The sequence below is a fragment of the Curtobacterium sp. MCLR17_044 genome, from assembly GCF_003234435.1.
In the GTDB taxonomy this organism is placed as follows: domain Bacteria; phylum Actinomycetota; class Actinomycetes; order Actinomycetales; family Microbacteriaceae; genus Curtobacterium; species Curtobacterium flaccumfaciens.
This window is the reverse complement of record NZ_QKTC01000004.1, coordinates 1-55,136: the sequence shown is the minus strand read 5'-3', so window position 1 is coordinate 55,136 and position 55,136 is coordinate 1. Positions and strand designations below refer to the sequence as shown.

Below are 55,136 nucleotides of genomic sequence, written 5' to 3'. Positions count from 1 at the left end.
CGAGGCCGATGCCGCGGAAGTCGAGCCACGCCAGGTACCCGGCGCGCGGCCGCGTGTAGACGACCCCGGGCAGGTGCTCGGCGAGGAGTTTGGCGAGCAGCCGGTCGTTCGCCACGATGCGCGCCACGACGTCGTCGAGCCAGTCCGTCGCCAGGGTGAACGCCGCCAGGTTCGCGTGCAGCCCGAGGATGCTCGTGCGGCAGGCGACCTCCTCCCACAGGGTGTCGAGGAGCGCGGCGGTCCGGGGATCGCCGGCGACGATGACCGAGCACTTCACACCGGCGAGGTTCCAGCCCTTGCTCGCCGAGGTCACGCACACGCTCCGGGCACCGAGCGGCTCGGCGACGGCGGCGAACGGGGTGAACTGCACGCCGGGGTGGGTCAGGGGTGCGTGGATCTCGTCGCTGATGACGAGGACGTCGTACTTCGCAGCGAGTTCGGCGATCGCGACGAGGTCGGCCCGGTCGTGCACGAGCCCGACCGGGTTGTGCGGGTTGCAGAGCAGGAAGACGCCGACCCCGCCGGCGAACGCCCGCTCGAGGCCCTCGAGGTCGAGCCGGTACTGCCCCCACTGCTCGAGCAGCGGGACCTCCTCGACCTGACATCGGGCCTCTTCGACGAGCTCGAAGAACGGCGGGTACACCGGCGGCGTGATCGCGACGCGGCCGCCGTCGGGCAGCGCGAGCCGCAGCGACTCGACGATCCCGACGCTGACGTCGGTGGCCAGGTGGATCCGCGACGGATCGATCTGCCAGCCCCAGCGGTCCAGCGCGAACTGCGCGAACGCGGGAGCGAGCGGCCCGGGGCCGTCGAGGTACCCGAGGTCGGACTGCGAGACCCGTTCGATCAGGGCCTGCCGGATCGCCGGCGCGACGTCGTGGTCCATCTCGGCGACGAACAGGGGCAGCACGTCGGGCGCGTACCGCGTCCACTTGATGCTCGTCCGGACCCCGCGGAGCGTGCCGACCGGGTCCTGCTCGTCGCTCGCCATGCGTCCCAGCATGCCCCTGCCAGGAGGCCCGGCGCGACTCCCGACGTCATCCCACGTCGTCTTCGGGTGGGCTCGCGGCCGGGGGCCGTCCCGTCGGCCTACTGTCGGCAGCATGAGCACGAGCACCGCCGACAAGGCCGTCACCCTGAAGCAGCTGCACGAAGCCCCCGAGATCCTGCGCGTCGTGAACGTGTGGGACGCGATCACCGCGAAGGTCGTCAGCGACCTGCCCGGCACGAAGGCGATCGCCACCGCCGGGCACTCGATCGCCGCCTCGTACGGGTACGAGGACGGCGGGATGCCCCTCGACCTCGCCCTGTCCGGGGCGGCGATCGTCGCCGCAGCCACGGACCTGCCGGTCACCGCCGACCTGGACGACGGCTACGAGGACCCCGCCGAGACGATCCGCCGCGCCATCGGCTCCGGCATCGTGGGTGCCAACGTCGAGGACCGGCTGCGTCCCTTCGACGAAGCGGTCGCCCGCGTCGCCGCGATCACCGCAGCGGCACAGGCCGAGGGCGTCGACTTCCAGCTGAACGCCCGCACCGACGCGATCGTGCGCGGCGGCGAGCGCCCGGTCGACGAGAGCATCGAGGACGCGATCGCCCGCGGCAAGGCGTTCCTGGACAACGGCGCCGCCCTGGTCTTCGTGCCCGGCGCGATCGAGCGTTCCGTGGTCGAGCGACTCGTGGCCGGTCTGGGCCGCGGCAAGCTCTCGGTCATCGGCCTGCCCGGCGCCCTGCCCGCCGCCGAGTACGAGGCGCTCGGCGTCGCCCGCATCTCCTACGGCCCGCTCACGCAGCGGGTCGCGCTGCGCGCGCTCCGCGACCTGGCGACCGACCTGTACGCCGACGGCGTCGTGCCGGAGGACACCCCGACCCTGAACTGACGGAGCAGACGGACGGGAGGCCCGTGGCGGTGTCGCCACGGGCCTCCCGTCCGTCCTGTGGTCACGTCACGCGACCCGCTCAGCTCAGCCGAGCGCCGGGTACAGCACGGGCGTGGTGCGCGCGTGCGTCTCCTGCTCGAAGGCGTAGCCGAGGCCGATGACCGTGCTCTCGTCGAACGAGCGGCCGAGGAACTCCAGGTTCACGCCGGCACCGGTGATGGTGTTGTCGGCAGCGGTCGCCTGGCCCATCGGGACGGTGATCGCCGGCATGCCGGTGTTCGGGCTGAGGCGCATGTTCGTCGACTGCGTGCCGTACGGCGTGCCCGACGGGTAGACGAGCGCGTCGAGGTCCTGGTCATCGAGCATCTGCGTCACGAGCTGCTTGCCGGTGGCGAGCTGCGTCGTGTGCGACCCCGTCGGTCCGGCCCACGCCTGGTACTGCGTGTCGGTGATCAGGTCGCGCGACTGGTAGGTGCTCTTGCGGCTCGGCACGTACTCACCCGAGGCCAGGATGCCCTGCAGGGAACGCGCGGTGACGTCGGGGTCGAGGTGCTTCGCGACGTACTCGTCCAGGTCGTGCTTGAACTCGTTCGTGCTGCCGCTGCCCTCGGACAGGACCCGGTTGAAGGCCGTCGTCGCGGTGATCGGGACGACGGTGGCACCGGCGGCCTCGAGCTTCGCGACGGAGGCGTCGAACAGGCGCTTCGTCGTGGCGTTCGTGCCGACCATGCTCGTCACGTAGCCGATGCGGGCGCCCTGCAGTGAGTCGGCGTCGAGCGACGACGTGTACGACGTCGGCACCTTGCCGGCCTGCGCAGCCGTCGCCGGGTCCGCCGCGTCCACGCCGGTGACGGCGTCGAGCGCGACCGCCGCGTCGGTGACCGAGCGCGTGATCGGGCCGCCGGTGTCCTGCGACAGGGCGAGCGGGATGATCCCGTCACGGCTGGTCAGGCCGACCGTGGGCCGGATGCCGACAAGCTGGTTGTACGTCGACGGCACGCGGATCGAGCCGCCGGTGTCGGTGCCGAAGCCGATCCCGGCGAGGTTCGCGGAGATCGCCGCACCGGTGCCGCCGCTCGAGCCACCGGCCGTCTGCGCCGTGTTGTACGGGCTGGCGACCAGGAGCGATGAGCCTGCGGGCTGGTTCGACGAGAACTCGGAGACGAAGCCGAAGGCGAACTCGTCGAGGCTGGCCTTCGCCAGGATCACGGCGCCGGCGTCGCGGAGGCCGGTGACCATGGCGGCGTCGGTGTCGGTCTGGTTGTCGTCCCAGCAGCCGCAGCCACCGGTGGTCGGCATGTCCTTCGTGTCGTAGTTGTCCTTCACAGCGATCGGCACGCCGAGCAGCATGCTCGTCATCCCGTGCTCGGCGCGCTCGGCGTCCGCGGTCTTCGCGGCGGCCAGGGCGTCGGCGTTGGTGGTGACGATCGAGTTGAGCGCGCGCCCGGTCGACGCGGTGTCGACCTTGGTGCGGTCGTACGCGGCGATGCGGTCGAGGTAGTCCTGCGTGATCGCGACCGACGTGGTGACCCCGGCGTTCATCGCGGCCTGCATGTCGATCGTCGACGCCTCGACGAGCTGGAACGGGCCGTCGTCGTAGATCATCCGCTGGGACAACCCGGCCAGGTCCGCGACGGTGATGGTGCCGTCGGCGTCGGTGTCCGCGGCGCTGACCGTCGCCCAGTCGGTGCTCGCGGTCGTCGCGCCGAGGTGGTCGGTGAGCACGGAGAGGTCGGCCCTCGTCACCTGGTCGTCGCCGGTCAGGTCGAGGTCCGTGTAGTACGGCGCGAGCATGGCGGCGGGGCTGGCGTCGACGGCTGCGGGTGCTGCGGCGGCCGTGATCGCGGGGGTCGCGGCGAGGACGGTGCCGACGAGGGCGATCAGCGATGCGCCGGCGACGGTGGTGCGCTGCTTGCTGGAGGCCCGCTTCGTGGCGGCCTGCTTCGAGGCGGCCTGCTTCGTGGCGGTCATGCGGAGGCTCCGGTGCGGTCGCGGCGGGCACGACGGGCCCGCAGGGTGATCAGGGTGCCGCCGGCTGCGAGCAGGGCGATGGACGCGGCGATCCACGGCGCGACGTCGGCGCCGGTCCAGGCGAGGTCGCCTCCGGTCGGACGGTCGTCCCCGCCGGCTGCCGCCACGGCGGTGGCGCCGCTGGTCGGGTCGGTGCCCGGGGCGGTCGGGTCGCCGGGGACGCTGGGGCCACCCGTGCCGCCACCGGCGCCGGGCTGCGTGGTCGCTCCCGGGGTCGGCGTGGCCGTCGGGGCGGTGGTCGCGGCCGCGGCGACCACGACGGTGGTGCTCGCCGGGTCGTCGAGGGTCGTCGACGTGCCGTCGGAGCCGACGAGGGTGATGCTCGTGACGTCGAGGGCGACGCTGCCGACCGTGGTCGGGGTCAGCGAGATCGAGGTGGCCAGGTCGCCGTCGAGTGCCGGCGAGGTGCCGAGGCGGGTGTGCACGATCGTCAGGGCGTCGCCGTCCTGCTCGACAGTGTCGAAGCCGCCGTCCGGGCCGGTGACGCTGTCGTCCCGGTACTCCACCGAGTCGGCCTCGAGCGTGATCTCGTAGGCGTAGACGTCGGCGGTGTCCGGGATCGTCAGGTCGACGTCGAACGCCGTGCCGACGGTCACGGTGGCCGGGGCGTCGATGGTGGCGGTGGTCGCGGTGGGCGCTGCCTGGGCCGGAGCGGCCGTCAGGACGGCGAGGCCGAACGCCCCGGCGGCGACGAGCGTCGAGGAGACGATCGTCGCGCGTGGGCGCAGCCGTGGTCGGTGCTGCATGGGCGCAGTTCCTTCGGGTGGGGTGGAGGGGTGCTGAGCGGGTACTCAGTGAACCGAAAGCTAACGGGGCGCTGTTTCCGGTTCTGGCCCGGCACGTTTCCGCCCCGTTACGGCTCGTTCCTGCCGCTACTGTCGTGCCATGTCGGTCGATGTCGAAGCCCTGCTCACCCCGCCCTCCCCCGTCGCTGCGCGCGCACTGGACGTCGTGCGGGCATGGTCCGAACCGGCCCTCGTCAACCACTGCCTGCGCTCGTGGGCCTGGGCCGTCCTGCTCGCCCCGACGGTCGACCTCGAACCGGACCCCGAGCTGCTCTTCGTCGCGACGATGCTCCACGACCTCGGCGTGACCCCGTCGTTCGACGCCCACCGGGTGCCCTTCGAGGACGCCGGCGGCGCCGTCGGTTCCGTCTTCGCGCTCGGCGCCGGGTGGGACGCCGTGCGAGCGCGTCGGGTTGGCGAGATCATCGAACGGCACATGTGGCGGTCCGTCGACCCGGAGCTCGACGCCGAGGGGCACCTGCTCGAGGTCGCGACCTCGCTCGACGTCTCCGGCGTGGGCTTCGACAGGTGGTCGTCGGACGACCTGCGGGACGTCACGGCCGCGGTGCCCCGTCTGGACTTCTCGGCGTCGTTCGACGGGCTGATCCACGAGCAGGCTTCGCGCAAGCCCTCTTCGGCCGCAGCCCGCCTCGACGGATCGGGCAACGTGGCCGCCGGCGGAGACCGCTGGACGGCGTTCCTGGCGTCCTGACACTCGGTCCGGTCGCTCGCTGGACTTCTCGGCAGGGTGGGCGTATAGTGGCTGGTTGGTGCAATGCAGCGAACCCATCTGACTCGCGCACACCAACCTCTCGACACCGACTCACCCGAGTCGCATTCCACTCGAGACACCGCTCGATCCGAACGGACGAGCTGCACGTTGAAACTCGACGTGCGCGCCCCGCACTCGATGCGTCGCGCTGGACTGAGACGTCCGCCGACACCGAGTCGCCCTGGCGCCGAATGACCAGGAAGTACAGCACCATGACCAGCAACGAACGAATCACCGTGTTCGGGACCGCACTCGCGGCCCCGACGATCACCCCCGACCGCATCGCCGAGTTCCCGGTGCGAGACGACCGCTCGCAGCGCGAGTACCTCGTCCGCATCGCAGCCGACGACCTGGGGACCTTCGTCACCCGGGGCACCCGGCTCGACGCCGTCGGCGAGGCCGGCTGGACCGTCCCGGGCCGCTCCTGGGCGGGCGAGGCCAGCCGCACCCTGCTGCAGGCACAGTCCGTGCAGGCGGGCGAGATGGCCCTCGCGGCCTAGGTCCACCAGCACCACCACGAAGCGCCGCCGAGTTCGCTCGGCGGCGCTTCGTCGTTCCCGGGGCAGCGTGGGTCACTGCGGGCTTCGTGCGAGGTTCCGTGAATCGTGCGAGGCGGCGGTCGTCGCACCGTTCACGGAACCTCGCACCGTTCGTGGCATCGACTCAGTTCAGGCGCTCGAAGACCATCGTGGCCTGCACTCGGTCTCCGCCGCCGAAGCCCGTGCTCCCCGAGGAAGCCGTCGTGATCGTGTGCAGCCGGTACCCGAGCGCAGCCTGGGCGTTGATCGCCTTCTCGAGCTCGGTGAGGTTGCCCGAACCGGTCCCGAAGAACTTCTCCTTGAGCACCACCTGCAGCACGACGTAGCTCATGCCGTTCTGTGCCGGACGCGGCTGACCACCCGAAGCGGCTTCCGCCTGGATCCGGCCGATCACTCCACCGACACCCGACGCCGCGGGCGCCGGCTGCTGCACCTGCTCCGTCCACGCGGAACCGTCCCACCACCGCATGGTGCCGGAGCCGTCGTCGTACCACCCTGCCTGTGCATTCGTCATGCCCTCATCCTGGCGCACGACCAACCACGCCGGCAGGTCAGTTGTTGAAGCGGAACTCCACCACGTCGCCGTCCTGCATGACGTAGTCCTTGCCCTCGATGCGGGCCTTGCCGGCAGCGCGGGCCTCGGCGATCGAGCCGGTCTCGACCAGGTCATCGAACGAGATGACCTCGGCCTTGATGAAGCCCTTCTCGAAGTCGGTGTGGATGACGCCGGCAGCCTGGGGCGCCTTCCACCCCTTGCCGATCGTCCACGCACGGGCTTCCTTCGGGCCGGCCGTCAGGTAGGTCTGCAACCCGAGGGTGTCGAACCCGATGCGGGCGAGCTGATCGAGGCCCGACTCGGTCTGCCCGGTCGACTCGAGCAGCTCGGCGGCGTCGGCAGGGTCGAGGTCGATGAGCTCCGACTCGACCTGGGCGTCGAGGAACACGGCCTGCGCCGGTGCGACGAGCGCGGCCAGTTCGGCCTTGCGGGACTCGTCGGTCAGGATCGCCTCGTCGACGTTGAAGACGAAGATGAAGGGCTTCGCGCTGAGCAGGCCGAGCTCGGCGATCGGCGACAGGTCGATCTTCGTGGCGGACAGCAGCGTGCCCTGCTCGAGCGCGGCACGGGCCTCGCGAACGGTCTCGAGCACGATCGGCTCGGTCTGCTTGAGCTTCACGGTCTTCTCGTACCGCGGGAGCGCCTTGTCGATGGTCTCCATGTCGGCGAGGATCAGCTCGGTGTTGATGACCTCGAGGTCGTCCTTCGGGGAGACCTTGTTCGCGACGTGCACGACGTCGTCGTCGGTGAAGCCGCGGACGACCTGCGCGATGGCGTCGGCCTCGCGGATGTTGGCGAGGAACTTGTTGCCCAGGCCTTCGCCCTCGCTCGCGCCCTTGACGATGCCCGCGATGTCGACGAACGACACCGGCGCCGGCACGGTCTTCTCCGAGTGGAAGAGCTCGGCGAGCTGGTCGAGCCGCGAGTCGGGCAGGTTCACCACCCCGACGTTCGGCTCGATCGTCGCGAACGGGTAGTTCGCGGCGAGGACCTGGTTCTTGGTCAGGGCGTTGAACAGGGTCGACTTGCCGACGTTCGGGAGACCGACGATTCCGATGGTGAGAGCCACGGAAGAAGAGCCTACCGGCGGCGGCCCGTCGGAGCCGACCCGGGCCTCCAGTCCGTCCGTCAGGACAGCGGACGCGGCCCGTCCATCGGGCGCCGCAGGGCCGTGATGCGGCGCTCGACGACGTCGAAGACGTCGGCCTGCAGCCGCTGCGATCGCCGCCAGTCCCCCGGCACCTGCAGCGAGTGGTCGGCATGGTCGACGGTCTGGAGGCGCGCAGCAGTCCCCGGGACCCGTTCCGGCCGCCACATGGTGTCGTCTCCACCCCCGATCGCGTCGTGCACGTCGGTGGCAGCGGCGAGCGCTGTGGCCACGTCGTCATGGGTGAGGACCGGGGTGAGCCAGACGCCGGGCACCTCGTGGCGGATCGCCCACGGCAGGGCGAAGCAGCCGAACGACTTCGCGACGACGAGGTCGGGCAGCCGGTCCCCCAGAGCCGCGGCGACAGTGGTCTCGACGAACCTGACCGGATCGGCACCGGCGGCGTCGTCGACCTGCCATCGTGGCGCGACGACCTCGCACCCGGCCGCGGCGGCGATCTCGCTCGTCCACCAGAGCAGCGGCGCCTGTTGCCCGTAGCCGGCGCCGGCGAGCACCAGGACGAGCGGACGTCGGTCGGCCTCGTTCCCCATGCGCCGACAGTAGCCACACGCAACGCCGACGGGAACGGAGGGCGATGTCGGCACCCCGTGCGACGATCGGGACCGTGCCGTTGAACTTCACCGCGATCGACTTCGAGACCGCCAACAGCTCGCCCGCCAGCGCCTGCTCCGTCGGGCTCGTGAAGGTCCGCGCCGGCCGGGTCGTCGATCGGGCGTCGTGGTTCATCCGCCCGCCGTTCGGGCACGACGCGTTCCTGGAGTGGAACACGCGGATCCACGGCATCGTCGCCGAGGACGTCACGCACGCCAAGACGTGGGAGCAGCAGTACCCCGACCTGGTGGCCTTCGCCGAGGGCGACGTCCTGGTGGCCCACAACGCCCGCTTCGACATGGGCGTCATCGCCGGTGGCTGCTCCGCAACGGGCATCGACTTGGCCGAGCACCACTCGCTGTGCTCCCTGGCGGTCGCCCGCAAGACCTACACGCTCGACTCGTACCGTCTGCCGGTCGCCGCGATGGCCGCCGGGTTCGAGGGCTTCCAGCACCACGACGCCGCCGCCGACGCCGAGGCCTGCGCCGCGATCGTCGTGCACGCAGCCGGGCACCACGGGGTCGAGACGGTCGAGGCGCTCGGGGCGGTGACCCGGGTGCCGATCGCCCCGGTCCGTGCGCGTGCCGAGAAGCCGAAGGCCGCGAACCAGCCGCGGCTGTCGAACCGGCCGATGGTGTTCGCCGACTGAGGGTCTTCGCTGACTGAGGGTCTTCGCTGACTGACGGTCTGCGCTGGCTGACGGTGTTTGCAGACTGACGCAACGCCCGCTGCGCGCGGCCGGGGTGTCACATCCCCGGTGGTATTGTCACGACAATGCCGTCGGCACCGACGCCGGCATCTCCGCACGTGTGAAGGACCGCGATGACCAACGAAGGCCAGCTGCCGTCCGACCTGTTCATGGACCTGGACCGGTCGGGTCCCATGCCCCTCTACTTCCAGGTCGCGTCGCGCATCGAGGAGTCGATCCGCTCCGGCGCGATGCCACCAGGGGCCCGGCTCGAGAACGAGATCGCCCTCGGTGAGCGTCTCGGTCTGTCGCGGCCGACGATCCGTCGCGCGATCCAGGACCTCGTCGACAAGGGTCTGCTGGTGCGCCGCCGCGGCATCGGCACCCAGGTCGTGCACGGGCCGGTGACCCGCAAGGTCGAGTTGACGAGCCTGTACGACGACCTGGCGCAGGGTGCGCAGGCTCCGGCGACGAAGCTCCTGCAGCGCAACGACGTCCCCGCGTCCGACGAGGTCGCCGCGGCGCTGAGCATCGAGCCCGGCACGACCGTCGCGCACATCCGGCGGGTGCGGTTCGCCGAGGACGTCCCGATGGCGATCCTCGAGAACTACCTGCCGCCGGAGTTCCTCGACCTGACCGACGAGGACCTGCAGGCGTACGGGCTGTACCAGCTGCTGCGCGGCCGCGGCGTGACGATGCGGGTCGCGAAGCAGCGGATCGGGGCGCGTGCGGTCACCGACGAAGAGGCCGGCCTGCTCGAGATCGAGGACGGCGACCCGGTGCTCACGATGAGCCGCACCGCGTACGACGCCTCGGGCCGTGCGGTCGAGTACGGCGTGCACTGCTACCGCCCCGACCGGTACTCGTTCGAGGTCACGCTCGTCGACAAGTAGGTCGCTCGGCGAGGGGTCACGACACGCTGTCAGCGATGCGCCGAGTGGTCACGAACTGTCGCCCGGACGCCCGGCAACCGACAGTTCGTGGCCACTCGGCGAAACTGAGCGGGGTGTCGTGACCGCCCCGCAGCCGCACGGCTTCAACCGAGCGCGGGCACCCCGAGCTCACCCGTGACGTACTGGGCACGTCCGAAGCCGAACGACCAGTCCTGCGGCCCGTTCTCGACGTAGCCGATGAAGACGTCCTCGGACGCGACACCGATCGCCGCGAGGGCGTCGTGGATCGCCCGGTACAGCGCTGCCTTCGCCTCGTCGGTCCGCCCGCGCTGCGTGAACACCTGGATGACGATGACACCCTCGGTGCGCTCGAACCCCAGGCCGGCGTCCTCGGCGATGATCTGCTGCGGCGGGTGCTCGGTGATCACCTGGAACCGGTCCCGCACCGGGATCCCGTACACGTCGACGATGGCCTGGTGGATGGCGTCGGCGATGCCACGGACGGCCTCCGGCGTGCGGCCGGTGGCGAGGTCGATACGGACGAGCGGCATGGTGCCTCCTGGTTGCTCGGACTTTGTCCTTACATACTAACAAGCAGACGCCGCCGAGTGTCTAGAACCTCGGCGTCGGTGCCTCGTACGTCAGCGGCCCGTCGACACGAGCGACGTCGTGCCACGCGCCGTCGACCAGCGAAGCCTCCGCCGCCTCGACGATCGACGCCGCGGCCAGCCCGTCGGCGACCGAGGGTGCGAGCTGCTCCCCGCGCTGCACGCTCGCGATGAACTGCGCCGCCTCGATCGTCTTCAGGTCGTCGTAGCCCATCGCGGTCCCGGCGCCGGGCTGGAAGCGACCGAAGTCACCGTCCCCGGGAGCGACGTAGTGCGTCGCGTACCCGTCGACCTCTTGCCCGTCCAGGTACACCTCGAGCTCGTTGAGGCGCTGGAAGTCCCACCGGACCGAGCCGCGGGTGCCGTAGATCTCGAGCGTGTACTCGGCGTGCGGCCCGCGCATCACCCGACTCGAGTCCATCGTGCCGACCGCACCGTCCTCGAACCGGAACAGCAGCGCGGCGTAGTCCTCGTTCTCGACGGCACCGAGCTCGCCGGTGGCCGCCGCACTGCGGTCGACGATGCCGGCACCCGGGCGGGGACGCGACTCGATGAACGTCTCGGCGAGCGCACTGACGGAGGCGATCCGGCCGACCACGTACTGCGCCAGGTCGAGTCCGTGCGACAACAGGTCGCCGAGCACACCCGATCCGGCACGCTCACGCTCGAAGCGCCAGGTCAGCGGTGCAGCAGGGTCGGACGAGTAGTCGGCGAGCAACGAGCCGCGCACGTTCGTGATGCGCCCGAGCCGCCCGCTGCGGACGAGTTCACGGGCGCGCTCGATCGCCGGGGCGTGCCGGTAGTTGAAGCCGACGCTCGTGATGACGCCGGCCCGCTGCACCGCCTGGTGGATGGAGCGCGAGTCGCTGGCGTACCGGCCCATGGGCTTCTCGATCCAGAACGGCTTGCCTGCCTCGGCCGCGGCGACGGCCATCTCGCGGTGCAGGAAGTTCGGCGAACAGATCGACACGACGTCGACCGCCGGGTCGGCGAGGACCTCGTGGTAGTCGGCGACGGCCCGCTCGTACCCGAGCCGCGTCACCGCCTGGTCGCGTGCCGCCTCGATCGGGTCGGCCGCGACGACGAGCCGCGGCTGGACGCCGAGCTCCGGGAAGTGGTCCGGCAACGCTCGGTAGGCACGCGAGTGCAACCGCCCCATCCAGCCGACCGAGATCAGCCCGACGCCGATGCTGTCCATGGAGAACTCCTTCGTTCAGGTGACGCGCATTGGAGCGCGACAACGAGCGTAGCCGATGCGGCGGACTTTGTCAGCACATGACGCAACCGCCTGGAGGCCCGGTGCCGGTCTCGGGGACCGGCACCGGGCCTCCAGGCTGGTGCGTCAGCGCGCGGGGCGCGACCCGTGGTTGCGACCGCGGATCGCACCGCGCATCAGACCGCGTCTTGGATCGCTTCTCAGATCGCGGGGACGATGATGTCGCGGACCAGGGCATCGAGCTTCGCGTCGGCGTCCAGGAACTGCCGGAGCGTCGTCACGGTCGCACCGAAGCGGTCGAACTCGTCGATCGTCATGCCGTCCACGTCGTAACCGCGGGCGAACTCCGGCGTCGCGGCCCGGAGCGCCTCGATGACGTGCACGGGGACCTCGTCGTCGATGGCGTGCGGACGGAACGGGAACGCGTTGTCGTTGATGTCCTTCGTCCACTGGAACGGCGGCGACACGACGAGGTCACCGCCCTGGAACTCCGACCACTGCAGTGCGTTGCGGAACGCGGCGACCAGCACGCGCGAGCGGAACCCACGCTCCTGGAAGACGCGGTAGGCGTTCTTCACCGCGGCGACGCCGGCCCACTCGAGGATGCCCGGGTCCACCATCACGTGGTCACGCTTGACGACGGTCTTCAGCCAGTCGTCGAAGCGGCCGGCCATCAGGGTGACGACGTGACCGAACTCCTGCTCCGGCAGGCCCTCGGCAGCACGGCGGTCGAGGGCGCGCTCGATGGCCTCGCCCACGGCGACGACCTGCGGCACGGTGAACGACACCGTCGCGTTGATGGAGACCCCGCGGTAGGCGGCTTCCTCGATCGCGGCGATGCCGACCTTGGTGGCGGGGATCTTCACGATGATGTTCGGCGCGAGCTGCGAGAACCGGACGGCCTGCTCGACGAGCGCGTCGGCGTCGCGGTGGAACCGGGGGTCGGTCTGCATGGACAGTCGACCGTTCCGGCCGCCGGACGCCTCGAACGCGGGCAGCAGCTGCGCCGCGGCGGCGATGGAGAGCTCCTCGACGGCCTTCCAGCCGATCCAGGACTCCCCCGCCGTCGGGTGCTCCTCGGCGATCTCGCGGATGCGCGGGACCCAGGTCTCCGGGTCCTGCTGGATGCAGGTGTACGCGATCACCGGGTTGCAGGTCGCACCGACGGCACCGTACTCGTGGATGGCGGTCGACAGTTCGCGCGGGTCGGCGGAGTCGTTCCACAGGGCGGTCGGGGTCTGTTCCGCGGCCTGCAGGGTGACGGGACGGGAGTCGGCGTCGGTGGACGCCTGCGTCTCGAGGGTGGTGGTCATCGGTGGAGTCCCTTCGTGATCGTGTCGAGCTGGAACCGCGACACCGCGTCGGCGTTCTCGTCCTCGGCGAAGACGCTCGAGACGGCGACGGTGTCCTCGCGCGCCGAGAAACCGACCCGGTCGAGTGCTGCCCAGAAGGCGTCGAAGTCGACGTCCGCCTGGCCGACCGGCAGGTGCTGGTGCACGCGGACCGGGTTGCCGGGCGGGTTCGTGATGTAGCGCAGGCCGTGCGAGCGACGGTGGTCGTACGCGTCGGCGACGTGGACCAGCTGCAGTGACTCACCGGCGGCGTCGATGATCTCGTCCATGTTGCCGCCGTAGTGGAACGTGTGGCAGGCGACGTACACGAAGCCGACGTGCTTCGAGTTCAGGCCGCGGATCACCCGGAGCGCCTCGAGCCCGTCCTCGACGAAGTCGTCGGGGTGCGGGTCGATGAGCACACGGATGCCGGCGTCCTCGATGATCGGCAGCAGTTCCTCCATCGACCGGTAGAACTGGTCCTCGGACTCCTCGGCGCGCTCGGGGCGGCCGGAGAACTCCGTGTTGATGGTGTCCACGCCGAGGCGCTTCGTGATCTCGATGACCCGCTTCCACTTCCGCACGGCAGCCTGTCGGGCGTCCTCGTCCGGACCCGACCAGCGCAGCACCGGCAGCACGCTCGCCACCTGGACCCCGGCGTCACGGCAGGCCGCGGCGAACGCGTCGACCAGGTCGTCGTCGGCCTTGGGGTGCCGGTAGAAGGGGATGAAGTCCTTGTGCGGGGTGAGCTGCAGGTACTCGTAGCCGAGCTCCGCGACCTTGCGCGGGAACTCGAACAGCGACAGGTCGTGGTGGAACGGGGTCGGGTCGAGCGCGATCTTCGGCATCGATCAGGCCCCGGCGAGCGCGGCGGTTGCGTCGCTCGTCGCGTCGCTCGTCGCGCCGCTCGTCTCGTCGTAGAACGCCGGCTTGGTGACCGCGTACTCGACCACTTCGTGCGCGCCGGACTGCTGGGCCCGGACCGCGACCTCGGCGACGACGGAGGCGGTGTAGCCGTCCCAGGCACTCGGCCCGTCGATGCCGCCGGTCCGGGCCGCGTCGACCCAGCGCTGGACCTCTTCGTCGTAGGCGGCACCGAAGCGCTCCTTGAAGGACGGCGTGACGCCCTGCGAGGTCGCTCCGGCTGCGACGAGCGAGAGCGACGTGTCGCGGCCGATGTACGCGACACCGGACTCGAACACGGCGTCGGTGGTGACCTGGTAGCCGAACTGGGCGTTGACGTTGATCTCGACGATCGCCATCGTGCCGGACTCGGTGGTGAACAGGACGAACTGCGGCTCGGGCAGGTCGGCCGGCGCCAGGGAGTTCTTGCGCGGCTTCTTCACCTCGACGCTCGTGATCGCTTCACCGGTGAGGAACGGGATGATGTCGATCTCGTGGATCACCGAGTCGTGGATGAGCATCGACTCGCTGAAGTTCGGCGGCGTCGTCGGGTTGCGGTGCGCGTGGTGCAGGGCGAGCAGGGCGCCGTTCGCCCCCGACTCGCGCAGGGCCTTGAGCTCCTGGTACCCGGCGTCGAACCGGCGCATGAAGCCGACCTGGATGACGGGCCGGGCGGCGTGCTGCTGCTCGAGCTCGACGATGCGCAGCGAGTCCTCGGCGCTGGTCGTCAGCGGCTTCTCGCACAGGACGGTGAGTCCGCGCTCGAGCGCGGTCACCAGGATCGGCTCGTGCAGGAAACCGGGCGTCGCGATGATGACGGCGTCGATCTCGGTCTGCTCGAGCGCCTCGTCGAAGGACGCAGCGGTGATCGCGCCGGGCGCCAGGGCGGCTGCCGCAGCGGCACGGGCCTGGTCGGGCTCGACGACGGCGACGACGTCGGCGTTCGAGATCTTGGCGGTGATGCGGCGGACGTGGTCGGCGCCCATCATGCCGGCGCCGACGACGGCGACGCGGAGGTTCTGCGTGGTGGTCATGGTGGTGTTCTCCTGGGGGTTGTTGACGCTGCGTGGACGGCGCGTCAGGAGGCGCGGGCGGCCGAGGTCGAGCCGAAGATGTGCTGGAAGGTGCGCTCGGCGATCGGGCCGGGGGCGTCGACGGAGCAGCCGTACATGTCCTGCTCGACGATGCCGAAGACGTCCGGGTTGATCGCGGCGACGGCCTCGATGATCGGGGCGAGCTCCGGGGTGCCGTGCGGCGGCTCGGTCATGATGCCCTGCGACACGGCGGTGGCGAACGGCACGTCGTTCTTGAGCACGTCGAACAGCAGGTCGGTGTCGACCTGCTTGAGGTGCAGGTAGCCGATGCGCTCCGGGTGGGCGGCGATGAGCTTGAGGTTGTCGCCGCCGTAGTAGGCGAAGTGGCCGGTGTCGAGGCAGAGGTTGGTGTACTCGGGGTTCGTGACCTCGAGGAACCGCACGGTCTCCTTGTAGGTGCCGACGTGGCTGTCCGCGTGGGTGTGGAACTGCTGGTGGACGCCGTACTCCTCGAGCAGCGCCTTGCCGAGCTGGTCGTGTCCCTTGCCGAGTCGCTCCCACTGCTCGTCGGTGAGCGTGCGCGACTCGAGCACCTCTTCGGTGGCGTCCGAGCGCCACAGGTCGGGGATCGTCACCAGGTGCTCGGCGCCGAGCTTCGCTGCCAGACCGGCGACCGCGACGGCCTGGTCCCACGCGCGCTGGAACTGGTCCTCGCCCTTGTGGAACCCGGTGAAGACCGTGCCCGCCGACAGCTTGAGCCCGCGGGACTCGAGCTCGTCGGACAGCTGCGACGGGTCGGTCGGCAGGTACCCGTACGGGCCGAGCTCGATCCACTCGTACCCGGCGGCGGACGCCTCGTCGAGGAAGCGCTGCCACGGCACCTGCTTCGGGTCGTCCGGGAACCAGACGCCCCACGAGTCCGGGGCGGTGCCGATGCGGATCGAGGCGGGCGCCGCGTCGGTGGCGGGGCTGCCGATGGGGGTGGCGGTGTCGGTCATGACGTCGCTGTCGCTTTCTGTCTCGTGAACGGTTCAGCCGAGCAGCGGACGCTGCGTGGCGACCTGCTGCTCGTACTCGGCGCGGGCGGCCTGGGTGCTGGGGAGGGTGGAGGTCTGCGCGACCGGCACGTCCCACCAGCCGTCGCCCTCGGGGGCGTAGACCAGCGGGTCGGAGTTGATGTGCACCAGGGTCGTGTGGTCGTTCGCCTTCGCCTGACGCAGTGCGGCCTTCAGGTCCTCGATGCTGTCCGGGCCGGGCTGCACCTCGATGACGTCGACGCCGTACGAGCGGGCGTTGGCGGCGAGGTCGACGGGCAGGGGCTCGCCGTTCTCGAACGACTCGGTCTCGTCGAGGTAGCGGTACTTCGTGCCGAAGCGCTCGGAGCCGACGGTCTCGGACAGGTGCCCGATCGACGCGTACCCGTGGTTCTGGATCAGCACGACGATGATCTTGATGCCCTCGGCCACGGCGGTGACGAGCTCGGTGTGCAGCATCAGGTAGCTGCCGTCACCGACCATCACGATCGCGTCGCGCTCCGGAGCCCCGCGTCGCACCCCGATGCCACCGGCGATCTCGTAGCCCATGCACGAGAACGCGTACTCGACGTGGTACCCGAGCTCGTCGCGGACCCGCCAGAGCTTGTGCAGGTCGCCGGGCAGCGAGCCCGCGGCCTGGATCACGACGTCGCGCGGGTCGGAGACCGACTGCACGGCGCCAATGATCTCGGGCTGACCGGGCAGGTCCGCGCCGGACGGCGCGAACGCGCCGTCGACGGCGGCGTCCCACGCCGCCTTCAGCGAGGCGATCTCGGACGCGTAGCCGGGCTCGACGACGTACGCCGTGTCCGAGGTGAGCGACTCCGTCAGGGCGACCAGCGCCTCCCGGGCGTCCGCGATCAGCGGCAGCTGCGAACCGTGCTTGTAGGCGTCGAACGCGGCCACGTTGACGTTGACGAACGTGACGTCGGGGTTCTGGAACGCGGTCCGCGACGCCGTGGTGAAGTCGCTGTAGCGGGTGCCGATCCCGATGACGACGTCGGCCTGGGCGGCGATCGCGTTGGCGGCCGCGGTGCCGGTCGCGCCGATGCCGCCGAGGTACTGCGGGTGGTCCCAGACCAGAGATCCGCCGCCGGCCTGCGACGTGCCGACCGGGATGCCGGTGGCCTCGACGAAGGCGCGGAGCTCGTCGGCGGCGTCGGAGTACAGCACCCCGCCGCCGGCCACGATGACCGGACGCCGGCCGGCACGGATCGCGGCGACGGCACGCTCGAGCGGGCCACGCTCGGGCAACGGACGGCGGATGTGCCACTCGCGCGGCTGCAGGAACGCGACGGGCACGTCGAACTCCTCGGCCTGGACGTCCTCGGGCAGGGCGATCGTCACCGCACCGGTCTCGGCCGGGTCGGTGAGGACCCGCATCGCGGCGAGGGCGATCGAGAACAGCTGCTCCGGACGCTCCACACGGTCGAAGTAGCGCGAGAGCGGACGGAAGGCGTCGGTGACCTGCAACGACGTGTCGTGCGGCAGCTCGATCTGCTGGAGCACCGGGTCGGTGGTGCGCGTGGCGAAGGTGTCCGACGGCAGCAGCAGTGCCGGCAGCCGGTTCGTGGTGGCGAGCGCCGCGGCGGTCAGCATGTTGGCGGCACCCGGGCCGACCGACGCGGTGGATGCGTAGGTCGCACGGCGGCGGTGCATGCGGGCGAAGCCGACGGCCTCGTGCACCATCGCCTGCTCGTTGCGGGCCTGGTGGTACGGCAGCAGCCCGGGCTGCTCGACGTGGAGCTGCTTGATGGCCTGACCGACCCCGGCGACGTTGCCGTGCCCGAAGATGCCGAAGATCCCCGGGATGGTGCGTTCGCGGACGTCGCCGTCGACGGTCCACTGGTTGGCCAGGAACTCGACGAGTGCCTGGCCCACGGTCATCTTCCGCGTGGTGGTGGTCACGCCTGCTTCCTTTCGTAGGGCAGTCGTGGGTCGATCGATTCCGATGCCCACGCCTGCCGGACCCACCCGTGGGCCGGGTCGTCGGTGATGTTCCAGACGCGCTCCGGGTCGGGCCCGGCCATCACGTTCAGGTAGTACATGTCGTAGCCCGGAGCGGCGACCGCCGGACCGTGCCAGCCGTACGGCACCAGGGCGACGTCGCCGGTCCGCACCTGCCGGAACTCGTCGATGGCGCGGTCGTCCGAGGCGTAGGTGCGATGCAGGGCGAACGGGTCGGCGGCCTCGGGCGCGATCGACTCGAGCCCACGGGACACCGCCGCCTCGTAGTAGTAGATCTCCTCGAGGTTCGACTCCGAACCGGGCACGTTCGTGTCGTGCTTGTGGGGCGGGTACGACGACCAGTTGCCGGCCGGCGTGATCACTTCGCACACGATGAACTTGACGGCGTCGAGCGCGGCCGGGGTGCCGAAGTTGTGCACCTGACGGCTCGACTGCCCGGCGCCGCGGAGTTCCACTGGCACGTCCGGCCGGGCCACGTAGGTGGTCGGCTTGACGGTGTCGGTGGGCGCCTCGGCGACGGCGAACCGGCCGCTGCCGGTGATGGTGGCCGCGGAGCCCGATCCCAGGTACAGGACGTCAGTGGGGCCGTCGAAGACGCTCCCACGCCCCTGCAGGGTCTGCTCGCCGTCGCCGGCAGCGCCCGAGTGGGTCACGTGGAACGACCCGGCGAGCGGCACGACGATGCGCTCGACGGCGTCGGCCGGGAGGCGCAGCTCGCCCCCGTCGGTCAGCGCGCCGGTCCGGAGCCCGGTGTGCGCCCACCCCTCGATGCGACCGTCGACCACGTCGGTCCAGCCCGCCTCGGGCCGGGAGCCCGCCGGGATGAACCACTGGTCGTGCTGGTGCTGTTCGTTCGCCATGCCGCGGGTCAGTTGTTCGACGGGAAGCCGAGGTTGATGCCGCCGTGCGACGGGTCGAGCCAGCGGCTCGTGATCGCCTTCTGGCGGGTGAAGAAGCTCACGCCGTCGGCCCCGTACGCCTTGTGGTCACCGAACAGCGAGTTCTTCCAGCCACCGAACGAGTAGTAGGCGACGGGCACCGGGATCGGGACGTTGATGCCGATCATGCCGACCTGCACGTCGCGCTGGAACCGTCGGGCGGCCCCACCGTCGTTCGTGAAGATGGCGGTGCCGTTGCCGTACGCGCCGGAGTTGATGAGCTCGAGGCCCTCTTCGTAGGTGGCGACGCGGACGACGCTCAGCACCGGACCGAAGATCTCCTCGGTGTAGACGCGGCTGGTGGTGGGCACCTGGTCGATCAGCGTCGGGCCCAGCCAGAAGCCGTTCTCGTCGCCGTCGGGTCGGACGGTGCGGCCGTCCACCACAACCACCGCACCGTCCTGCTCTGCGACCTCGATGTACGAGGCGACCTTGTCACGGTGCTGCTTCGTGACGAGCGGGCCCATGTCGCACCCGCGACGACCGTCGCCGATGCGCAGGGTCGCCGCGCGGTCCTTGATCTTCTGGATGAGCTCGTCGGCCACCGGCTCGACCGCGACGACGACCGAGATCGCCATGCAGCGTTCACCGGCCGAACCGAAACCGGCGTTGATCGCGTTGTCGGCGACCAGGTCGAGGTCGGCGTCCGGCAGGACGAGCATGTGGTTCTTCGCGCCGCCGAGGGCCTGCACGCGCTTGCCGTGCTTGGTACCGGTCTCGTAGACGTACTGCGCGATGGGCGTGGAGCCGACGAACGAGATCGACTCGACGTCGTCGCTGGTGAGCAAGCCGTCGACGGACAGCTTGTCGCCGTTGAGCACGTTGAAGACGCCGTCGGGCAGCCCGGCCTCCTTGAACTTCTCGGCGAGCCAGATGGCGGCCGACGGGTCCTTCTCGCTCGGCTTCAGCACGACGGTGTTGCCCGCGGCGATCGCGATCGGCAGGAACCAGAGCGGCACCATCGCCGGGAAGTTGAAGGGGCTGATGATGCCCACGACGCCGAGCGGCTGGCGGATCGAGTAGACGTCGATGCCGGTCGAGACCTGGTCGGAGAACTCGCCCTTCATCAGGCTCGGGATGTTGGTGGCGAGCTCGACGACCTCTTGCCCGCGGGCGATCTCGCCCATGGCGTCGTCGATGACCTTGCCGTGCTCGCTCGTGATGATCTCGGCCAGCTCGGCCTTGTCGCGGTTCAGGATCTCGCGGAACGAGAACAGGATCGCCTGGCGCTTGGCCAGCGACAGGTTGCTCCAGCCGGGGAACGCCGCCTTGGCGCTGCCGATGGCCGCCTGGATCTCGGACTCGTCGGCCAGCGCGACCTGCTTGGTCGCGACGCCGAGCGCCGGGTCGTACACGGGGGCGGTGTTGCCCGACGCGGATTCGACGCGCTTGCCGTCGATCCAGTGCCCGACGGTGGTGGTGGTCGTGTCGGTGAGCGTCATGCGTTGCTTCCTTCCGAGATGGACGAGTCCATGGTGGTGGCGCCCGCGAGCCGAGCGGCTGGGTCGTGGGCATCTGTGGAGAACCCGCCCCGGGCCTCCTGGCTGTGGACGAGACCGGCGGCGACGTCCACGGCGGCGGCGACGTCGCCGTCCGAGGGGTAGAGCAGGGTGCGTCCGACGACCAGGCCGCGGACGCCGGGCAGGGCCAGGGCGTCAGCCCACTTGGCGTACGTCTCCAGCGGGCGCGAAGCCGGGTCGCCGCCGAGCAGCAGCGTCGGCAGCGTCGTCGCGGCCATCACGCGCTCCATGTCGTCGACGACGGGGATCTTGAGCCAGCTGTAGGCGCTGGACTCGCCGAGTCCCGCAGCGATCGCCATCGAGGTGATCACGGCGTCGGCCGACAGGTCGTTGACGACCCGGCCGTCCCGCCACTCGGACATGAACGGCTCGAGCATGATCGGCAGCTGGAGCGCCGCGGCCTCGCTGACGGCGCGGGCCGTTGCCTCGAGCGTCGGCGCGGTGCCCGAGTCCTCCAGGGCGATGCGCACCAGCAGCTTGGCGAAGTCGAGCCCGGAGTCCTTGATCGCCTGCGCCGAGTACGCCGTGTACCGGTCGTCCATCTCGAAGGTCGCGCCGCGGAGTCCACCGCGGTTCATCGACCCGACGACGACCTTGCCGTCGAGGGCACCGAGCAGCGCGAGGTCCTCGAGGATGTCGGGGGTGCCGAGCACGCCGTCGACCCCCGGCCGGCCGAGGGCCGTGACGAGCCGCTCGAGCAGGTCGTAGCGGTCCGCCATCGCGGACTCGTCGTCACGCACCGCCAGCGCACCGCGTGCGGGGTGGTCGGCGGCGACGATGAAGAGCTTGCCGTCGTCGGCGAGCAGGGAGCGCTTGCGGCGGGCGTCGAGCGTGGCACGCACCAGGTCCGGCTGGCCCGCACGGATGTCGCGGAGGCGCTGGAAGTCAGCGGGGCTGAGCTCAGGCATGGGTCTTCTCCTCGGTGTACGTCTCACCCGTGTGCGTCTCACCCGTGTGCGTCGCACCCGCGTGCGTCGTGCCCTCGGCCGGGTTGTCGGTCAGGAACTGCTCGATCTCGTCGCTCGTCGGCATCGCCGTCGAGCACTCGAACCGCGTCGCGACGATCGCGCCGGCGGCGTTGCAGAACGCCAGGATCCGCTCGAGGCTCCAGCCCCGCAGCAGCCCGTGCGTCAGCGCACCGCCGAAGCCGTCGCCCGAGCCGAGCCCGTTCACGACGTCGATGTGGTGCGGACGGAACTCGACGAACTCGTCGCGGGTCTTCGCCAGCACGCCCTTCGGCCCCTGCTTGACGATCGCGATCTCGACACCGCGGTCGAGCAGCGCGTCGGCGGCGCGGACCGGGTCGGTCTCACCGACCGCGACCTCGCACTCCTCGCGGTTGCCGACGGCGACGGTGGCGTGCTCGAGGGCGATCGCGACCTCGCGCGTCGCGGCCTCGGGGCTCGACCAGAACATCGACCGGTAGTCCAGGTCCAAGACGGTGTGGGTCTTCGTGCTGTTCTGCGCGGCGGACCGGGCTTCGTACGCGACGTGATGCGCCTGTCGGCTCGGCTCCTCACTGAGGCCGGTCACCGTGGTCCAGAAGATCTTCGCGCGCTCGATCTCGTGCAGCGGCAGGGACTTCGCCGTGATCATCAGGTCGGGCGCCTTCGGGGCCCGGTAGAAGTAGAGCGGGAAGTCGTCCGGCGGGAAGATCTCGCAGAAGGCGACGGGGGTGTTCAGCCCCTCCACCGTCTCGACGAAGGCGTTCGCGACCCCGTACTCGGGCAGCGTGCGGGCGATGTACCGGCCGAAGGGGTCGTTGCCCGTCCGGGTGATGACCGCGGCGTCCGCGCCGTGTCGAGCAGCGGCGATGGCGACGTTCGTGGCGCTGCCGCCGACGGACTTCGAGAAGGTCGAGACGTCCTCGAGCGGGCCGGTCTGCTGCGGGTAGATGTCGACGCTGACGCGTCCCATCGTGATCACGTCGTAGGCGTGGGGAGCTTGGTTCGTCATGCGACGCGGTGGACCTTCCGTGCGGCTTCATCGGCGGACGATCACGACTGTACACCCTGTTTGCCCTAATGTCATGACATGGATTCCGCGGTCCGTCACGTTGGTCCCGTGGCGCTGGTCACGCTGGTTCTGCGGGGCGCGCCGGAGTGCCGGGAGGCGCGGTGTCGGTGGGTTCTGCCAGGGTCGCGACATGCAGATCCTCGCCCTGGTCATCGGTCTCGTGATCGGCATCGCCGTCGGTGCGGTCGTCGCCTGGTCGCTCGCCCGCTCGCGCGCGGGCATCGACGCCGCGTCGTCCCGTGCGACGGCCGAGGCGCTCCGCGGCCAGCTCGAGGCGGCCCGACGCGACGCCGAGGAACGCCTCGACGCCCAGGACACGCAGTACCGCCGCCAGGTCGACTCGCTCGAACGGCGCTCCGCCGAGCTCGAGCACCTGGTGCAGCGCATGCACGGCGTCGACGCGGCACGGAACCAGAACGAGTCCAAGGTGCTCTCCGCGCTCAGCCCCGTGGCGCAGACGCTCGACGTGATGCGCACGAAGATCGCCGAGCTCGAGCAGTCGCGGAGCGAGCAGTACGGCGCGCTGTCGGCGCAGCTCCGGTCGGCCGCCGAGTCCGAAGAGCGCCTCCGCGCCACGGCCGACACCCTGGCCAGTGCCCTGTCGTCGAACAGCACGCGCGGCGTCTGGGGCGAGACGCAGCTGCGCAACGTTGTCGAGGCCGCCGGGCTGCTCGAACGCGTCGACTTCGACGTGCAGTCGTCAGTCACCACCGCCGTCGGCTCCGCCCGCCCGGACATGGTCGTGCACCTGCCCGGCGGCAAGACCATCGCCGTCGACGCCAAGGTGCCGTTCAGCGCCTACCTGCAGGCCGCCGAGATCCCGGCGACCGCCACCGGTGCCGAGGCAGCTCGACGCGACCAGCTCATCGCCCAGCACGTCAAGGCGCTCCGAGCGCACGTCGACGCCCTTGCCGCACGGGAGTACTGGACCGGCTACGACGCCTCCCCCGAGCTCACCGTCGCCTTCATCCCGTCCGAGTCGCTCATCTCGAGCGCACTCGCCGCCGACCCCGGCCTGCTCGACCACGCCTTCCGCAAGCGCATCGCGCTCGCCTCTCCCGTGACCCTGTGGTCCGTGCTCAAGACCGTGGCGTTCTCGTGGCAGCAGGACGTCGTCTCGCAAGAGGCGCACGAGCTCTTCAAGGTGTCCCGCGAGCTCTACGGCCGGCTGTCCACGATGGCGGGGCACGTCGACAAGCTCGGCCGCTCGATCCGCGGCTCCGTCGTCGACTACAACCGCTTCGTCGGGTCGCTCGAACGCCAGGTGCTGCCGAGCGCCCGTCGGCTCTCGCTGCTCGACGAGTCGAAGGTCATCGCGGACCCGTCCTCGATCGAGGACGAGCCGCGGCTGCTCACCGCGCCGGAGCTCGTCGGCGCCGTCGACGAGGACTGAGCTGCTCGCTACGATCGATCGTCATGGGGGAAGCACTGCAGAACCATCCCGGCGACCGCGAGTTCCCGGTCCGTCCACGCTGGCGGCACCGGGCGATGGTCGCCAAGGCGCGGAAGCAGACCGGGCGACGACGGGACCGCGCCGCAGCGTGGATCATCATGGCGATCGCGATCGTGGCGTTCTTCGTCGTGCTCCTGATCTCGATCCTCGCCCCGTACGACGTCCGGCAGCACTTCGGGTACGGCATCCAGGCGGTGTGGCGCTGCTTCCTGATCGCCGTCGTCGTGTGGTTCGTGCTGACCTTCATCACCTCGCTCCGTGACATCGGGCTGCCGGTGCGGGAACAGCGGCGGTACCGGGAGCGCACCGGTGCCCGCGAGCTGCCCGTCCACCGACTGCAGCAGCTGGCGCTCGCCTCGTTCGGCGACTTCCACGAAGGATGGTGGCCAGCGTCGCTCGCCCCGTACGGTTCGCGGGTGGAGCTCGGCGGGGAGTACCTGCAGGACACCACGCCGTCGCCCTTCGTGACCATCCCCCTGCCCCCGCTGACGTTCCTGCGCCGCGAACTCGACGAGACCTACAAGATCGCCAGCGGGCGGGACGCACAGGCCTTCGCCGTCGACCTGCTCGGTCCGAAGAGCGTGTCGTGGCAGTTCCTCGCGTTGAGCCGATCCGCCGAGGGTGAGACCCGGCTCACCCGGCTGTCCTCACTGCTCGGCACCGACCCGTGGGCAGGGTCGAGCCTGCTCGAACGCCGAGCGGACCGCCCGCCGAAGCTGCTCTGGTCGATGGACGTCAAGAACGCGGTCACCGCCGTCCGAGGTGCGTACGCCGCCGGGCTCCTGAGCGAGGACGATGCCTGGTCGTCGATCGACCTGGTCTCCGATGTCGCCTTCACCCTCTTCGACTCGTGGGACGACTACTTCGACAACCTGCGGGCCGCGTACGCCCTGGTCTACGACGAGCTCAAGACGGTGCAGGAGTTCGATGCCGGGCGGCGTGAGCTCTTCGCCTCGAACTGGCCGGTCACGCGGTTGCCGTGGCCGGGGTCGCCGGGGGCGCTGCTGCCGCGGACCGTCAGCGACCCGCTGTGGGCGGACGAGGACGACGCGTCGGTCTCCTGACCACGACAGGATCACCGTCGCGGCGACGGCTCATGCGTCGGAGTACCCGGGGAGCGCGCGGACGGCCTCGGCGTTGCGGTCCCACTCCGCTGCGATCCGCCCGATCGGCCACGCGTCAGACCCGCCGAACAGCCACATGGTCCCCAGGATCACCATGTCCGATGCGAAGGCGGCGAGGTGCCCCGAAACCGGCATGAACTCGTCCATCTCCCGTTCCTCGGCGGACCGGTCGATGTGGTGCCGAAGCGCCTTCCCTTGCATCAACGGCTCTCTCACCGTCCATCCGGCAGTCCGTGCCGCAACCGATGGTGGGTCGGAATCGCGAGCGGCTGCGAATGCCACCGCCGCGTAGGCACCACGCTGCCTCGTCCATTGGGTGTGGGACACACCCTCGTCAGGGACGCGCAGCGCGCGTGCCGCCGTGCTCACACGGGGAGCGTCCCCGTAGACCGCGATCAACACCGATCCCCAGATCAGCGCAGCCCCGCCCGGAACCGTGACGAACGACTTCACCCGAGCCGCCTTCTCGAAGGCGTTCCGGACCTGCTTCGGAACGTCCATCGAGGACGGATCGAGCGCTGTGCGGAGTACTTCGACGTCGATCACCTTGAACCACCTTCATTCGTGTCGCGACCGGGAGCCTTCGCCGCGATAGCGCACTTCATTGCCTCTTGATCATTCACGCCGTCTACCTCCGCTCGAGCTTCGCCGCACGATCGAGCACCTTGATCAACGGCTTCGGCGCCAGGAACGCTCGTGCCAGCCCTTGAGCGGTGAAGCCGTCTGCACCGACCAACCTGGCCTTCGCTCCGGCACTCAGCATTGCACTGGCGCCAGCCACCGCGTCGTCCACAGAGACCGGGTGTGGGTTCGACCGATTCGGTCGCACGGGGAGAGAACGTCGTACGAGCAGTCGGAGCGGAGTCTCTCCAGCCACGGCAGAGTTGAGCAGAGCCGCATCGGCACGAATTGCTGATTGGATGTCGATGAGGGACCCATGCGTAGCGGCCTCGAACACGACGGATACGCCCGCCTCATCATCCTCGAACACCCGATCCTGCTGCAGCATGGTGATGAGCCCGGCGGGTGCGTCCCCCAAGATCCGGGCATAGCTCAGTGGGGTCGCACCAAGGTCGTTGACATGGCACGGATCAGCGCCGGCGTCGAGCAAGACGGCGACCGGATCAAGTCCGCCGTCGCCTGAGTTCGTCACTGCGAGCTGCAGCGGCGTCGTCCCCCAACGGTCCGGCGAGTCCACCTCCACCCCGAGGTCCAGGAGTGCTCGCATCGCATGCACCGCACCGGTCTGAGCCGCGAAGTGGAGGGGCGTGAGGGCGTCGGCATTGGCGCGTGATGCTGAAGACACTTCGAAGCCTTCCGACGCGATCCTCGTGATCGCCTGCGGATCGTCCGCGATGATCGCATCCCAGAACGCAGAACTGTCCATCGCTGTGCTCATCGGATGATGTTATCCAGGACGTCCACGCCACCCGACTGCAAGCCCAGCTGGTCGGGCCTGCGCTTCTTCCGAGCAGTCTCACGTCTGATGAGATGAGACTGCCGTCGCCCCCTCGCACTCGCGGGAGACTGAGAAATCGATCCGTTCGACGGGTGACCGTCTCGAGCGCATCGCCCAAGCAATGCAGGAGCCCCGCTACTCGCGCGGCTGAGGCAGGCGCGTCATTCCGCCGAGATGTACCGCGCGGGAACGAGCAAGGCCAGGGTCACCCGGCCGTGGCCCTCCGTGAACTCCACGCCCTCCCGGTGCGCGCGAGCTGCATCGATTCGCAACAGGACGGGAGCGGTGGACTTGCGCCGCCCAGCCTGCATAGCCAACTCGCGATCGGTCGTCAGATGCGCGTACTGGCGCCCCATCGGTAAGAGCCCTTCGCGCAGGATCGACTCAGCCGCAGCGGGGGAAGTTGCATGCCAGAGCACCGGCTGCGGAACGATCGACGGCTTCACCATGCGCTCGTCCGTCGAGTGCCCGTACTGAGCACGGATCCGGTCGCTTTCGACGGCGAAGCGCTGCTTGTCGGACTCGGCGACCACGCGGCGCAGATCTTCCAACGATGCCTGAATGCCCGACCGATCCAAAGCGTCGGCAAGATCTGCGAGCGGGACACTCCCGTCAGCGCCGAGTTCCAGCCCGTACGCACCCGGTTCGTGCCGCAACGCGTGCGACATCGCCTTGCTGATCGACGTGTCCCTACGAGGCATGTCTCAGTCCTCTTCCTGCTCCGCGAGCCACGCTGCTCGATGCTCCTCCATCTCCTCCCACCAGACGTCGAAGGACGTCCACTGCCCCCGGTACTCCGTCCCAGGTGAAGCAAACGTATGGATGATCAGCACGGGAGGGTCGCCCGAATGGTCGCCACCGTAAAAGCAGAACACATCGTCTGTGTCCTGGTGCTTTGCGAAGGGTACGAGGGAACGGGTCGGATACTGCTTCGCGACGATTTCAGCCCAAAAGTACAAGTCGTCTTCATACTTAACAAGCCACGACCATGGTTCGACCGCCGGCAGATCATCAGCGGCGACCAGGTGCAGGAAGCGATTCGGGAAGAGGAAGAACTCTGGCTGGATCAGCCGGATAACGACCAGGCGTTCGTCGACGGTGAGGTGACGAAGAGCTCTCATCCTGCACCCCCTTGCGAGACGGAATGTGTCGTCGTAGCTGTAGGGTTCGCCGGTAAGTCGGTCGGTCTTGTTTGCAGGAGACGGACTTCTGCGAGAACCGAACGGCCCCGGGTTCCACGATGGCCCCAATACACCTTTGAATCACTCATGGCCCCTCCCAGAGGTCCTCGTTCGGGCAGCCGGGCGGCTCATCCGTCCTGCTGGCCGTCGACGAGGTCGACTGGATAGTACGGCGACGACCGCAACACGGAGTCGTCGAGCCCGCGCGCCACGACGAGCCCAGCCGCCTCCCAAGCCCAGTACCCGAAGTACGTTTCAAAGCTATCCCCCTGCACTGCCTTCAGCGCTGGGGCCCACCAAATGAACGAGATGTTCTTCTGCCAGGCTTGCACGTACCTGTTCAGCGCAGAAATGGCGCGATCCGGCGTCCCGGTCGCGGCCGTATCGAGGTTCTGGAACAGCCGCTTGTGCCACACGGAGTCCCGCACCGGTTCGACCCCCAACAGTGTCCCGAGCACTGGGTCAGCGCCTCCAGCAGCAGCAACGATCTCGATCAACCGATCCGTCAACGCCGAATTGACGCCGATGCACCGCGCCACCGACGCCAACCACAGTGCGTAGTAGTACGGCGGCTTGTCGTTGAACGTCAGCGCTTCTAGCGGGGAGCCACCGTCAGGCACGGCAGCGTAGCGGTTCCAGTTCTCCCAGATAGTGACGACCGACTCGAGATCATCCGCGAGGAGTGACGTCGGAAAGCCCGCCGAGTACCGCGCGCCCAACAGAAAGAGCGCGTTGTCGAAGCTCGCGGTCGTTCGAATAATCCCAGCTCGCACGTCGTCGGCCCGGAACACATGACTGAACGGGCGAAACCCCTCGACGCCGCGCGTCAAGACTTCTATCGCATCGGTCCAGTAGGCCGCACTCACTCGGCTGTCGCGTGGAGTCATGTCTTTTAGCGTAAACGTGCCGCCGCATCGAGCAGTTGCGGTATGCACGAGCCGTCCGGACTGATCTTGATGACTGCGCGCTCGAGCGTCTCATCCGCTCGAGCCGGAACTGGCTTCACCGAGACCGACTGATGACCCGCTGGCCCCGTTCCTCTATTTGTGATTCAACCGATGTGTTCGTTTGAAGAGTGAAACAGGCACTGCCGTCTTTTGGTACAACAAAGGGGCCATTTCCAGCTAGGCTAAACAACGGGTTTTGTGTCTCGTAATACTCTCGGCTGTTGTAAAGAACGATCCACCAATCGTCGGTCTCGATCCATCCCCTATCCCAAATAAGGTCTTCGTCAGCGCGCACTTCCTTCGCAAATTCATCCTGAGCATCTTTGAGAGTTCGCATACACCATCACCGTGTCTTGAGTAGGAAGAGTTGATCGAAGTTCTCCAACTTGGCAAACGTTCCTGACTGTCCGTCGAGGAACACAACACCATTCCGATCGTGAACAACGTTGAACACGTGGCCGACTGGATTGGTACCCGCCCTGGTCCCGAATACAACGCCACGAGCCCCCTCGCCAGCGGACTCGAGCCTAGCCACGATCGAATCGTACGACCGCACCGGTTGGAAGTCTCGGATGGACTTGCCGAAGTGCTCAGCGACGTCGGCGACGCTCGCGCCTCGCGTGAAGACGGGCATTGCCGAGACGGCTTTCCCATCGAGCACATGCTCTGTCGCGATGACACACCTCGTGCAGTTCATGCTGAACCCGTCCACACCCCGGGCGAGCCGCTCCGCGTTGACCATCTTCAGTGGTCCGTACTCCCGCTCGAAGACTGAGCGGAGAACTTGCGGGTCTGCGGAGTCAGCATGAATCGCCCGACGGAGACCGCGAGGAACGCTGGTTGCGAGGTCGCGGACCATCGGCACACCGGCATTCAGAGAACGGACTGCCCTGGTGCCGGACGTGACATCCCCGGCCGCGGTCAGCATCCCCGTGAACTTTGCCGTGCGGGCTCCTGCCGACAAGGCACCAGCGGCCGGCACGCAATCAATGAGGGAGAACGCGAGGTCCCACCCGTCGGCTTCACCCTTGCTCATCTTGTACAACGTGTCCGCCAACACCACGAGCGCGATCGCCGCGATGATCAACGTCCACGGCCCCGGGATGATCATCGCGATGATCCCACCCACCGCCACAACGACCTTCGCCACCGACACGATGGTCTCCCACGCCTCGGACCCGAAGATCTTGTCCCACGTGGACTGCTTCCCGAGGCCCGCGTCGGCAGCTTCACCGATCTTCGTCGCGGTCCGCTGCTCCGCGTCCTGCCAATCACTCTTCGCATCCGCCACGAGCCGCTTCGCCGCATCGATCCGCGACTGCGCCGCCGAGATGTCCCCCTGCGCCGACGACACCGACCCCTGCGCGACGGAAGCGTTGTCGGACGCTGCCCGCAACTGCGCCGGCGAGGGAACATCCACCCCGTCCGGCACGTCGGAACCCGCCGGGTACTTGTCGGCGACCTTCGACAGGTCCTTCGACGCGGACTCGTAGTGCGACAGCGTCGACTGCGCATCCGCCAACCGGTCCTGCGCCGCGGCGAGGTCCCCGGTGGCGTCCTTCGCGTCCGCCAACGCACCATCGGCCCGGTACTGGGTGTCATCGACCGTGTCAGCCCACCCCGACAACGCCGTCGCGGCGAGTTCGTACGAATCGACGAGCTTGGTCAGGTCCGACGGGGTGTCCTCGATCGCGTCGACGAACACATCCGCGGCCTCACCCTCCCAGTCGGTCAGCCACCCGGAGCCCTTCACCGACTTCAGCCGGGTCGAGGCGTCATCGGCCGCGTCGGAGATGCGCTGGTACTCCCGCGCCATCATCCGCAACGTCGACGGATCCCCCTTGACCGGGTCATCACCCTGATCGACAACGTCCCACCCCGACGGTCGCCCCATCATTCCTCCCCAGGTCCGATCTCTCGCGCCGTTGTCCACAAGCGCGCGAGTGTGACCATATCAGGGGGCAGCGACGGGGACGAGTTCCACCGACCGATGTCGACCCGTCAGAGGGCCGCGCGGACCGACTCGAGGTCCGGGAAACCGCCGAGCCGGTAGCGCGTCGGGCGGACCTCGAGTTCCTCGATCAACCCGGACGCCAGCTCCCGCAGCCGACCGAACGGCACGGGCTGCGTCTGCCCGTCGAGAGTCACGAGCACGATCGTGTCGACCGCGGCGACGACGGTCTCGACGTCCTCGGTCCACGACGAGTACGAGAAGGCCGGGTCGTCCTCGGCGAGCCGGGCGACCGAGACCGCACCGACGTGGACGTCCTCGCCCCGCCGGTCGAACGACTCCTGCAGGGCGTCCTGCTGCAGGTTCGCGGCGGTCGCCGTCCAGAGCGCGCGGATCGTCCGGAGCTCGCCGTCGAGTGACGGGTGCTCGAACCGGACCCACCCGTCACCGCGCAGCACCATGGGCGGTCCGCTCAGGACCTCGCCCTCGTCGTCAGCCAGGATCTGCTGGGCGACACCGGCCGCGACCTGGAGCCCGTCCTCGTCCTGGTCGCCGGTGACGATGAACGTCGTCGGCGCGACCGGGAAGACCACTGCGCTGCCGCGGAACTCGATCCCCTGGAACGCCTGCGGTGCGAGCACGAGCACCACGGCGAGGTCGGGGTCCTGGATGACGATCGTGCCCGGCTGGATCACCGCGACGTCGCCTCCGGCCTGCTCCTGCGCGGCGGCGACGGCTGCACGCAGGACGTCGTCGTCCGCCCAGCCCATCTCGGCGAGCGCCGGCGCGGTGAGGATCGCACCGTCCTCGTCCGCCAGGATCACGCCGAGGTCGGGCGCCACCGGCACGACGTGCGGCAGCCGGTCGGCCGTGCCGTCCGCCTCCGCGTGCAGCGTGCGGATGCCCGCGGTGTCCAGTCCGACGATCCGTGCCGTTGTCGCAGTCATGCGTCGAGCCTACGCAAGGGCTCGTGCAACGGGGCGCCGCCGGAAGACCGGCGACGCCCCGAAGCGGCGGACGATCGTCCGGCCTAGAACCACTTCTCCGCACGGTGGTCCGCCTGGATGCGGCGGATCGTGTTCGAGCGCGAGCGGAGCACGAGCGAGTCGGTGTGGATGACGCCGCGCGAACGACGCACGCCGTCGACCAGGACGCCGTCGGTGACGCCGGTGGCGACGAAGAACGTGTTGTCACCCGTGACCAGGTCGTCCTGGTCGAGGACCTTGTCCAGGTCGTGGCCGGCGGCGATGGCGCGCTCGCGCTCCTCGTCGTCCTTCGGCTGGAGCTTGCCGAGGATCACGCCGCCGAGCGCCTTGATCGCGCACGCCGTGATGATGCCCTCGGGGGTGCCGCCGACACCGACGCACATGTCGATCGTCGAGCCGGGCAGGGCGGCGGCGATGCCACCGGCGACGTCACCGTCGAGCAGCAGTCGCGTGCCGGCACCGGTCGCGCGGATGGCGCGGATCAGCTCGTCGTGGCGCGGACGGTCGAGCACGGCGACGACCATGTCCTCGAGGTCCTTGCCCTTGGCCTTCGCCAGGGCGCGGATGTTGTCACCGATCGGCTTCTCGAGGTCCAGGACACCGCGACCCTCGGGGCCGGCGGCGATCTTGTCCATGTAGAAGACAGCGGAAGGGTCGTACATCGAGCCACGGTCCGAGACGGCCATGACGGAGATGGCGTTCTGGCGGCCTGCGGCGGTGAGCGAGGTGCCGTCGATCGGGTCGACCGCGATGTCGCAGGCCGGGCCGTGACCGTTGCCGACGTGCTCGCCGTTGTAGAGCATCGGGGCGTTGTCCTTCTCGCCCTCGCCGATGACGACGACGCCGTCGAAGTTCACCGTGCCGAGGAACTTGCGCATCGCGTCGACCGCGGCGCCGTCGGCGAGGTTCTTCTCACCACGCCCGACCCACGGCTGCGCACGGATCGCGGCGGCCTCCGTCGCACGCACGAGCTCGAGCGCGAGGTTGCGGTCGGGCTGGAGGAACAGGGAGCCGGTCTCAGTCGTGGGAGTCACGACCCGAGCCTACCGACCGGCGGCCGACCCACGGTCCGGACACCGGGCCCGTGCACGCATGTGCACGCCGGACGTGAGCCGACCGCGTAACCCGGACCGCGCCTCCAGAGCTTCTGACTACGATCGGCGGGGACATCACCGAAGTCGAAGGAGATCCACGTGCCCATCGCAACGCCGGAACAGTACGCCGAGATGATCGAACGCGCGAAGGCGGGCAAGTTCGCGTACCCCGCGGTCAACGTCTCCTCCTCGCAGACCATCAACGCGGTCCTCCAGGGCCTGCAGGAAGCCGGTTCCGACGGCATCCTCCAGGTCACGACGGGCGGTGCCGACTACTTCGCCGGCCACACCATCAAGAACCGCGCAGCGGGTGCCCTCGCGATGGCGAAGTTCGCCCACGAGGTCGCCAAGAACTACGACATCACGGTCGCGCTGCACACCGACCACTGCCCGAAGGACGCCCTCGACGGCTTCGTCCTGCCGCTCATCGCGGCGAGCGAGGAAGAGGTCCGGCAGGGTCGCAACCCGATCTTCCAGTCGCACATGTGGGACGGTTCGGCCGTGCCGCTCGACGAGAACATCGAGATCGCGAAGACCATGATCGAGAAGACGCGGAACATCAACGCGATCCTCGAGGTCGAGATCGGCGTCGTCGGCGGCGAAGAGGACGGCGTCCAGCACGAGGGCACGAACGACGCGCTCTACACGACCCCGAATGACGTCGAGAAGGTCGTCGACGCGCTCGGCCTGGGCGACAAGGGCCGCTGGATCGCGGCGCTCACCTTCGGCAACGTGCACGGCGTCTACAAGCCGGGCAACGTCAAGCTCCGTCCCGAGCTCCTCGGCGAGATCCAGGCGTCCGTCGCGGCGAAGCACGGCACCGGCGAGAACCCCCTCGACCTCGTCTTCCACGGCGGCTCCGGCTCGACCGACGACGAGATCCACGAGGCAGTCCGCAACGGCGTCATCAAGATGAACATCGACACGGACACGCAGTACGCGTTCACCCGCTCGATCGCGGACTCGATGTTCCGCAACTACGAGGGCGTCCTGAAGATCGACGGCGAGGTCGGCAACAAGAAGCAGTACGACCCCCGCGCCTGGGGCAAGGTCGCCGAGACCGCCATGGCGGCCCGCGTCGTCGAGGCCGCGAAGGTCCTCGGCTCGGCCGGTCACGCCAAGGGCTGAGCAGGTCCGTCCGGCCGGGTCCACCGGCCTGGAGGAACGGGGTGCGTCCGACGGACGCGCCCCGTTCTGCGTCGGGTCGCCTCCACCGCGTGCCACGATGGGCGGGTGACCGTCGACGCCATCGCCTCCGAGTTCGCCCAGTTCGTCACCGAGTCGCCCACCGCGTTCCACGCGGCGGCGGCGACCCGTGACCGTCTCGTCGCAGCCGGGTTCACCGAGCTGTCCGAGCTCGACGCCTGGCCGACCGAACCCGGTGCGTACGTGGTGGTCCGCGACGGCGCCGTCATCGCGTGGCGCCTGCCCGACGGTGCCGTCCCGACGACGCCGTTCCGGATCCTCGGCGCCCACACCGACTCCCCCGGCTTCCGCGTGAAGCCGAACCCCGGCGTGCGCACCGGGGGCTGGGAGCAGCTCAACGTCGAGGTCTACGGCGGCGCGCTCCTGTCGACCTGGTTCGACCGCGACCTGCGGATCGCCGGCCGGGTCGTCGACGCCGACGGCAGCGTGCGGCTCGTCAGCACCGACGCCGTCGCCCGCATCCCGAACCTCGCTATCCACCTCGACCGCGGGGTGAACGACGGCAAGGAGATCGACCGCCAGCGCCACACCCTGCCGATCGTCGGGGTCGACGGCGACGCCGGTGGGACCTCCGTCGTGGAGTGGCTGCTCGCCCGGCTCGGCGAGGGTGCCGTGTCGTGGGACCTGTTCCTCGCGGACACCCAGGCGCCGGCCCGGATCGGCATCGAGCGGGAGTTCCTGGCGTCCGGCCGGATGGACAACCTGACGAGCGTGCACGCCGGACTCCGGGGCATCGTCGACGCTCCGACCGACGGTGACCACATCCCGGTGTTCGCGGCGTTCGACCACGAGGAGATCGGGTCGTCGACGCCGTCCGGTGCCGGTGGTCCGTTCCTCGAGGACGTCCTCGGCCGTGTGCAGGAGGGCCTCGGCGCCACCCGCTCCGAAGCCGCCCGGGCGTTCCGTGGGTCGTGGCTGCTGTCGAGCGACGCCGGGCACCTGGTGCACCCGAACCAACCGGAGAAGCACGACCCGACGAACCGTCCGCGCCCCGGAGCCGGTCCGCTGCTGAAGATCAGCGCGAACCAGCGCTACATGACCGAGGCGAAGGGCGAGGCCGTCTGGGCCGCCGCGTGCGAGACCGCCGGTGTGCCGTGGCAGCCGTTCGTCAACGTGAACACGATCCCCGGCGGCTCGACGATCGGCCCGATCGCGGCGACCCGGCTCGGGATCCCGACGATCGACATCGGCGTCGGGCTGCTGTCGATGCATTCGATCCGGGAGCTCGTGCACGTCGACGACCTGGCTGCCCTGCACGGAGCGGTCGCGGCGTTCCTGGCCGGCTGACCTCCGGCTGGTGTCGGCTGGCTGAGGTGGTCACGACTCCCCGCGCGCGCAGGGCCGAAGGGTCACGAACTGTCGCTCGCGCCGGTGTCAGACGACACTTCGTGACCACTCGACGGCGGGTCCGCGGCGTGTTGCGACCACTCGGCGGTGGCTGCTGCGCTCGCCCGCGAGGCTGACGAAGCTCGCCGGAGGGACACCGGCACCGCGGCTGGCCGAGGGAGGGGCTGCCGAGAGGTCGCGACTCCCCGCACGCGCAGGGCCGAGGGGTCACGAACTGTCGATTGCGCCGGCGCCAGACGACACTTCGTGGCCACTCGACGGCGGGGCCGCGGCGTGTTGCGACCACTCGGCGCGCGAAGGCCGGCGCCGCGAGCAGCCCGGTGGCGCGAGCAGCCCGGCAGACAGGCGGTCAGGCGGTCAGGCGGTCAGGCGCCGGACTGTCGCAGCATGAAGTCGACGAAGGCCTGGTCCTGCATGACCACGACGACGAACGCGATCGTGCTGATCGCCGTGGCGACGACCGCGCCGACCAGCGGCACCCAGAACGTCCGCTTCCGTGCGCGGAGCCGACGGATGGACCACCAGGCGACCAGGGCGAAGACGACGACGTTGGTGATCGCGGCGATGGCGGCCGCCGTGCTCAGGGCACTCGGGTCGTCCAACGCCGTGTACTGGGTCTCGAGGGTGCGCCGCACGGTGGAGGCGACCTCGCCCACGGACAGGGACTGCACCACGGAGACGAGCCCGAAGGCGAGCAGCCCGACGGTGAGCACGAAGTCCGCCGGTGTGCGACCGAACCGGCTGCGGGCCATCGACCGCTGCGCCCCGGCAGGGACTGCACCGGAGCGAGCGTCCGCACCGGCGCGGTCGCCGCGGACGCCGTCGCTCGGAGCAGCGTCGCGCACGCCGGTGGCGGGGGCATGGTCCTGCCGCTCCCGTGCCTGGCGCTCCCGCTCCTGGCGTTCCTGCTCGACGAGGACCGGGTTCACCCAGCCCTCTGGTGCGTACTCGCCGTAGCCGGGGGCGGGACGGCCCTGGGGTCGACCGTTCGCGGGACCGGCGGCCGACGTCGCGGACGCACCCCGGGCCTCCTGGCCGGTACCAGCGCCGGCGTCGCCGTGGTTCGCCGGGTCGCGACGCGGGACCGAGGACCAGCCGTCCGACCCGCTCATGCCCGACGCCCGCCGAGCGCGCGCGTCGGGTTGCCCGAGGCGTCGGTGCGGAGCTCCTTGGGGAGCGAGAACATCAGGTCCTCGTGTGCGGTGACGACCTCTTCGACGGCGGCGTAGCCGGCGTCGGCGAGCTGTTCGAGCACCTCGGCCACGAGTTCTTCCGGCACGGACGCACCGCTGGTCACGCCGACCGTCTCGACGCCGTCGAGCCACTCCTGCTGGATCTCCTCCGCGTAGTCGACGCGGTGGGCGGCGCGGGCACCGTGCTCGAGCGCGACCTCGACCAGGCGGACGCTGTTCGACGAGTTCGCGGAGCCGACCACGATCACCAGGTCGGCACCGGGCGCGACCTTCTTGATCGCGACCTGGCGGTTCTGGGTGGCGTAGCAGATGTCGTCCGACGGGGGGTCCTGGATGGCCGGGAACTTCTCGCGCAGCAGCCGCACGGTCTCCATCGTCTCGTCGACGCTGAGCGTGGTCTGCGACAGCCAGACGAGGTTGTCCGGATCGGGGACCGACAGCGCGGCGACGTCGTCGGGACCGTTCACCAGGATCGTGCGGTCCGGGGCGTGCCCCATCGTTCCCTCGACCTCTTCGTGGCCGGCGTGGCCGATCAGGATGATGGTGCGCTCGGCCTTGGCGAACCGGGTGGCTTCGCGGTGGACCTTGGTGACGAGGGGGCAGGTGGCGTCGATGGCGTGCAGGTCGCGCTCGGCGGCACCCGCGACGACGGCCGGCGACACCCCGTGCGCGCTGAAGACGACGTGCGAGCCCCGGGGGACCTCGGCCACGTCGTCGACGAAGACGGCACCGCGCTGCTCGAGCGTCGACACCACGTGCACGTTGTGGACGATCTGCTTGCGGACGTAGACGGGCTCGCCGTACTGCTCCAACGCCTTCTCGACCGCGACGACTGCACGGTCCACCCCGGCGCAGTAACCACGGGGGGCTGCGAGCAGCACCTTCTTGGGGCCGGCGACCGGTTCGTCACGCAGTCGACCCCGTGCCGCGTGCACACGCGGCGGGGCGAGCGGGACCGTGTGGCCGTTGGTGATCGTCACGTCCCCGATGATAGGTGAGCGGCACGCACGCGACCTGGGCGCGCGGGGTGCCTGTGGAGAACACGACGTCCGTCGCCTGTCACCGGTCTCGGGCACGATGGACGTCCCAGCAGGACGAGGAGCGACATGGCTATCGAACAGGGCCCGCCGACGGCCGACAACCCGTGGCCGGTGGCGCTCCTCGGCGCGAAGCTCCGCGACTGGATCGATCGACTCGGCACCGCGTGGGTCGAGGGCGAGATCACGCAGTGGAACGTCGCCGGCGGCAACGTGTACGGCAAGCTCAAGGACGTCGAGGTCGACGCCACCGTGTCGTTCTCCATCTGGTCGAGCGTGCGCTCCCGGGTGCCGGCGGACATCAAGCAGGGCGACCGGGTCGTCGCCGCCCTCAAGCCGAACTACTGGGTCAAGGGCGGCTCGCTGACGATGCAGGTCGTCGAGATGAAGCACGTCGGGCTCGGTGACCTGCTCGAACGCCTCGAGCGCCTCCGCCGCACCCTCGCCGAGGAGGGGCTGTTCGACCCGTCCCGGAAGCGGCGTCTGCCGTTCCTGCCGCACCGCATCGGCCTCATCACCGGCAAGGACTCCGACGCCGAGAAGGACGTCAAGCGGAACGCGCAGCTGCGGTGGCCCCAGGTGGAGTTCCGCACCGTGCACACCGCGGTGCAGGGCGAACGGACCGTGGGCGAGGTCACGGCGGCGATCCTCGAGCTCGACGCCGACCCCGAGGTCGACGTCATCATCATCGCCCGCGGTGGCGGCGACTTCCAGAACCTGCTCGGCTTCAGCGACGAAGGGCTCGTCCGTGCGGCGGCCGCGGCGTCGACCCCGATCGTCTCGGCGATCGGCCACGAGGCCGACCGACCGATCCTCGACGAGGTCGCCGACCTGCGCGCCTCGACCCCGACGGACGCCGCCAAGCGGGTCGTGCCCGACGTCGCCGAGGAGCTCGCCAACGTCCGGGCGGCCCGCGCCCGGCTCGGGCTCCGGCTCTCGCACACGCTGTCGGTCGAGGCCGACCGGCTCGCCGCGCTGCGGTCGCGCCCGGCCCTGGCGTCGACCGCGTGGCTCGTCGACACCCGTGCGGAAGAGGTCGCCCGCGACCTGTCCCGCGCCCGCGAACTGCTCGACCGCCGACTGGAGCGCGGGCACTCCGAGGTCGGGCACCTGACCGCCCGGCTCCGGGCACTCTCGCCGCGGGACACCCTGCGCCGCGGGTACGCCATCGTGCAGCGGGCCGACGGCGGTGTCGTCCGCGGCACCGACGACCTGTCCGGAGCGACGCCGGTGCACGTCACGCTCGGTGCCGGCACGGCCACGGGCACGCTGGAGCCGGACGGCCCCGGCCCGGACGGCTCCTGACCACCACGGGTGTTCTCCACAGCCTGGGTCCGGGCGACGGATCGTCGGTGGACGCTCGGTAGGATCGACCCGTGCCATCCCAGCAGGAACCCGAGCAGACCGACGTCCAGTCGCTGAGCTACGAAGCGGCCCGCGACGAACTCGTGCGCGTCGTGAGCGAGCTCGAACAGGGCTCCGCGACCCTCGAGCGTTCGCTGGCGCTCTGGGAACGGGGCGAAGCCCTCGCCGCCCGGTGCGAAGAGTGGCTCGTCGGCGCCCGCGCACGGCTCGACGCGGCCCGTGCCGCCAGCGACGCCCAGGACGGCTCCGGCCGATGACCGACGCCGACGGCCGCCCGATCGTCGCCGAGCTCGGTCGCCCCGAGACGGCAGAGGAGACGTGGGCCCGCAAGGACGCCGCCCGGACCGCCCGCCGGCAGCACCAGACCGCGTTCAACCTGGTCATCGCGCTCATCGCCTCGCTCGGCATCGTGCTGTTCCTGGTGGCGGTCGTCGTCCGGCCCGACACCACGGTGGACCGCACCGTCGACTACCAGCAGATCGCGGCGAAGGCGAACGTCGACGACGTCACCCTGGTGGCGCCGCCGCTGCCCGACGGCTACAGCGCCAACCGCGCAGACTTCGCCAGCAAGACCACCGACGGCGTGGACGTCTGGACCGTCGGCTTCGTGACGCCGGACAAGCAGTACCTCGGTCTGCAGCAGGGCATCGACGCCAACGCCTCGTGGGTGTCGAACCAGCTCGACCAGCGCCCGTCCACCGGTGACCGCACCATCGGCGACACGGAGTGGACCGTCTACGACCGCCGCGCCGAGGGCACCGATGCCGGCAACCACGCGTACTCGCTCGTCTCGACGTTCGGCAAGAACACGATCGTGCTCTCCGGCACCGCCGACGACAAGGCGTTCCGGACCGTCGCGACCGCCGTCTCCCGAGAACTGACCGAGTAGACGACGACGGGCACCGCCCCGCCAGTCACCACCCCGTCCCACCCGAACCGAGGAGCCCCATGCCCGACCGCGCCGCCTCCACCCCGTCCGACGCCCTGCGCCTGCTGGTCGACGGCAACGCCCGCTTCGCCGCCGACAAGCGCCGGATGGGCCGCGTGGACCCGGACCGCCGCACCGAGCTCGAAGGATCGCAGTCGCCGTTCGCGACCGTCCTCGGCTGCTCGGACTCGCGGGTGCCGTTCGAGCACGTCTTCGACGCCGGCATCGGTGACCTGTTCGCCATCCGCAACGCCGGTCAGATCGTCGACGACGTCGTGCTCGGCTCGATCGAGTTCGCGGTCGTCGCCCTGGGCACGCCGCTGGTCGTCGTGCTCCGGCACACCCGGTGCGGTGCCGTCGCGGCAGCGCGCTCCGGTGAGCCCGTCCCCGCTCCGCACCTGCAGGCCCTCGTCGACGCGATCGCCCCGAGCGTCGAGAAGGTCCGACTCACCGACGCCGAGCTCCCGCAGGAAGCCGTCGGCGCCGCGCACCTCGAAGCCACCCTCCGCCAGGTGATCGAGCGCTCCGGCGCGGTCTCCGACGCCGTGGCCGAGGGTAGATTGGCCGTCGTCGGGGCGACGTACGACCTCGCCACCGGAGAAGTCACCATCGACACCGTCGTCGGCCAGGTCTGACCGACCCGACGACGACCGAGCCAGACGAAGACCGACCCCGACGACGACCGCCCCGGCGACCCCGGGGCGCAGGCACGGGCCGGCGCGACCGCGACCGGCGAGCACCCCAGGAAGGACCACGACGACGTGACCGACACCACCCCGACCGAGTTCCGCATCGAGCACGACACCATGGGCGAGGTACGGGTGCCGAAGTCGGCGCTCTACCGTGCCCAGACCCAGCGCGCCGTCGAGAACTTCCCCATCTCGGGCACCGGGCTCGAGTCGGCGCAGATCGTGGCGCTCGCACGGATCAAGCGTGCGGCGGCCATCGTGAACGGTGAACTCGGCATCGTCGAGCCCGCCGTCGCCGACGCCATCGCCGGCGCGGCCGACCTGATCATCGACGGCCAGCACCACGACCAGTTCCCGGTCGACGTCTACCAGACCGGCAGCGGCACGTCGTCGAACATGAACATGAACGAGGTGCTCGCGACACTGGCGTCCGACATCGCGGGTTCGGCGGTCCACCCGAACGACCACGTCAACGCCTCGCAGTCGTCGAACGACGTCTTCCCCACCTCGGTGCACGTCGCCGTGACCGAGGCGCTCCTCCGCACCCTCGTGCCCGCCCTCGAGCACCTCGCCGAATCACTCGAAGCGAAGGCCACGCTCTGGGCCGACGCCGTGAAGTCCGGCCGGACGCACCTGATGGACGCCACGCCCGTCACCCTCGGGCAGGAGTTCGGCGGCTACGCACGCCAGATCCGCCTGGGCATCGAGCGTGTGCAGGCGACGCTCCCCCGCGTCGCCGAGGTCCCGCTCGGCGGCACCGCGGTCGGCACCGGCATCAACACCCCCAAGGGCTTCCCGCAGCGGGTCATCGCCCAGCTCGCGAGCGACACCGACCTGCCGATCACCGAGGCCGTCGACCACTTCGAGGCGCAGGGCGCGCGTGACGCCCTCGTCGAGGCCTCCGGTGCGCTCAAGGTGCTCGCCGTCAGCCTGACGAAGATCAACAACGACCTGCGCTGGATGGGCTCCGGTCCGAACACCGGCCTGGGCGAGCTGCACATCCCCGACCTGCAGCCCGGCTCCTCGATCATGCCGGGCAAGGTGAACCCGGTGATCCCCGAGGCCACCCTGATGGTCGGCGCCCGGGTCATCGGTAACGACGCCACCATCGCCTGGGCCGGTGCCTCGGGTGCGTTCGAGCTCAACGTCGCCATCCCGGTGATGGGCACGGCGCTGCTCGAGTCGATCCGCCTGCTGGCGAACAGCTCGCGGGTGCTCGCGGACAAGACCATCGACGGCCTGCAGGCGAACCTCGAGCGTGCCCGCGCCTTCGCGGAGTCCTCGCCGTCGATCGTCACCCCCCTCAACCGGGTCATCGGCTACGAGGCTGCCGCCAAGGTCGCGAAGTACGCCGTCGCCGAGGGCATCACCGTGCGCGAAGCCGTCGTGGCCCTCGGCCACGTCGAGCGCGGCGAGGTCACCGAGGCGCAGCTCGACGAGGCACTCGACGTCCTGAGCATGACCCACCCGAACTGACGCGACGCTCCTGACGCGCCCCCAGGACGGACGGGAGGCCCGGTGCCAGCTGGCACCGGGCCTCCCGTCCGTCAGGTGACGGCTCGACACGCCCTACACCAGATCCGGCGAGTCCAGCAGGTCGGTGACCAGGGCCGCGATCGCGGAGCGCTCGGACCGCGTCAGCGTGACGTGCGCGAAGAGCGGGTGCCCCTTGAGCCGCTCGATGACCGACGCGATCCCGTCGTGCCGTCCGACCCGCAGGTTGTCGCGCTGCGCGACGTCGTGGGTGAGCACGACCCGCGAGTTCTGACCGATGCGGGAGAGCATCGTGAGCAGCACGTTCCGTTCGAGCGACTGCGCCTCGTCGACGATCACGAAGGCGTCGTGCAGGGAGCGGCCGCGGATGTGGGTCAGGGGCAGCACCTCGATCAGGCCGCGTTCGACCACCTCGTCGAGGACGTTGTCCGACACCACCGAACCGAGGGTGTCGTAGACGGCCTGCGCCCACGGGTTCATCTTCTCGCCGGCGTCGCCGGGCAGGAAGCCGAGGTCCTGCCCGCCCACGGCGTACAGCGGCCGGAACACCATGATCTTCTTGTGCTGCTGCCGTTCGAGCACCGCCTCGAGTCCGGCGCACAGGGCGAGCGCCGACTTGCCGGTGCCGGCGCTGCCGCCGAGCGAGACGATGCCGATCTCGGAGTCGAGCAGCGCGTCGATGGCGAGCCGCTGCTCGGCCGAGCGCCCGCGGAGCCCGAAGACCTCGCGGTCGCCGCGTACCAGTGCGACGGCGCCGGCGACGTGCACGCGGCCGAGGGCCGATCCGCGTTCGGAGTGGATGACGACGCCGGTGTTCACCGGGACGCCGTCGAGCTCCGAGGACCGGATCTCCTCCTTCTCGTACAGGTCGGACATCTGCTCGCCGGAGACCTGCAGGTCGGCGATGCCGGTGTAGCCCGAGTCGACCGCGAGTTCGGCGCGGTACTCCTCCGCCGCCATGCCGATCGACGACGCCTTGACCCGGAGCGGCAGGTCCTTCGACACGACCACGACGTCGAGTCCGTCGTTCTTGAGGTTCGACGCGACGGCGAGGATGCGGGAGTCGTTGTCGCCGAGCTGCAGACCCGACGGCAGGACGGACTGGTTGGAGTGGTTCAGTTCGACGCGGAACGAGCCGCCGTCGCCGATCGCGATCGGGAAGTCGAGCCGCTCGTGCTCGATGCGCAGTTCGTCGAGCAGCCGGAGGGCCTGCCGGGCGAAGTACCCGATCTCCGGGTCGTTGCGCTTCGCCTCGAGTTCGCTGACGACCACCACGGGCAGGACCACGGCGTGCTCGGCGAAGCGGAACAAGGCCCGCGGATCGCTGAGGAGCACCGATGTGTCGAGCACGTACGTGCGCTGGGCGACCGATGTGGACGAGTCCGCGGTGTGCTGCTGCTGTGCTCCGCGAGAGACGTTCTGAGAGGTCACGACCACTCCATCCCCGGGCCGCGACGGGCCCGGTCCTGTCCTCGAACGCGGCCACGGAGCGGGTCCCGAAGCACCGACTGTGGCCGCTTCGATCGGGCGCGGTGCCCGATGGGGACAACGTACGTCCGGCCCCCGACACCCCGACAGCGACACGCGGTTTCCGGAGTTACGGTCGCGTGAACAACGCGAGCGCGGCTCGCACCACCGCGCGCGGCGGTGGCGCCGAGTGGTGGCGATCTGTCGGGTGCGGCGGCGCCGGCCGACAGGTGGTGACCACTCGGCGGACGTGAGCGGGGTGCCGTGACCGCTCGCGGAACGCGGACGGGAGGCCCGTGGCGGCCTGGCACCGCGCCTCCAGGCCGTCCGGTGGTCGCGACTCGTCGCGCGCGCAACGCCGGGTGGTCACGAACCGTCGGGTGCGACGGCGCCAGCCGACAGGTGGTGACCACTCGGCGGACGTGAGCGGGGTGCCGTGACCGCTCGCGGGACGCGGACGGGAGGCACGCGCCGCTGCTACTGCATCGTGGCGTACGAGACGCAGGCGTCGCGGAACATGTCCAGGGTCTCGTCGGTGGTCGACGGGAACACGGACACCCGCGCGACGCCGAGCCGCGTGGTCGCGGTGACGCCGTGGTTGTGCATCGCGGCGGACAGGGCCGTCACGCGACCCTGCGTCGGCCGGAGCACCACGATGCCGGCGCGCTCGGCCGGGTCGCGGCTGGACTCGACCTCGAGCCCGAATTCGTCGGCGATGGCGAACACGCGCTCGACGCGGTCGGTGACCCGCTCCTGCACGGCGGCGACGCCGACCGCGGTGAGGCGCTCGAGCGACACCGCGAGCCGGGCCTGCGCGACCGGGTCGATGCGGGACATCTGGAAGCCGGCGGCCCCCGGACGCACCGCGGGGACCTCGGTGGGCCAGCCGGACGTGCCGTGCGGGCCGGACAGCGCCGGACGGATCCGGTTCAGCGCACGGTCGCTGAACGCCACGAAGCCGGTGCCCCACCCGGCGTGCAGCCACTTCTGCCCGCCGGTGGCGACGACGTCGGCGACCTCGTACGGGGCGTCGACCACGCCGAATCCCTGGATCGCGTCGACGATGAGCAGGCGGTCGCCGATGACCTCCCGGATGGCGGCGAGGTCGGTCAGGTAGCCGGTGCGCCAGTCGACCAGGGACACCGCGACGGCGGTCACCTCATCGGACAGGCGCTCACGGATCAGCTCGGGGGTCACCCAGCCGGCACCCGACTCGATGACGACGGGCTGTACCCGTCCACCGGTGGCCGAGGCGGCGCTGGCCAGTGCGAGCGGCAGCGACGGGTACTCGTCGGCGGACACGAGCACGCCCCCGGTCAGGCCGAAGGCGGTGTGCAGCAGGCCCGGGGTCGTCGCGGCCTGCGAGACGACCTGGTCCTCGCGGCGGCCGACCAGGCGGGCGGCAACGGTGCGGACGCGGGCGTCCTGCTCGTCGAGGGTCTCCATGGCGCCGAAGCGCATGTGTGCCTGGATGGTGCCGAGCACACGCTGCTCCTCGAGCACGGCGGTCTGCACGGGGCCGAACGCAGCGTGGTCGAGGTAACCGGGGTCTTCGGAGAAGCCGGCGGCGTACTCGTCGATGTTCACAGGTGGTGCACCTTTCACAGGGTTGAACCCTGAGAGCCTACTGGGACGCGGCTCCGCCGACGAACCCGGTGCGGGAGGTGGCTGCTCAGCCGCCGAACCGACGCGACCGGAGCCCGAAGTCGCGGACCGCCCGGAGGAAGTCGACCTCGCGCAGGTCCGGGTAGAACGCCTCGACGAAGTAGAACTCGCTGTGCGCGCTCTGCCACAGCATGAAGTCGGAGAGCCGCTGCTCGCCCGAGGTCCGGATCACCAGGTCGGGGTCGGGCTGGCCCTGCGTGTACAGGTGGTCGCCGATGAGCTCCGGCGTCAGGACCTCGGCCAGGGTGTCGATGGTGCCGCCACCCGCGCCGTGCGCCTGCACGATGCTGCGCATGGCGTCCGCGATCTCACGACGGCCGCCGTACCCGACGGCCAGGTTGACGTGCAGCCCGGTGCGGCCGGCGGTGCGCTGCTCGGCCTGTTCGAGCGCGGTCACCAGGTTGTCCGGCAGCCCCTCGTTCGACCCGACGTGCTGCACGCGCCAGTCACGGTTGTCGGCCAGGACCCCGGCGAGGTCGGCGATGATGCCGACGAGTTCCTCGAGCTCCTCGCCGCCGCGACCCGTCAGGTTGTCGGCCGACAGCAGGTACAGCGTCACGACCTCGATGCCGAGGTCGTCGCACCACGTCAGGAACTCCGGGATCTTCGCGGCGCCGGCGCGGTGGCCGTGTGCGGCGGACTCGAGCCCGAGCTGCTTCGCCCAGCGGCGGTTGCCGTCCACGATCATGGCGACGTGCTTGGGCTTCGCTGCACCCTCGAGCTGGCGGCGGATCCGGCGCTGGTAGGCGCGGTAGAGGATCCCTCGCCCTGTCCATCCCGCCGTCCCGGTCACGCACCGAGCGTAGTGCACCACCGACGCCGGATCCCTGAGGCTCCCGCTCTGCGGACACGTGGCTGTCGTTCGGGGTCAGGCCCTATGGTCGGGACCATGCAGGACGAGCACGAGACCGGAACACTCCCCCACGTCCCGTTCACGGAAGAGGCGTCGGCGACCGCGACCGCCGCCGAACCCCGTCCGGCCTGGCGCGGCTGGATCCACCTCGGTGCGTTCCCGTTCGCGATCGCGATGGGGATCGTCCTGATCACCCTCGCCGACAGCACCGCGGCGAAGGTCGGCAGCGCGGTGTTCATGGCGACGTCGTTGGCGATGTTCGGCGTCTCGGCGACCTACCACCGGTTCCCGTGGGGGCCGAAGGTGAAGGCAGTGCTGAAGCGCATCGACCACACCAACATCCTGCTGCTCATCGCCGGCACCTACACACCCGTCGCGATCTGCGCCCTGCCGCACACCCTGATGGTCGTCGTGCTCTGGGTGATGTGGTCGGGCGCCGCGCTCGGCATCGCGTTCCGGGTGCTCTGGATCAACGCGCCCCGCTGGCTGTACGTGCCGATCTACCTGGTGCTCGGGTGCGCTGCCCTCGGGCTCCTGCCGCAGTTCTTCGCGGCGAGCGTCCCGATGACCGTGCTCATCCTGTCCGGCGGCGTCGCGTACATCATCGGCGCGCTGGTCTACGGCTTCAAGCGGCCGAACCCGGTGCCGACGCAGTTCGGGTTCCACGAGGTGTTCCACGCCCTGACCGTGGTGGCCTTCGGCGCGCAGTGGGTCGGCGTGCTCATCGTCGCGCTGGACCCGGTGCGCTGACCGTCGCACGTTCCTTCCCAGAACGGGTGCGATGCCTGGTGGTTCCGGGCGTACTCACCCGGAAGTTCCGCCCAGGTACGCCCGGTTCGACCAGGTACGCCCGGTTCCGGTAGACGCACGCACAAGTCGGACTGGAGGCCCGTGGCGATGCCGCCACGGGCCTCCAGTCCGCCCTGCAGTCGCGTCAGCCGCGCTCGGTGTCGTCGCCGACGTCGGCCCGGCCGTCCTCGGCCGCCCGCCGCTCCGGCTCGTCCGTCGCGGTGCCGTCGCCCGCGGTGCCGTTCGCCTCGGCCTCGAGCCGCTCACGCACCTCGGCACGGTAGCGGGTCCGACGGATGCGTCGGGTCATGTCCACCACGAGCAGGATCGTCACGATCGCGACGAGTGCGATCGCGATGAACCCGACGACACCCGGGGTGACGTCGACGTCGGGGACGACCGAGGGGCTGGGGCTGGGGGTGGCGGCGAGTGCCGCCGCGATGGTGCTCACGAGGTCGGTTCCTTGTCGGCTGGGATCCCGGCGAACAGGTCGGTCTCCGGGAGCTCGGTCGGCACGCGTGCCTCCACGAGCTGGTAGTCCTCGGTCGGCCACACCGTCGCGAGGAGGTCGTTCGGCCAGTAGAAGAAGGCACTGTCCGGTGCGACCTGGCTGGCGTGCGCGCGGAGTGCGGCATCACGCTGGTCGAAGTACTCGTGCACGTCGACGTGGGTGGTGGCGAGGTCGGGCCGGTCGGCGAACCGCTCGACCCACTCGCGCAGCTGCTCGATCGCGGGGCTGTCCGGGTCGCGCTCCTGCAGGGCTTCGAAGATCGTGCTGAAGCGGCGCGGGTTCATCGTGCGCTCGTAGTAGAGCTTCGCGATCGACCACGGGGCACCGGCGGACGGGTACGCCGACGGATCGGCGGCGGCGGACCACGCGGCCATCGACACCTCGTGCGTGCGAATGTGGTCGGGGTGCGGGTAGCCGCCGTTCTCGTCGTAGGTGACGAGCACGTGCGGGCGGAACCGGCGGATCACGCGGACGAGGGCCTCGGTGCTGTACTCGAGCGGCACCGTGGAGAACGTGCCCGGCCGGACCGTCTCGCCCTTCTCAGCGTCGGGCAGCCCCGAGTCGTGGTACCCGAGCCACACGTGGTCGATGCCGAGCGCCTGCTGCGCCGCGGCCATCTCGGTGCGGCGGTACCCGGCCATGTCACGGTGGGCACGGCTCGTGGCCGGCTCGCCGAGTTGGTCGTTCAGGATGTCGCCGGCCTCGCCACCGGTGCAGGACACGACGAGCACCTGGTGCCCGTCGGCCACGTACTTCGCGGCGGTCGCGGCACCCTTGCTCGACTCGTCGTCGGGGTGGGCGTGGACGGCCAGCAGACGGTAGGGCACGTGGGGTTCCTCACTGCGGGTGAGCGGCGTCGGACGCGGGCAGCGCACAGCATCGCGTGAACTACCCTGGGATCAGGATATCCACCCCGGGAGCCCCGAACTGTCCGAACAGCACCAGACCGCCAGCCTCGACGAGCGCTACGGCCGCACCCCGGCCCGCAAGCGTCGCAGCCGCCTCTTCGCGATCGTCGCGGCCATCGCGGTCGTCGTGGTCTTCGGTGCGTGGGTGATCTGGGCCGGGCTCGACCAGTCCGACCGCGGCCTCGACCAGGACGTCATCGGGTACGAGGTGCTGTCCGAGCACAGCACCGTCGTGCACTCGCAGGTCTCCGTCGACCCGGGTGTCGAGGCGAAGTGCGCCGTGCAGGTCCTCGACAAGAGCTACTCGATCGTGGGCTGGAAGGAGATCACCGTGCCGGCGTCCGAACAGCGCAGCCGGAGCATCTCCACGCAGGTCACCACGACGACGCGGGGCGTGACCGGCTTGATCCACGACTGCTGGATTCCCTAGACTGTCCTGATTCGCCTCTCGAGACCGACCACTCGGCCGGTCTCGTTTTTTCATGGTCGAAGGGACAGAACATGAGCAACGACACGCAGGTCACCTGGCTGACCCAGGAGGCGCACGACCGTCTCAAGGCGGAGCTCGACGAGCTGAGCGGCGAGGGCCGTGCCGAGATCGCGCGCCGCATCGAGGCCGCTCGCGAAGAGGGCGACCTCAAGGAGAACGGCGGCTACCACGCCGCGAAGGACGAGCAGGGCAAGATCGAGGCCCGCATCCGCGTCCTCACCGAGCTCCTGAAGCACGCCACCGTCAGCGAAGCCGAGTTCGACGGCACCGTCGAGCCTGGCACCGTCGTCACGGCGGTCATCGCCGGCGACGAGTCCACCTTCCTGGTCGGCAGCCGCGAGATCGTCGCCGAGGGCTCCGACCTGACGGTCTACAGCCCGGTCAGCCCCGTCGGCGCGGCCATCGTCGGCCTCAAGGCCGGCGACAAGGCCACGTACACGGCGCCGAACGGCAAGGAGATCGCCGTCGAGGTCGTCAAGATCGAGCGCTACGAGCCGTAGACCCGGCCCACTGCAGACAGGAGGCCCGTGGCGACACCGCCACGGGCCTCCCGTCTGTCCGCTGGTCGCGCCCAGGGCGCGCACCGCATCTCCGACAGTCCACGCGTCGAACGACTCGTGGATCGTCGCGGACTAGTGCTCGAGCAGCTCCGGGCGGAAGCCGACCTCGTGCAGGCGCTGGATGACCTCCTGCGCGTGCTCGGGGCCACGCGCCTCGATCGACAGGTCCAGCGCGACCTCGTTGATGACCAGACCCTGCCCGTGGCGGGTGTGCAGCACCTCGACCACGTTCGCGCCGGCGTCCGAGATGACCTGGGCGACGCGGGCGAGCTGACCCGGGCGGTCCGGCAGCATGATGCGGATGCCGATGTAGCGCGAGGCCGCGACGAGCCCGCGGGTGATCACGCGTTCCATCATGAGCGGGTCGATGTTGCCGCCGCTCAGCAGCACCACGGTGCGGCCGGTGTCGCGGACGGCACCGGACATGATCGCGGCGACGCCGACGGCCCCCGCTGCCTCGACCACGAGCTTGGCGCGCTCGAGCAGGACGAGCAGGGCGCGGGCGGTGTCGTCGTCCGAGACGGTGACGATGTCGTCGACCAGGTCGCGGATGATCGGGAAGTTCAGGTCGCCGGGGCGCGCCACCGCGATGCCGTCGGAGATGGTCGGCTTCGTGGTGATGGTGACGGGCTCGCCGGCGGTGATCGACGACGGGTAGGCAGCGGCGTTCTCCGCCTGCACACCGATGACCCGGATCGGACGTCCGAGCCGTTCGGCCATGCCCTTCACCGCGAGCGCGATGCCGGAGATGACGCCGCCGCCACCGATCGGCACGACGACGGTGTCGACGTCGGGCACCTGGTCGATGATCTCGAGGCCGAGCGTGCCCTGCCCGGCGATCACGGCCGGGTGGTCGAACGGCGGGATGAACACGGCGCCGGTGTGGGCGGCGAAGTCCTTCGCGGCGCTCAGCGCCTCTTCCACGGAGTGGCCCCGCAGTACGACGTCGGCGCCGTAGTGGCGGGTGGCCTGCAGCTTGGGCAGGGCGACGCCGACCGGCGTGAAGATCGTCGCGGGGATGCCGAGCTCGCGGGCGGCGAGGGCGACACCCTGCGCGTGGTTGCCGGCGCTCGCGGCGACGACGCCCTTGGCGCGCTGCTCGGCGGACAGGGTCGAGAGCCGGTTGTAGGCACCCCGCACCTTGTAGGCACCGGTGCGCTGCAGGTTCTCGCACTTCAGGTGCACCGGCGACCCGAGCAGCTCGGCGAGGAACTGCGACGTCTCCATCGGGGTGACGCGTGCGACGCCCTTGATGGTCTCGCGCGCCGCCTCGATGTCCGCGAGGGTCGGGATCGCGGCGAGCGTGTGCGGGGAGGCGCTGGTGTCGGTCACTCCCCCATCATCGTCGTTCCGGGGCCCCGCGGCGAACTCGTGTGACGCTCAGTTGGTGCTGGCGGTGTCTTCTTCGGCCGAGGGACCGGAGTCGACGCCCGGCGCCGGGACGTCGTCCCCGACCTTGTGCCGACGTCGTCGGAGCAACTGGATCTGCCCGTGCTGCCCGCGCTTCGGCGTCGCTTCGAGGACGTGGTCGGAGTCGAGCCGCCGCCAGCGTCCGCTCGCGATGGTGGTGACCATGGCGTTCAGCGTCGCGATCAGCGGCACGGCGAAGAAGGCTCCGGCGATGCCGGCGAGCCCGGAGGCCGCGGTGACACCGAGGACGACCGCCAGCGGGTGGACCTTGACCGCGTTGCCCATGACGAGCGGCTGCAGGATGTGGCCCTCGATCTGCTGGACCAGCAGGACGACGCCGAGCACCAGGACCGCTGCGAGAGGACCGTTGAAGATCAGCGCGACGAACACCGCCAGGAAGCCGGTGACGATCGCACCGACGACCGGGATGAACGCGCCGAGGAACACGAACGCGGCGATCGGGATCACCAGCGGCATGCCGCCGAAGAAGAGCCCGACGATGAAGGAGCCCAGGCCGATGCCGACCGCGTCGACGAACGCGACGAAGATCTGCACGCGGATGAAGCTCGTCAGGGTGATCCAGCCGGCGACACCGGCGCCGTCCACCGCTGCACGGGCCTTCTTCGGGAACAGCCGGACGGACCAGCGCCAGACGTTCTTGCCGTCGATCAGCAGGAAGATCGTGGTGAACAGGATGATGAAGAGCGCCTCGAAGGCGTGCGTCGCACCCGAACCCGCGCTGGCGACCCCGGACAGGATCGACGCGGAGTTGTCCTGCAGCCACTTCGTGCCGTCGTCGAGCCAGCCGTTGACGTCGGACTGGCTGATGCCGAACCCGGAGCTCAGGACGAAGTCCTTGATGTTCGCGTACTGGTCGACCGTCCGGTCACGCAGGGACGGGTAGGACGCGATGATCTGGTCGACGACGAGCCAGATCAGGCCACCGAGCGCCGCGATGCCGCCGAGCAGGCTCATCACGACGGCGAGCCACTTCGGCACGTGGTGCCGCTGCAGCCAGTTGGAGATCGGCACGAGGAGCGCCGAGACCACGATGCCGACCAGGAACGGGATGAGGATCTCGCTGAAGACCGTGACGAGCCAGATGAAGACGGCGATCACGCCCACGACGACGAGCGCCCGCCACGACCACGCGCCGGCGATGCGCACGCCGACCGGGACGGATTCCTCGACCACGGGGTCGGGGTGTGTCTGCTTGCTTCCCCATGCCATGGCCCGAGTGTATCGATGTGCTTCCCGTCAGGTGCCAGATACGGCATACGTTCGTGAACGCTCATGTCGGCGGGGTTCGGTAGCGTCGCGGCATGCCCAGGTCGACGCTCTCCGCCGCCGAGGCCCGCCGGGTCGCACTCGCCGCGCAGGGGTTCGGACGGCCACCTGCTGAGCCGGTCTCGACGCGCGCGCTGAACGCCGCGTTCGGCCGGCTCGGGCTGCTGCAGATCGACTCCGTCAACGTGTTCGAACGCAGCCACTACCTGCCGCTCTTCGCCCGACTCGGGGCCTACGACCGGTCGACGCTCGACCGGCTGACGCTCGGACGCTCGGGTCCGTACACCGAGTACTGGGCGCACGAGGCGGCGTTCATCCCCCGCGACGACCTGCGGCTGTTCCGGTGGCGGATGGACGCCCTGCGGGAACGGGACGCCGGCCCGACCCGGGTCGACGGCGTCACCCGGACCGCTGCCGTCCGGCGCGAACTGCACGCCCTGCTCCGGGCCGAGGGGCCGATGCGGGCGAGCGCGGTGGAGCACGAATCGAACGTGCGACGCGGCCCCTGGTGGGGGTGGAGCGACGTGAAGCTCGGGCTCGAGCAGATGTTCCGCTGGGGCGAGGCGGTGAGCGCCGGACGGGCCGGGTTCGAGCGGGTGTACGCCCTGCCCGAGCAGGTGCTGCCCGCAGGCTTCCTCGAGACCGCCCCACCGCGTGCCGACGCGGTGCTCGAACTCGTGCGCCAGGCCACACGGGCGCTCGGCATCGGCACCCGAGCGGACATCGCGGACTACTACCGGCTGCGCTCCGACGACACGGCCACCGCGATCGCCGAGCTCACCGACGCCGGCGAGCTCCTGCCGGTGCGGGTCGAGGGCTGGGGTGAGCGGGCCTGGCTGCACTTGGGGGCTCGGGTCCCCCGGCAGCTGACGGCGGACGCGGTGCTGAGCCCCTTCGACCCGGTCGTCTGGTTCCGGCGGCGGGCCGAGCGGATGTACGGCTTCCACTACCGGATCGAGATCTACACCCCGGCCCCGAAGCGGGTGTTCGGCTACTACGTGCTGCCGGTGCTGCAGGACGACCGGCTCGTCGGGCGGATCGACCTGAAGAGCGACCGGCAGCGCGGGGTGCTCCGCGTCCGGACCGCGTGGCAGGAGCCCGGCGAGCACCTGGACCCCGAGCGGCTCGCCGACACACTGCGACGGACCGCGAGCTGGCAGGGCCTCGGCGCGATCGAGGTGACCGACCGAGGAACCGCTGCTGCGGCCGTCGCCGGGGCGCTCGGAGTGCCCCTGGTGCCGCACGAGTCCGCTGACGACGCGGACACCCCCGAACCGATCGAGACGGCCGACGACACCGCCGCCGACGGCATCGGCTGATCCGTCAGAACCGGTCGGCGTTCGCCCGCAGCCGCGCGATGCGGTCGGGCAGCGGCGGGTGCGTCGAGAACAGTCGGTCCATCACACCGGGGCGCATCGGGTCGGCGATCCACAGGTGCGCCATCGAGGAGTTCTGCGTCTGCATCGGTCGGCCGTACGCGCCGAGCTTCTCGAGGGCCCGGGCGAGGCCCTCCGGGTACCGGGTCGTCATCGCCCCGGTGGCGTCGGCCAGGTACTCGCGCTGCCGGGACACCGCCGCCTGCACGCCGGCCGCCGCGATCGGGGCCACGATGACGGCGACGATCCCGGCGATGAGCAGCACCGGGTTGGCGCTGCCGCCGTTGTCCGAGTTGCGGTTCCGCCCGCCGGACAGGCCGCTGAAGATCGAGATGCGGAGCAGGACGTCGGCGATGAGCCCGACGGCCACGACGAGACCGAAGACCATCGTGGACACCCGGATGTCGTAGTTCCGGACGTGTCCGAGCTCGTGCGCCATCACGCCCTGCAGCTCCTGGTCGTCCATGAGCTCGAGCAGCCCCGTCGTCGCCGCCACCACCGCGTGCTCCGGGTCACGCCCGGTGGCGAAGGCGTTCGGCGAGGGATCGGGGATGACGAACACCCGGGGCATCGGCATGCCGGTCGCGATGGCGAGGTTCTCGACGGTGCGCCACAGCCGCGGTTCCGAGACGCGGTCGATCTCGACCCCGCCGGCGATCGCGGTGGCCTGCCGTGCCGCCAGGAAGTACTGCAGCACCGCGTACCCGAGGGCCACCACGAGCACGATGAAGCCGATCGAGACGTTGCCGGCGAGGTACCCGCCGAGGAACCCGAGCGCGCCGATGATCAGCAGGAACACCAGGACGATGACCACGGTGTTGCGCTTGTTCCGCGCGATGGCGCTGTACACGTCGGATCCGACGCTGGGGTCAGAACTGGACGCGCGGCGGCTCGGCGATGGCCGCCGGCTCGTTCGTCTCGAAGAACGGGGCCTCGGAGAAACCACGGTTCTTCGCGAACGTGGAGTTCGGGAACACCCGGATCTTCGTGTTCAACTCACGCACACCACCGTTGTAGAAGCGGCGGGCGGCCTGGATCTTGTCCTCGGTGTCGACGAGCTCGGACTGCAGCTGCAGGAAGTTCTGGCTCGACTGCAGCTGCGGGTACCCCTCGGCCACCGCGAACACGCTCTTGAGCGCCTTCTGCATGTGCCCCTCGGCGGTGGAGGCCGTGTCGGCGTCACCGGCGGACAGGGTCTCGGCGCGGGCCTTCGTCACGTCGTCGAAGACCGCCTTCTCGTGCGTGGCGTACCCCTTGACCGTGTCCACGATGGTGGGGATCAGGTCGGCGCGGCGCTTCAGCTGCACCGAGATGTCGCTCCAGGCCTCGTCGACCCGGACCTTGAGCGTGACGAGGGAGTTGTACGTCACCCAGAGGTAGATCCCGATGATCACCAGGACGACCACCACCACTCCGACGACGATCAGCGTCGTGACGAGTCCGGTGTCCATGCGGGCGTACTCCTTTGCGCGTCGGGATCCGCGGTGCTGCGTTGGCCTGAACGGCCATCGTGAAGTCTATCGACGCGCTGAGCATGCTCCGTTCCGTGAGCAGTGTTCACGGCCGATTCCCGAGTCACGCACACCGGGTTCCCGGACTGCGGCCCGATCCCGAACCTCATCCGCGAGGTGTATTGACCGGAGGCCGCCGATCCCGTGGGATGGGTCCGGTGAACACGACCGGGGAGAACGTGGACGAGAGGGCTGTCGGGGGCGACAGCCCTCGTCGTCGTCCCCGCTTCGCCCTGCTCGCAGCTGCGACGACGGTCCTCGTCGCCGCGCTCCTCGGGGCCGCAGCCGCCCCGGCCATCGCGGTCGCCGCGGACGGCACGTCGGTCGACGCTGCCGCTGCGGACGCCCCGGCAGCCCTCTCGTCCACGTTCTCCCCGGTCGTGT

The 55,136-nt window shown here is 70.1% G+C and carries 56 protein-coding genes (1 of these 56 running past the window's edge); 19 read left to right on the top strand and 37 right to left on the bottom strand.

Annotated elements, in window-relative coordinates:
- A protein-coding gene (locus DEJ04_RS03845) for a MalY/PatB family protein (RefSeq protein WP_071404186.1) crosses the window boundary here: on the bottom strand, nt 1-991 show its 5' portion. 197 nt of this gene lie to the left of the window's left edge; only the first 991 of its 1,188 coding nucleotides appear in the window; its start codon is at nt 989-991; its stop codon lies off the left edge, out of view.
- Between the two features lie 112 nt (nt 992-1,103).
- Here DEJ04_RS03845 and DEJ04_RS03840 point away from each other — a divergent pair, with 112 nt between their 5' ends.
- Complete coding sequence (locus DEJ04_RS03840) at nt 1,104-1,880, top strand: isocitrate lyase/phosphoenolpyruvate mutase family protein (RefSeq protein ID WP_111038822.1); 777 nt, start codon at nt 1,104-1,106, stop codon at nt 1,878-1,880.
- An 84-nt stretch (nt 1,881-1,964) separates the two neighbouring features.
- Here the strand turns inward: DEJ04_RS03840 and DEJ04_RS03835 are convergent, their stop codons facing one another.
- Nucleotides 1,965-3,851 (bottom strand): amidase family protein, encoded by a 1,887-nt coding sequence (locus DEJ04_RS03835; RefSeq protein WP_111046299.1) that lies wholly within the window; start codon nt 3,849-3,851, stop codon nt 1,965-1,967.
- The gene (locus DEJ04_RS03830) at nt 3,848-4,657 is read right to left on the bottom strand and encodes a hypothetical protein (RefSeq protein ID WP_111046298.1); all 810 of its coding nucleotides are present in this window, start codon (nt 4,655-4,657) and stop codon (nt 3,848-3,850) included. Before DEJ04_RS03830 ends, DEJ04_RS03835 begins: the two co-directional genes overlap by 4 nt.
- Before the next feature lie 139 nt (nt 4,658-4,796).
- On the opposite strand from DEJ04_RS03830, the gene DEJ04_RS03825 reads away from it, so the two are divergent.
- Nucleotides 4,797-5,408: an HD domain-containing protein gene (locus DEJ04_RS03825; RefSeq protein WP_111046297.1), complete on the top strand. Its 612-nt coding sequence runs from the start codon at nt 4,797-4,799 to the stop codon at nt 5,406-5,408.
- A gap of 272 nt (nt 5,409-5,680) precedes the next feature.
- On the top strand, nt 5,681-5,968 hold the full coding sequence (locus DEJ04_RS03820; RefSeq protein WP_017887091.1) for a hypothetical protein: 288 nt from the start codon (nt 5,681-5,683) through the stop codon (nt 5,966-5,968).
- A 163-nt stretch (nt 5,969-6,131) separates the two neighbouring features.
- On the opposite strand, the gene DEJ04_RS03815 is transcribed toward DEJ04_RS03820, so the two are convergent.
- From DEJ04_RS03815 to DEJ04_RS03805, 3 genes are read right to left on the bottom strand one after another with little or no spacing between them, the layout of a single operon-like run.
- Nucleotides 6,132-6,521 (bottom strand): DUF2510 domain-containing protein, encoded by a 390-nt coding sequence (locus DEJ04_RS03815; RefSeq protein ID WP_111046296.1) that lies wholly within the window; start codon nt 6,519-6,521, stop codon nt 6,132-6,134.
- 37 nt (nt 6,522-6,558) lie between these two features.
- Nucleotides 6,559-7,632, bottom strand: coding sequence for a redox-regulated ATPase YchF (gene ychF / locus DEJ04_RS03810; RefSeq protein WP_111046295.1), 1,074 nt, complete (start codon nt 7,630-7,632; stop codon nt 6,559-6,561).
- 59 nt (nt 7,633-7,691) lie between these two features.
- Nucleotides 7,692-8,261 (bottom strand): hypothetical protein, encoded by a 570-nt coding sequence (locus DEJ04_RS03805; protein WP_111046294.1) that lies wholly within the window; start codon nt 8,259-8,261, stop codon nt 7,692-7,694.
- 44 nt (nt 8,262-8,305) lie between these two features.
- On the opposite strand from DEJ04_RS03805, the gene DEJ04_RS03800 reads away from it, so the two are divergent.
- Together DEJ04_RS03800 and DEJ04_RS03795 are read left to right on the top strand one after the other, a co-directional pair.
- Nucleotides 8,306-8,971, top strand: a complete 666-nt coding sequence (locus DEJ04_RS03800; protein WP_181437728.1) for an exonuclease domain-containing protein — start codon at nt 8,306-8,308, stop codon at nt 8,969-8,971.
- Between the two features lie 173 nt (nt 8,972-9,144).
- The gene (locus DEJ04_RS03795; RefSeq protein ID WP_071405736.1) at nt 9,145-9,903 is read left to right on the top strand and encodes a GntR family transcriptional regulator; all 759 of its coding nucleotides are present in this window, start codon (nt 9,145-9,147) and stop codon (nt 9,901-9,903) included.
- A gap of 143 nt (nt 9,904-10,046) precedes the next feature.
- On the opposite strand, the gene DEJ04_RS03790 is transcribed toward DEJ04_RS03795, so the two are convergent.
- The 11 genes from DEJ04_RS03790 to iolC all read right to left on the bottom strand — a co-directional run bounded on the left by DEJ04_RS03790 (nt 10,047) and on the right by iolC (nt 22,411).
- The gene (locus DEJ04_RS03790; RefSeq protein WP_111046293.1) at nt 10,047-10,454 is read right to left on the bottom strand and encodes a tautomerase family protein; all 408 of its coding nucleotides are present in this window, start codon (nt 10,452-10,454) and stop codon (nt 10,047-10,049) included.
- A gap of 61 nt (nt 10,455-10,515) precedes the next feature.
- On the bottom strand, nt 10,516-11,709 hold the full coding sequence (locus DEJ04_RS03785; RefSeq protein ID WP_111046292.1) for a Gfo/Idh/MocA family protein: 1,194 nt from the start codon (nt 11,707-11,709) through the stop codon (nt 10,516-10,518).
- A gap of 218 nt (nt 11,710-11,927) precedes the next feature.
- Nucleotides 11,928-13,040 (bottom strand): transaldolase family protein, encoded by a 1,113-nt coding sequence (locus tag DEJ04_RS03780; protein WP_111029577.1) that lies wholly within the window; start codon nt 13,038-13,040, stop codon nt 11,928-11,930.
- Nucleotides 13,037-13,906, bottom strand: a complete 870-nt coding sequence (locus tag DEJ04_RS03775; protein WP_111046291.1) for a sugar phosphate isomerase/epimerase family protein — start codon at nt 13,904-13,906, stop codon at nt 13,037-13,039. Before DEJ04_RS03775 ends, DEJ04_RS03780 begins: the two co-directional genes overlap by 4 nt.
- Nucleotides 13,907-13,909: 3 nt before the next feature.
- Complete coding sequence (locus tag DEJ04_RS03770) at nt 13,910-14,995, bottom strand: Gfo/Idh/MocA family protein (protein ID WP_111046290.1); 1,086 nt, start codon at nt 14,993-14,995, stop codon at nt 13,910-13,912.
- 44 nt (nt 14,996-15,039) lie between these two features.
- On the bottom strand, nt 15,040-15,993 hold the full coding sequence (locus tag DEJ04_RS03765; RefSeq protein WP_027464524.1) for a sugar phosphate isomerase/epimerase: 954 nt from the start codon (nt 15,991-15,993) through the stop codon (nt 15,040-15,042).
- Between the two features lie 33 nt (nt 15,994-16,026).
- Nucleotides 16,027-17,916, bottom strand: coding sequence for a 3D-(3,5/4)-trihydroxycyclohexane-1,2-dione acylhydrolase (decyclizing) (gene iolD / locus DEJ04_RS03760; RefSeq protein WP_111046354.1), 1,890 nt, complete (start codon nt 17,914-17,916; stop codon nt 16,027-16,029).
- A gap of 17 nt (nt 17,917-17,933) precedes the next feature.
- Nucleotides 17,934-18,857: a 5-deoxy-glucuronate isomerase gene (iolB, locus tag DEJ04_RS03755; RefSeq protein ID WP_111038833.1), complete on the bottom strand. Its 924-nt coding sequence runs from the start codon at nt 18,855-18,857 to the stop codon at nt 17,934-17,936.
- An 8-nt stretch (nt 18,858-18,865) separates the two neighbouring features.
- Nucleotides 18,866-20,377 carry a CoA-acylating methylmalonate-semialdehyde dehydrogenase gene (locus DEJ04_RS03750; RefSeq protein WP_110864410.1) on the bottom strand — a complete coding sequence of 504 codons (1,512 nt, stop codon included), beginning with the start codon at nt 20,375-20,377 and terminating at the stop codon, nt 18,866-18,868.
- Nucleotides 20,374-21,363, bottom strand: a complete 990-nt coding sequence (locus tag DEJ04_RS03745) for a class I fructose-bisphosphate aldolase (protein ID WP_035807563.1) — start codon at nt 21,361-21,363, stop codon at nt 20,374-20,376. Before DEJ04_RS03745 ends, DEJ04_RS03750 begins: the two co-directional genes overlap by 4 nt.
- Nucleotides 21,356-22,411: a 5-dehydro-2-deoxygluconokinase gene (gene iolC, locus DEJ04_RS03740; RefSeq protein WP_111046289.1), complete on the bottom strand. Its 1,056-nt coding sequence runs from the start codon at nt 22,409-22,411 to the stop codon at nt 21,356-21,358. Before iolC ends, DEJ04_RS03745 begins: the two co-directional genes overlap by 8 nt.
- A 190-nt stretch (nt 22,412-22,601) precedes the next feature.
- On the opposite strand from iolC, the gene DEJ04_RS03735 reads away from it, so the two are divergent.
- The gene (locus DEJ04_RS03735) at nt 22,602-23,864 is read left to right on the top strand and encodes a DNA recombination protein RmuC (RefSeq protein ID WP_111046288.1); all 1,263 of its coding nucleotides are present in this window, start codon (nt 22,602-22,604) and stop codon (nt 23,862-23,864) included.
- Nucleotides 23,865-23,887: 23 nt separating this feature from the next.
- On the top strand, nt 23,888-24,988 hold the full coding sequence (locus tag DEJ04_RS03730; protein WP_111029584.1) for a DUF1266 domain-containing protein: 1,101 nt from the start codon (nt 23,888-23,890) through the stop codon (nt 24,986-24,988).
- Nucleotides 24,989-25,018: 30 nt separating this feature from the next.
- Here DEJ04_RS03730 and DEJ04_RS03725 read toward each other — a convergent pair whose 3' ends face one another.
- The 9 genes from DEJ04_RS03725 to glpX all read right to left on the bottom strand — a co-directional run bounded on the left by DEJ04_RS03725 (nt 25,019) and on the right by glpX (nt 32,606).
- On the bottom strand, nt 25,019-25,594 hold the full coding sequence (locus DEJ04_RS03725; RefSeq protein ID WP_056072871.1) for a hypothetical protein: 576 nt from the start codon (nt 25,592-25,594) through the stop codon (nt 25,019-25,021).
- An 82-nt stretch (nt 25,595-25,676) separates the two neighbouring features.
- The gene (locus DEJ04_RS03720; protein WP_111046287.1) at nt 25,677-26,447 is read right to left on the bottom strand and encodes an ankyrin repeat domain-containing protein; all 771 of its coding nucleotides are present in this window, start codon (nt 26,445-26,447) and stop codon (nt 25,677-25,679) included.
- A gap of 221 nt (nt 26,448-26,668) precedes the next feature.
- Nucleotides 26,669-27,208, bottom strand: coding sequence for an RNA 2'-phosphotransferase (locus tag DEJ04_RS03715; RefSeq protein WP_111046286.1), 540 nt, complete (start codon nt 27,206-27,208; stop codon nt 26,669-26,671).
- Between the two features lie 3 nt (nt 27,209-27,211).
- Nucleotides 27,212-27,628, bottom strand: coding sequence for an SMI1/KNR4 family protein (locus DEJ04_RS03710; protein WP_111046285.1), 417 nt, complete (start codon nt 27,626-27,628; stop codon nt 27,212-27,214).
- A 188-nt stretch (nt 27,629-27,816) separates the two neighbouring features.
- On the bottom strand, nt 27,817-28,575 hold the full coding sequence (locus DEJ04_RS03705; RefSeq protein WP_111046284.1) for a PoNe immunity protein domain-containing protein: 759 nt from the start codon (nt 28,573-28,575) through the stop codon (nt 27,817-27,819).
- A 115-nt stretch (nt 28,576-28,690) separates the two neighbouring features.
- Nucleotides 28,691-28,972: a YrhB domain-containing protein gene (locus DEJ04_RS18840; RefSeq protein ID WP_081612280.1), complete on the bottom strand. Its 282-nt coding sequence runs from the start codon at nt 28,970-28,972 to the stop codon at nt 28,691-28,693.
- Between the two features lie 6 nt (nt 28,973-28,978).
- Nucleotides 28,979-30,568 (bottom strand): toxin glutamine deamidase domain-containing protein, encoded by a 1,590-nt coding sequence (locus DEJ04_RS03695; protein WP_146248636.1) that lies wholly within the window; start codon nt 30,566-30,568, stop codon nt 28,979-28,981.
- A gap of 68 nt (nt 30,569-30,636) precedes the next feature.
- Nucleotides 30,637-31,533, bottom strand: a complete 897-nt coding sequence (locus DEJ04_RS03690; protein WP_111046282.1) for a hypothetical protein — start codon at nt 31,531-31,533, stop codon at nt 30,637-30,639.
- Nucleotides 31,534-31,616: 83 nt separating this feature from the next.
- Nucleotides 31,617-32,606 carry a class II fructose-bisphosphatase gene (gene glpX, locus DEJ04_RS03685; protein WP_017886722.1) on the bottom strand — a complete coding sequence of 330 codons (990 nt, stop codon included), beginning with the start codon at nt 32,604-32,606 and terminating at the stop codon, nt 31,617-31,619.
- 159 nt (nt 32,607-32,765) lie between these two features.
- On the opposite strand from glpX, the gene fbaA reads away from it, so the two are divergent.
- Together fbaA and DEJ04_RS03675 are read left to right on the top strand one after the other, a co-directional pair.
- Complete coding sequence (fbaA, locus tag DEJ04_RS03680; protein ID WP_017886723.1) at nt 32,766-33,794, top strand: class II fructose-bisphosphate aldolase; 1,029 nt, start codon at nt 32,766-32,768, stop codon at nt 33,792-33,794.
- A 105-nt stretch (nt 33,795-33,899) separates the two neighbouring features.
- On the top strand, nt 33,900-35,159 hold the full coding sequence (locus DEJ04_RS03675) for a M18 family aminopeptidase (protein WP_071405751.1): 1,260 nt from the start codon (nt 33,900-33,902) through the stop codon (nt 35,157-35,159).
- Between the two features lie 425 nt (nt 35,160-35,584).
- Here DEJ04_RS03675 and DEJ04_RS03670 read toward each other — a convergent pair whose 3' ends face one another.
- Nucleotides 35,585-36,331, bottom strand: coding sequence for a DUF6264 family protein (locus DEJ04_RS03670; RefSeq protein ID WP_111046281.1), 747 nt, complete (start codon nt 36,329-36,331; stop codon nt 35,585-35,587).
- Nucleotides 36,328-37,392: a 4-hydroxy-3-methylbut-2-enyl diphosphate reductase gene (locus tag DEJ04_RS03665; RefSeq protein ID WP_081827167.1), complete on the bottom strand. Its 1,065-nt coding sequence runs from the start codon at nt 37,390-37,392 to the stop codon at nt 36,328-36,330. The genes DEJ04_RS03670 and DEJ04_RS03665 overlap by 4 nt, the downstream gene beginning before the upstream one ends.
- A gap of 126 nt (nt 37,393-37,518) precedes the next feature.
- On the opposite strand from DEJ04_RS03665, the gene xseA reads away from it, so the two are divergent.
- From xseA to DEJ04_RS03640, 5 genes are all read left to right on the top strand, one after another.
- Nucleotides 37,519-38,754 (top strand): exodeoxyribonuclease VII large subunit, encoded by a 1,236-nt coding sequence (xseA, locus tag DEJ04_RS03660; protein WP_071405753.1) that lies wholly within the window; start codon nt 37,519-37,521, stop codon nt 38,752-38,754.
- 71 nt (nt 38,755-38,825) lie between these two features.
- On the top strand, nt 38,826-39,071 hold the full coding sequence (locus DEJ04_RS03655; protein ID WP_017886728.1) for an exodeoxyribonuclease VII small subunit: 246 nt from the start codon (nt 38,826-38,828) through the stop codon (nt 39,069-39,071).
- Nucleotides 39,068-39,703: a DUF4245 domain-containing protein gene (locus tag DEJ04_RS03650; protein ID WP_110864396.1), complete on the top strand. Its 636-nt coding sequence runs from the start codon at nt 39,068-39,070 to the stop codon at nt 39,701-39,703. The genes DEJ04_RS03655 and DEJ04_RS03650 overlap by 4 nt, the downstream gene beginning before the upstream one ends.
- 59 nt (nt 39,704-39,762) lie before the next feature.
- The gene (locus tag DEJ04_RS03645; RefSeq protein WP_027464510.1) at nt 39,763-40,377 is read left to right on the top strand and encodes a carbonic anhydrase; all 615 of its coding nucleotides are present in this window, start codon (nt 39,763-39,765) and stop codon (nt 40,375-40,377) included.
- Nucleotides 40,378-40,503: 126 nt separating this feature from the next.
- Nucleotides 40,504-41,907 (top strand): aspartate ammonia-lyase, encoded by a 1,404-nt coding sequence (locus tag DEJ04_RS03640; protein ID WP_111046280.1) that lies wholly within the window; start codon nt 40,504-40,506, stop codon nt 41,905-41,907.
- Between the two features lie 93 nt (nt 41,908-42,000).
- On the opposite strand, the gene DEJ04_RS03635 is transcribed toward DEJ04_RS03640, so the two are convergent.
- The 3 genes from DEJ04_RS03635 to DEJ04_RS03625 all read right to left on the bottom strand — a co-directional run bounded on the left by DEJ04_RS03635 (nt 42,001) and on the right by DEJ04_RS03625 (nt 45,850).
- The gene (locus tag DEJ04_RS03635) at nt 42,001-43,362 is read right to left on the bottom strand and encodes a PhoH family protein (RefSeq protein ID WP_181437727.1); all 1,362 of its coding nucleotides are present in this window, start codon (nt 43,360-43,362) and stop codon (nt 42,001-42,003) included.
- Between the two features lie 507 nt (nt 43,363-43,869).
- Nucleotides 43,870-44,979, bottom strand: a complete 1,110-nt coding sequence (locus tag DEJ04_RS03630; protein ID WP_071406125.1) for an aminotransferase class V-fold PLP-dependent enzyme — start codon at nt 44,977-44,979, stop codon at nt 43,870-43,872.
- Nucleotides 44,980-45,064: 85 nt separating this feature from the next.
- Nucleotides 45,065-45,850 carry an isoprenyl transferase gene (locus DEJ04_RS03625; RefSeq protein ID WP_110864496.1) on the bottom strand — a complete coding sequence of 262 codons (786 nt, stop codon included), beginning with the start codon at nt 45,848-45,850 and terminating at the stop codon, nt 45,065-45,067.
- A 96-nt stretch (nt 45,851-45,946) separates the two neighbouring features.
- Here DEJ04_RS03625 and DEJ04_RS03620 point away from each other — a divergent pair, with 96 nt between their 5' ends.
- Nucleotides 45,947-46,660, top strand: coding sequence for a hemolysin III family protein (locus tag DEJ04_RS03620; RefSeq protein ID WP_071406128.1), 714 nt, complete (start codon nt 45,947-45,949; stop codon nt 46,658-46,660).
- A 184-nt stretch (nt 46,661-46,844) separates the two neighbouring features.
- Here DEJ04_RS03620 and DEJ04_RS03615 read toward each other — a convergent pair whose 3' ends face one another.
- Both DEJ04_RS03615 and mca read right to left on the bottom strand, forming a co-directional pair.
- Nucleotides 46,845-47,150 carry a hypothetical protein gene (locus tag DEJ04_RS03615; protein WP_017886736.1) on the bottom strand — a complete coding sequence of 102 codons (306 nt, stop codon included), beginning with the start codon at nt 47,148-47,150 and terminating at the stop codon, nt 46,845-46,847.
- On the bottom strand, nt 47,147-48,037 hold the full coding sequence (mca, locus tag DEJ04_RS03610) for a mycothiol conjugate amidase Mca (RefSeq protein ID WP_027464504.1): 891 nt from the start codon (nt 48,035-48,037) through the stop codon (nt 47,147-47,149). The genes DEJ04_RS03615 and mca overlap by 4 nt, the downstream gene beginning before the upstream one ends.
- Before the next feature lie 19 nt (nt 48,038-48,056).
- Here mca and DEJ04_RS03605 point away from each other — a divergent pair, with 19 nt between their 5' ends.
- Together DEJ04_RS03605 and greA are read left to right on the top strand one after the other, a co-directional pair.
- Nucleotides 48,057-48,548: a DUF4307 domain-containing protein gene (locus tag DEJ04_RS03605; RefSeq protein ID WP_181437726.1), complete on the top strand. Its 492-nt coding sequence runs from the start codon at nt 48,057-48,059 to the stop codon at nt 48,546-48,548.
- 71 nt (nt 48,549-48,619) lie between these two features.
- Nucleotides 48,620-49,108, top strand: a complete 489-nt coding sequence (greA, locus tag DEJ04_RS03600; protein ID WP_017886739.1) for a transcription elongation factor GreA — start codon at nt 48,620-48,622, stop codon at nt 49,106-49,108.
- Nucleotides 49,109-49,240: 132 nt separating this feature from the next.
- Here the strand turns inward: greA and ilvA are convergent, their stop codons facing one another.
- Nucleotides 49,241-50,500: a threonine ammonia-lyase gene (gene ilvA, locus DEJ04_RS03595; RefSeq protein WP_071406124.1), complete on the bottom strand. Its 1,260-nt coding sequence runs from the start codon at nt 50,498-50,500 to the stop codon at nt 49,241-49,243.
- 48 nt (nt 50,501-50,548) lie between these two features.
- The gene (locus DEJ04_RS03590) at nt 50,549-51,808 is read right to left on the bottom strand and encodes an AI-2E family transporter (protein ID WP_051596497.1); all 1,260 of its coding nucleotides are present in this window, start codon (nt 51,806-51,808) and stop codon (nt 50,549-50,551) included.
- A 92-nt stretch (nt 51,809-51,900) separates the two neighbouring features.
- Between DEJ04_RS03590 and DEJ04_RS03585 the strand changes: the two genes are divergently transcribed.
- Nucleotides 51,901-53,184 carry a winged helix-turn-helix domain-containing protein gene (locus DEJ04_RS03585; protein ID WP_111046278.1) on the top strand — a complete coding sequence of 428 codons (1,284 nt, stop codon included), beginning with the start codon at nt 51,901-51,903 and terminating at the stop codon, nt 53,182-53,184.
- 4 nt (nt 53,185-53,188) lie between these two features.
- On the opposite strand, the gene DEJ04_RS03580 is transcribed toward DEJ04_RS03585, so the two are convergent.
- Together DEJ04_RS03580 and DEJ04_RS03575 are read right to left on the bottom strand one after the other, a co-directional pair.
- On the bottom strand, nt 53,189-54,091 hold the full coding sequence (locus DEJ04_RS03580) for a M48 family metalloprotease (RefSeq protein ID WP_111046277.1): 903 nt from the start codon (nt 54,089-54,091) through the stop codon (nt 53,189-53,191).
- Between the two features lie 19 nt (nt 54,092-54,110).
- Nucleotides 54,111-54,692 carry a LemA family protein gene (locus DEJ04_RS03575; RefSeq protein ID WP_027464499.1) on the bottom strand — a complete coding sequence of 194 codons (582 nt, stop codon included), beginning with the start codon at nt 54,690-54,692 and terminating at the stop codon, nt 54,111-54,113.
- 218 nt (nt 54,693-54,910) lie between these two features.
- Here DEJ04_RS03575 and DEJ04_RS03570 point away from each other — a divergent pair.
- Nucleotides 54,911-55,136 (top strand): hypothetical protein (locus DEJ04_RS03570; protein ID WP_220035545.1); only part of this gene is annotated, 226 nt, incomplete at its 3' end.

What these genes read in the sequence shown, in the direction of transcription:
- DEJ04_RS03840 (WP_111038822.1), top strand. Translation starts at nt 1,104, where the DNA reads ATGAGCACGAGCACCGCCGACAAGGCCGTCACCCTGAAGCAGCTGCAC.
- DEJ04_RS03835 (WP_111046299.1), bottom strand. Translation starts at nt 3,851, where the DNA reads ATGACCGCCACGAAGCAGGCCGCCTCGAAGCAGGCCGCCACGAAGCGG.
- DEJ04_RS03830 (WP_111046298.1), bottom strand. Translation starts at nt 4,657, where the DNA reads ATGCAGCACCGACCACGGCTGCGCCCACGCGCGACGATCGTCTCCTCG.
- DEJ04_RS03825 (WP_111046297.1), top strand. Translation starts at nt 4,797, where the DNA reads ATGTCGGTCGATGTCGAAGCCCTGCTCACCCCGCCCTCCCCCGTCGCT.
- DEJ04_RS03820 (WP_017887091.1), top strand. Translation starts at nt 5,681, where the DNA reads ATGACCAGCAACGAACGAATCACCGTGTTCGGGACCGCACTCGCGGCC.
- DEJ04_RS03815 (WP_111046296.1), bottom strand. Translation starts at nt 6,521, where the DNA reads ATGACGAATGCACAGGCAGGGTGGTACGACGACGGCTCCGGCACCATG.
- DEJ04_RS03805 (WP_111046294.1), bottom strand. Translation starts at nt 8,261, where the DNA reads ATGGGGAACGAGGCCGACCGACGTCCGCTCGTCCTGGTGCTCGCCGGC.
- DEJ04_RS03800 (WP_181437728.1), top strand. Translation starts at nt 8,306, where the DNA reads ATGTCGGCACCCCGTGCGACGATCGGGACCGTGCCGTTGAACTTCACC.
- DEJ04_RS03795 (WP_071405736.1), top strand. Translation starts at nt 9,145, where the DNA reads ATGACCAACGAAGGCCAGCTGCCGTCCGACCTGTTCATGGACCTGGAC.
- DEJ04_RS03790 (WP_111046293.1), bottom strand. Translation starts at nt 10,454, where the DNA reads ATGCCGCTCGTCCGTATCGACCTCGCCACCGGCCGCACGCCGGAGGCC.
- DEJ04_RS03785 (WP_111046292.1), bottom strand. Translation starts at nt 11,709, where the DNA reads ATGGACAGCATCGGCGTCGGGCTGATCTCGGTCGGCTGGATGGGGCGG.
- DEJ04_RS03780 (WP_111029577.1), bottom strand. Translation starts at nt 13,040, where the DNA reads ATGACCACCACCCTCGAGACGCAGGCGTCCACCGACGCCGACTCCCGT.
- DEJ04_RS03775 (WP_111046291.1), bottom strand. Translation starts at nt 13,906, where the DNA reads ATGCCGAAGATCGCGCTCGACCCGACCCCGTTCCACCACGACCTGTCG.
- DEJ04_RS03770 (WP_111046290.1), bottom strand. Translation starts at nt 14,995, where the DNA reads ATGACCACCACGCAGAACCTCCGCGTCGCCGTCGTCGGCGCCGGCATG.
- DEJ04_RS03765 (WP_027464524.1), bottom strand. Translation starts at nt 15,993, where the DNA reads ATGACCGACACCGCCACCCCCATCGGCAGCCCCGCCACCGACGCGGCG.
- iolD (WP_111046354.1), bottom strand. Translation starts at nt 17,916, where the DNA reads ATGACCGTGGGCCAGGCACTCGTCGAGTTCCTGGCCAACCAGTGGACC.
- iolB (WP_111038833.1), bottom strand. Translation starts at nt 18,857, where the DNA reads ATGGCGAACGAACAGCACCAGCACGACCAGTGGTTCATCCCGGCGGGC.
- DEJ04_RS03750 (WP_110864410.1), bottom strand. Translation starts at nt 20,377, where the DNA reads ATGACGCTCACCGACACGACCACCACCACCGTCGGGCACTGGATCGAC.
- DEJ04_RS03745 (WP_035807563.1), bottom strand. Translation starts at nt 21,363, where the DNA reads ATGCCTGAGCTCAGCCCCGCTGACTTCCAGCGCCTCCGCGACATCCGT.
- iolC (WP_111046289.1), bottom strand. Translation starts at nt 22,411, where the DNA reads ATGACGAACCAAGCTCCCCACGCCTACGACGTGATCACGATGGGACGC.
- DEJ04_RS03735 (WP_111046288.1), top strand. Translation starts at nt 22,602, where the DNA reads ATGCAGATCCTCGCCCTGGTCATCGGTCTCGTGATCGGCATCGCCGTC.
- DEJ04_RS03730 (WP_111029584.1), top strand. Translation starts at nt 23,888, where the DNA reads ATGGGGGAAGCACTGCAGAACCATCCCGGCGACCGCGAGTTCCCGGTC.
- DEJ04_RS03720 (WP_111046287.1), bottom strand. Translation starts at nt 26,447, where the DNA reads ATGAGCACAGCGATGGACAGTTCTGCGTTCTGGGATGCGATCATCGCG.
- DEJ04_RS03715 (WP_111046286.1), bottom strand. Translation starts at nt 27,208, where the DNA reads ATGCCTCGTAGGGACACGTCGATCAGCAAGGCGATGTCGCACGCGTTG.
- DEJ04_RS03710 (WP_111046285.1), bottom strand. Translation starts at nt 27,628, where the DNA reads ATGAGAGCTCTTCGTCACCTCACCGTCGACGAACGCCTGGTCGTTATC.
- DEJ04_RS03705 (WP_111046284.1), bottom strand. Translation starts at nt 28,575, where the DNA reads ATGACTCCACGCGACAGCCGAGTGAGTGCGGCCTACTGGACCGATGCG.
- DEJ04_RS18840 (WP_081612280.1), bottom strand. Translation starts at nt 28,972, where the DNA reads ATGCGAACTCTCAAAGATGCTCAGGATGAATTTGCGAAGGAAGTGCGC.
- DEJ04_RS03690 (WP_111046282.1), bottom strand. Translation starts at nt 31,533, where the DNA reads ATGACTGCGACAACGGCACGGATCGTCGGACTGGACACCGCGGGCATC.
- DEJ04_RS03670 (WP_111046281.1), bottom strand. Translation starts at nt 36,331, where the DNA reads ATGAGCGGGTCGGACGGCTGGTCCTCGGTCCCGCGTCGCGACCCGGCG.
- xseA (WP_071405753.1), top strand. Translation starts at nt 37,519, where the DNA reads ATGGCTATCGAACAGGGCCCGCCGACGGCCGACAACCCGTGGCCGGTG.
- DEJ04_RS03650 (WP_110864396.1), top strand. Translation starts at nt 39,068, where the DNA reads ATGACCGACGCCGACGGCCGCCCGATCGTCGCCGAGCTCGGTCGCCCC.
- DEJ04_RS03645 (WP_027464510.1), top strand. Translation starts at nt 39,763, where the DNA reads ATGCCCGACCGCGCCGCCTCCACCCCGTCCGACGCCCTGCGCCTGCTG.
- DEJ04_RS03620 (WP_071406128.1), top strand. Translation starts at nt 45,947, where the DNA reads ATGCAGGACGAGCACGAGACCGGAACACTCCCCCACGTCCCGTTCACG.
- greA (WP_017886739.1), top strand. Translation starts at nt 48,620, where the DNA reads ATGAGCAACGACACGCAGGTCACCTGGCTGACCCAGGAGGCGCACGAC.
- DEJ04_RS03590 (WP_051596497.1), bottom strand. Translation starts at nt 51,808, where the DNA reads ATGGCATGGGGAAGCAAGCAGACACACCCCGACCCCGTGGTCGAGGAA.
- DEJ04_RS03585 (WP_111046278.1), top strand. Translation starts at nt 51,901, where the DNA reads ATGCCCAGGTCGACGCTCTCCGCCGCCGAGGCCCGCCGGGTCGCACTC.
- DEJ04_RS03575 (WP_027464499.1), bottom strand. Translation starts at nt 54,692, where the DNA reads ATGGACACCGGACTCGTCACGACGCTGATCGTCGTCGGAGTGGTGGTG.